Genomic DNA, 57,671 nt, shown 5'->3' with positions numbered 1-57,671 from the left:
CTGGAGCAGGAACATTGTGCTGCCCGGTGCTGCGTCTGCCACAAGCGTTACTTTACCGAAGAGAGCTTTGCACAGCCCGATAGATGCAGCTTCCTTTTTATGAATGAAGAGCATCCAGAGCATTGAGACTGTGAAACCACCGACCATTGAGGTTTTGGCACCAGTTTTGGTCATACCTTTCCAGTACAATCCAAAAATGTACGCAGGGAGGAAAGCAGCGCCGGTGAGTCCAAAGAAGAAGGCGGTTGCGCGTGCAACAATGGATGGCGGCAGGAGCCACGCCCAGATAAGTGTTGCAAGGATTGTCGCAACGATTCCTAACTGGTTTACCTGCTTTGAGTCACGTTTTGTGGGCATGACCACTTGAGAAACATCGTGGGCAAGAGATGTGCCGCCGATGTGGAACTGGCTGGAAAGCGTAGACATTGCAGCAGCAAACATGGCGAGTAAAAATGCGGTTGAGAACCATGACGGCATGATACTTTCGATGAAAACGGGAATAATTTTGTCGAGGTTTCCGCCCGCCATCTGGATGCTGATTTTTCCGAAGCGGTCAAGGAATATAGCGTTTGAAAGCGCACCTACAACAAAGATAACAAATACTGTGAGCAGTAAGAATATTGCTCCGTACAAAACTGCGCGGTTAAGCTCTCTGTCGCTGGACACAGTCATAAACCGAACCGCAAGTTGAGGCTGGGCAAGTACGCCGATGCCTACACCGTATACAAGCGTTGTGTAGATGACGAGCCAGAGTGGTGTTCCTTGGGCAGAACCTTGTGTCCATCCGAGAATGCCGCCTTTTTGCAGTGCTTGCGGCATAAGGTGCGACATGGCTGTGAGTTTTTCATGTGCAGGAACAACACCGCCGAGCAGGTAGTAGGTGTATCCGATAAGGAACAGCATCATTGCTGCCATGATGGTTCCTTGAAATGCATCGGTGTACATAACTGCTTTCATGCCGCCAGTGATAACGTAGAGGGACAAGATTGCAGTAATGCCAATAAGCATCCATTCATATGGCAAGCCGAGAGAGACTTCTGTCATGCGGCAGATGCCGGTGAGTACTGCAGCTGCATATACAGGGATAAAGAAAAAGATAATGCCACCGGAGAAAGATTGTACAAACTTGGAGTTGTAGCGTTTGCCAAGCAGTTCCGGAAAGGTATGGCAGTTGAGAGTCAGCCCCATGCGGCGAGTGCGTTTGCCAAGAAAGACCATGGCAATGAAGACTCCAACAAAGATGGTAAGAAAAGCAAGCCAGAGCAGTGGCATGCCAAACATTGCCGCAACACCACCGAAGCCGATGATTGCAGATGTGGATACAAATGTCGCACCATAAGACATGGCCATGATGAACGGGTTAACAGAGCGCCCGGCAAGCATATAGTCGCTTGCTCCTCTGGTTTCTTTCCAACCCTTCCAGCCCAGATAGAAGACTGCTGCGAAGTACAGCATTGCGGTAATAAGTTTAACGGCCACGTCTTTTCTCCTCTTATTCTTCTGTGCTGCGGTGCACTATAGATTCAACATCAGCCGTGACAGTGTCCGGCTCTCCAGCGTTATTCCAGTTTTTAATCCCGTATGCGATGCAACCAATTGTGGATAGAATACAAAGCCAGTAAGGGAGTGCTGTTTCAATACTGCCAAGTCCTAGTAACATGTCTTTTCTCCTTGTAATTAGGTACAAAAAAAACCGCAGGCTTTCGCCTGCGGTTTCATCGGTGTATAGCTTTACTGTGCGTTACGCTCGAACACACTCAACCGATCCGCAGGCCTGAATGCCGCGGAAACCAAAAAACGCAAAAAAGAAATTGGTGTTGAGTTTGTTCATGAGTCTCTCTTAGCTGTGACTAAACAAAATTGTCAAGTTTGTTTTCACAAAAAAGTTAAAATTTTGTTTGAATAACATCAACAGCACGTTCTCCAGTAGCTGCTTTTGTATTACCAAGCCATTGGCGCACAATGTTAAGGTGCCCTTTAATCCAGTATGTTGCTGTCTCTTCAACCGTTTGTTTTTTTATGGATACGTCATACGTCCATTTGCCTTGCGTCTGTTTGTCTATGTTGATGCGGGAGAGGAACAAATACGGGTCAGGGTAGTCTTTTTTTACTATAGAGCTGACAATGGTGTTTACTTCATTGGGTGCTGTAAGCATACCGGAGCCTTTGTCGCCTTTAAGGTACCGCATGTCGAGAGTGATATTCATCCAATGAGGTTCCCAGCATCCGAAGACAATCCATTTCTTTTCTTTGAATGATGCGATGATGTGCTTCATCATAAGGTCAATCGGATCACCTTCTTGTTTCCAGCTGCCAAGCCCTTCAAAGTTGTTTTGTATTAATTCATTGACGACATTGTGTATTCCGGAGCCTGCTTCAAGGTTCTGGATGGTTGAGTTAAATTTTGCTGCATTTGGTGCTAGGTCTGCAATTGACTGAACACCTGCAGCCTCAACGTATCCAGGAACACATAAGCCAGTACGGGCGTGGGCAACATTGACTCCTGCTATATGAACTTTTTTCTCAGTAATCAGCGGCATGAGCATTTCTTTTTGCAGGGGGAGCCATGCACTCATAAAGACATCAACCTGACCATTTTCAAGTGCCGCATATGCCTCTTTTGCTTCCATAGAGGTTTTGGATGTGGTGAAGCCGATCGCCTCAAGCACCTGAATGGCTATTTCTGCTTTAACCATAGCTCCAGGCCAAGGTGGTACTGCAAATGTGATCGGGCCTGCCTTGGCTAATGCTGGAAGGGTGATAATACTAAGTATTAACGCGAAGAGAAGGGCTGAAAAAGTTTTCTGCATACTATCTCCTTACTCATAATTGCATGCTGTGCTGACTGTCCGCAGAAGCAGTAGTTTTTTTACGGACAGGTGTTTGTTTCTCGTCGTGCACAACCTCGCCGTCTTTAAATACAATGCGGCGTCTGGCACTGTCGGCGGTAAGCGGGTCGTGTGTGACAAGAATGATTGTTTTGCCTGTTCTATTAATATCCTCGAACAGGTCGAGGATTTCATTGCTTGTGCTGCTGTCCAGCTGCCCTGTGGGTTCATCAGCGAGTAAAAGAGGTGGGTTGTTGAACAGAGCTCTTGCCAATGCTACGCGCTGCTGCTGCCCGCCGGAAAGACTGGACGGTTTAAAGTTGACTCGATCTCCCAGTCCGACAGAAGCAAGCAGTTCTTCTGCCCGCTGACGAAGGTGCGCATGTTTTCCTCTACTGTATAATCCGGGAAGCATAACATTTTCTGCTGCTGTAGCATATGGAATCAAATAGAAGTTCTGGAATACTATTCCCGTCAGTCTGTTACGAGCATCACTTTGTTCATTGTCGGTCATCTGAGCTGTGTCTGTGCCGTCTAAAAAATAGGAGCCAGCAGTAGGGCGGTCGAGTAGTGCAAGTAAGTGCAGTAAAGTAGATTTACCTGACCCGGAGGTACCTTGAATTGCAACCAGTTCTCCATGTTCAATGGTCAGATCGAGCGGTTTGACTGCATTGATCAGTTGCCCACCTTGGGAGAATGTTCGTGTTAACCCTTTTGTTTCGATGACCGGTGGCACCATGTTATTACTGTCCTGTTTCTGCTGCTGAGGCAGGAAGAATTATTCGTGTGGCAATCATATCACCTTCCTCAACTCCTGAAAGAATTTCTGTGTTGTTTTCACCCATAATACCAAATTCCGGTGAAACAGGGGTTGCCCGATTGTTTTTATCTACAACGTATACATACTGTTTGCCATCGACCCATTTAATGGCGTTGTTGGGAACTACCAACACACTGTCTATCTCTCTGGTAATGATGGAGCACTGGGTTGTCATTTGCGTTCGAAGTTGGATTGCTGTTTCAGGAGTAAGAGGGACAAGAGCCTGATAGTAGACAATGTTATCCTGAATAATCGGTTCTGGATAGATTTGTTCGACTGCCCCCCTGAATATCACGTTCGGATATGCATCCACTGTAAAGTTTACTGGCATTCCTTTGTCGACTGTTCCCACATCGGTTTCATCAACGTAAATGAGCATCTCAAGGCGAGTGGGATCAAGAACCGTAATAAGGTTGGCAACTTGTAATCCGGCAACGACTGTTTCGCCTTCTTGGGTTGTGACCTGGCTGACAAGTCCATCAATCGGGGCGTATATTTCAGTGTAGCTTATCTGGATACTGGCATTATCTAACTCTGCCTGTGCTGAAACCACTTCTTCAACCGCATCAATGACTGCTGTGATGTAGTTTTCTTCAACAAGCCGTAGGGCATCTTTATCGGATTTGGCCTGAGTGACCGCGACGACATAGTCCTGATACGCTTCATCCAGAGAGGATTGTTCAAGCACACCCGTTGCTACAAGTGCTATGCGGCGCTGCCAGGTCAGGTAGGTAAAATGACGTTCTGCAAGAGATCCGTCCAATGTGGCTTGAGCCTGATCGATCTGAAGCGGGAAGGTTTTGTTTACGTTTTCGAGCTGTGCTTGCGCCTGCCTGAGAGCAGCTTCTTGCGCTACAAATTGTGCACGTTGTTCTCGATCGTCAATTTTTGCGATTAAAATGCCTTTTTTAACTTTGTCGCCAACTTGAACATGCATTCGTTCAATGACACCTGTGGCGCGTGTACCTGTTTTAACAATGGCGCCCACTTGAGGTTGAATAATACCTGTTGCTTTAAGCTGGACAGTTACACTTCCCCGTGTTGCTTCGGCTGTTTCCAGCACCTTGGCGGTTACGGTATTACGGTGCGCAACAAAATACCACACTGCTCCTGATATAAGCAGTACGGCAATTAGCACCGCAGGAATAATAAACGTCCGTTTTCGCATTACCGTGTGTCCTTCTGAATGGGGCTTGTTAACTGTACGTCACATAGAAGGGTGATAGCTATTCTAGAGAGAAGGAATATGGAATAATATACACAGATTGGAGGTGGGGCGGGCATAAAAAAGACCACTGCATAAAAGCAGTGGTCTCATATGGGCGTAGTAGCAGTGATGCTAAAACTGGTTGGTGACGTACGCCGCATTAAGAAGTGACGTATATTTAACGTCGTAGCGTTTCTCGTCATTTTGAAGAGCTAGAGCAGCTTCAGCCGGCGGCAGCGCTTCAGCATATTTACGTGGTGTAATCATAGCGCTGAAGGAATCTGCAACCGCAGTCATTCGACCGAACCAGCCAATATCATCACCTTTAAGTTTGTTAGGATACCCTGATCCGTCCAACCGCTCATGATGCTGCATAATTGCCTGCACCATTTCATCGAAAGCAAATCCGAGCTTGTGCATAACTTTTCCGCCTTGAAGCGCATGCTCAATAATTTTAGCACGTTCATCACGCTTAAGCGGCTCGGTTTTGTCCAGAATAAAGGAAGGTACTTTAGACATTCCAATATCATGGAGCATAAATGCGAGCGTTGCTTTATCAAGATCTCTTCGTTTGAAGTCCTTGCGAGTTTCGAAGAACAGCCAAAGGCCTGAAATCGCAGTATTAAGCGAGTGTGCACTGAGCTTGTGCTCGTCTACAGCAAGGCGTCGCATAAAGAGCTTGATGCGGAATCTGTCCTGAGCAAGAAATTCGGTGAGTACCATCACATCCTTGTACAACTCTTCGAACACCGGTCGTACAGGCTGATTGATGAAATCTTCAAGGCGGACAATTAGCGCCTGAATGATTACTTCAGCGATTTCTGTCTGTTTCAGGTTTTCGTCAATAAGCACAAGATCAAGCTGTTTGATAATATGCTTAAAGTAAACCGCATGGTCAGCTCGGGCTACAAACAGACTCCCCGCAGAACAGAGGCTGTGGACTTCATCTACCTCTTCGTTTGAGAGGCGTTGCCCTTTACGGCAAAATGTCTCAAGCGTAGCAGACTCATCTTTATACACAAACAGATCCAGAGGTGGCCTGTATTTCGGGAAGCTTTCCAGAATAGATTTCGCTATCTGGTAGTACGCTTCTCTAAAGCTTTCGCTAGCAGCGGAGTGATCAGTTGTCATACTTACTTATGGTAGATTTTAACCAGGTTTGTCCCCCTGGCTTGTCCTCCCGGTTTTGGCTGACCTGCAGTGATAACGATGCGATCGCCAGCACGGAATTCAGGGGATGTTTCAACAAAAGTTTCAGCTCTTTGTAGGTGCGCTTCTATAGATTTGTCAACAGGGTCGGTTACAACACCCCATGAGAAATTTAATGCACGGCGAACATTTTCATTCGGAGTAAGAGCATGAACAAGCTGATCCGGTCTGCGTGCAGACAGGAGACGTGCAGATGCGCCGCTGTTGGAGTGACACACAATAGCTTTGGCTTCCACTTTTTCCGCCATGAGACATGCTGAGTATGCAAGGAAGTCTGGAGTGGATTGACCTTTGCTTGGTGTCATATCGCGTTCTTGTTCAAAGTAGTACTTTTCAGCTTCTTGAGCAATTTCAGTCATGTACTTAACTGTTTGTACAGGGAAGTGACCCATTGCAGTTTCTTCTGAGAGCATCAGACAGTCAGTTCCGTCAAGAACAGCATTTGCAACGTCAGTGGTTTCTGCGCGGGTTGGAACAGGGTTGTTCACCATGGACAGAAGCATCTGAGTTGCTACGATTACCGGCTTCCCTGCACGGTTACATGCTTCGATAATGCGTTTTTGCATAGCAGGAAGCTGTGGAAGCGGGCATTCAACGCCAAGGTCACCACGGGCAACCATGATGATGTCTGTCACTTCCAGAATAGCATCAAGGTTGTGCACAGAATTCTGGCGTTCGAGCTTTGCGATAATCGGGATGTTCTTACCGGCTTCAAGAATGATCTTGCGTGCTACTTCAATGTCGGCAGCAGTCTGGACAAAGGAGAGGGCGCAGGCATCAACGCCGAGGCGCAGGCCGTCACGGAGATCTCTCTGATCTTTTTCTGTCATAGCAGGAAGATTGATCGGCTTGCCCGGAAGAGCGAGACCCTTACGGGAAGTCAGGAAGCCGTCATTGCGGCACTCGATCTCAAATGCGCCAAGATCAAGTTTTTCTGTCACGCGGAATGGAAGTACGCCGTCCGCGAGTACAATCTTATCACCGATTTCAAGAGTTTCTAAAATTTCAGGAACATCGAACGGGATAAATGGAAGTTGACGCACATGTTCGGAGCCGGAAGGACCGAGCACAAGTCGATCGTGCTTTTTCAGCGTGTAACTGTCTTCGCTGAGCTGCCCGATACGCATTTTAGGACCGGAAAGATCCTGAAGAATGGTAATAGGCGTGCCATACTCGGCTTCGAGCTCGCGGATAAGTGCGATAAGACCTTCAAACATGGTCGCATCACCATGTGAGAAGTTAAGCCTGAAAATTCGTACACCGGCTTCAATTAACTCAGACAGCTTCTGTCGGGAGTTTGTGGCCGGTCCAATGGTGGCAATAATTTTAGTTCTCATGGTAACGATATTTTGTGATTTACAACATCTTGTCAAGGCATATTGAAAGGTGAAACCGGTTTTAGTTTCCGTGCACTTATTACAACTTAGGCGGTGCGCCATTCTTATAATGGTTGGGGTGGTAAAGTGTGGTAAAAGGTGGTAGAGGTGACGTATGTATTTCAGAGGCCGATCCCACCGAAGTCTCGATAATAAAGGCAGAGTCATGCTGCCCACTGCCTTTAGGGACATCCTTCTTTCCCGCTCAGAAGGCGGGAATCTTGTCCTTACCACCTATGACAGGTGCGTAATGGGATACCCGTTGCCTGACTGGGAAGAGTTCGAGCAAAAATTCCACCGATTAAAAAATCCATCTCTTAAGTTGCGTCATTTTCGAAGACTCGTTATTGGCGGAGCCGAAGAAATTGTTGTGGACAAGCAGGGACGCATTAGAATTCCTGCTGACCACGTGGCATATGGCGGACTCCAGAAAGATATAGTGATTGTGGGACAAGGTAGCAAGTTTGAGATCTGGGACAAAACTCGATTTGAAGATCTCATGACACTTAACTTTGATGACGTGGCCGACGAATTAACAGAAAGCGGGATTGATTTCCCGATTTAGGAATAAAGGTGACAAGTAATGACTTCCGAACAGGATAGCGCACAAAATCAGCAAGAATGGGACGATCACGTTTCTGTTCTGCTGAATGAAGTGATCGACTATCTCGATCCCAAGCCGGGAGGCTACTATCTCGACGGTACTCTCGGGCTTGCCGGACATAGTGAAGCTTTGCTGAAAAAAGCAGACGGGAAAGCACATCTGCTTGGTATAGACAGAGATCTAGAGACACTTGAGCGTGCCCGTAACCGTCTAGAGCCGTTTGGGGATAACGTTGTTACAGCTCATGCCAGATTCAGCGAATTTGAAATGGTGCTGCGCGATGTGAACTGGGATCAGCTTGATGGTGCACTGATTGATATTGGTGTGTCGTCTATGCAAATAGATCAGGCGGAGCGCGGTTTCAGCTTTAAGACCGAAGGCCCGCTTGATATGCGCATGGACCCTTCCGGCGGCATGCCTCCGGCTAGTTCTATTGTGAACAAGGCATCATACGAAAAATTAAAATTTATTATCGGCCGATATGGTGAAGACCCGATGTGCGGTCGCATTGCAAAAGCCATTATCGAAGCACGTTCTATTTCTCCAATTGAAACCACAACACAGTTGGCTTCCATTGTTGAAAAAGCGTATCCGGCAAAGTGGCGTGCTAAATCGAGAAACCATCCTGCAACTCGCACCTTTCAGGCTTTGCGTATGGTGGTTAACAGCGAGTTGGAAGAACTGGAAGCGTTTTTGAAGCGTATTCTGGATCATCTACGCCCTGGTGGACGACTTGCGGTTATCACGTTCCACTCTTTGGAAGACCGTATGGTTAAGCGCATGTTTAAAGAAGAGTCTACTGGGTGCATTTGTCCTAAGCAGATTCCTGTTTGTATTTGCAACCATACTCCTAATATTAAGTTGATAACCAGAAAGCCGGTTACTGCAAGTCCTGAAGAACTGAAAATAAATTCTCGTTCTTCTAGTGCGAAATTGCGCGTGGTCGAAAAATTGTAGCGGGAAACCGATGGCAAAAAAGTTTGATGTATGGATTCTTGCATTGATTCTTTCCGGAATGCTTACACTGGCTCTGTGTCTCACTACGGTGTGGTTGAACATTGAGCAGGTGAATATGGGGTATGCCCTGAAAGAGCTTCAGGTAAGCGTTAATAAGAAGAAAGCACATACTGCCAGACTTCAACTTGAGCGGGACAATTTATTGTCCCCCTACAGGCTTAAAAAAGAAGCTGCCCGTCTTGATATGCAGGCGGCGCAGGTCGGTCAGATACGGCGGATGGTGAATGAACCGTAAAAAGATTGACGGGAGTGACCGTGGCTAAGGCGACGCGAACAAGATCACAGTCCAGATCAAAAAGAACCGCAACGGTGAACCGTGATTCTGTCTCTAAGGGACGGGACTGGAGCCGTGTGCGGTTTTTATGCGTTGCTGCACTCATTGCTGTTGTGTGGGGTTCATTGTGGGCCCGTGCATTCAGTCTGCAAGTCATGGATACCCGTGAACTTGGTCGAAGAGCGTTGCGCCAGCATTTGACTTCCGAGCTTGTAACAGGGCGAAGGGGTGAAATCCTTGATAGGGACAACAGGGTGCTGGCATCCACCTTGGCCATTAAGTCTGTCTTTGTTCGGCCGTACGAAGTAAAAAGTCCGTATACTGTCTCTGTACGTCTGGCGTCTATTTTGGGCGTTGATCCGAAATTTATTCGTAAAAAAATACGTAAAGGTCGCAACTTCGTTTGGATAAAGCGAAAAATTGATGATCGCGCTGCAGCCGCTGTTAAGAAGCTCGGCCTCAAAGGCGTGTATCTACAGAAAGAATTTGGAAGAATTTATCCTAACAAAATGCTGTGCGGCAACCTGCTCGGGTACGTCGGAGTTGACGAAAAGGGGCTTGCCGGTATTGAGTATGCCTTTAACAAAACACTCACCGGCTCTTCCTCAAAGTTTGTCGTGCAGCGCGATGCTGCCGGTCGGCGTCTCTTTTTACAGGGAGCAGAAGAAACAACGCCTCTTCAGGGCGATAATATTGCTCTGACAATTGATTCTGAAATTCAATTCTTTGCAGAGCAGGCTGTACAGCATGCTGTGGAAGTCTACGATGCCAAATGGGGCGGAGCAATGGTGGTTGATGTTGCCAGCGGAGATATACTCGCGTGGGCACAAGCCCCTATGTTTAACCCGAATGTGTATGGACAGTACTCAGCCAGCCAGAGGCGTGACAGAATTGCTCAGGATGCCCTTGAAATGGGCTCAACGATCAAACCTTTTTTGATGGCAGCCGCATTGGAAGAAAAGATCATTGAGCCGGATTCGCTTGTTTTTTGTGAGAATGGAAAGTGGCGCCTGCATAAGGTCCGTATTCGTGACACCAAAAAATTACAATGGCTGACTGCCAAGAAGGTGCTTTCTTACTCCAGTAACATTGGTACTGCTAAAATAGGGCTTGATCTTGGAGCAACTAAGTATCGTGATTATCTGGTACGGCTCGGCTTTGGTAAAAAAGCCGCTTTGCCGCTTGCGGGGCAATCTTCAGGTATTCTTCGCCCGTTAAACCGTTGGACGCAGATCGATCTTGCCAACGCAGCGTTCGGTCAAGGCTTTGCTGCCACAATGCCGCAATTGGCAGAAGCGTATTTGGCGCTTGCGAACGGTGGTGTGCGAAAACCGTTGCGGTTGGTAAAAAATTTTTCACTGAATGAAAAAGTGCTGAATGAAAATTCTCAACGGATTTTTTCCGAGGAAACAGCACATACAGTTCTTAAAATGATGGCAGATGTTGTAGATAACGGCACTGGCAAAAGTGCCGCCATCGCTGGTGTTTCTATCGGCGGTAAAACCGGTACTGCGCAGAAGGCTTCGGCCAGAGGCGGGTACGGGGACAAGTACACATCTTCCTTTGTCGGACTGGTTCCGGCTGAAAATCCGCGATTCATCACATTAGTTGTTGTTGATGAACCTGCCAAAAACTATTACGGGAGCAAGGTTGCCGCGCCCGCTTTTAAAGAAATAGCTATGCGGCACATGGCTCTCAACGGCACACTGCCTGACTCCGAACAGTCTCGCCTGCTTGCAGATACAGCATCTACGGAACGCAAACCGCAATATGGCGAGAGGCGTTTCGGTGTAGATGGGCAGCCGCAGGCATCTGGTAAATCTGTACCTGACTTACGGGGTAAATCTATACGCTTCGCACTGGAAGTATATGCTCGTCAGGGCGTAATTCCTTCTGTTAAAGGCAGCGGTGCTTTTGTGAAGAAACAACAACCGGCAGCGGGTGCAAAATGGTCTGCCGGAAATAAACAGCAATATATACTCTGGCTATCGGAGCAATCGTAATATGGCGCAGACTATACCTATGGAACAGCTTGAGCAGCAGGTAGCAACCGGCTTGCTCACTCTGCATATTGATTCCCGTAAAGTGAAACAGGGAGACGTATTTATTGCGCTTCCGGGTGCCACTGTTGACGGCGCGAAATTTATCGGGAACGCCATTGAAAATGGCGCAGCATATATTGTGTGCAGCGAAGAAAATATTCCGGCAGATGCAGCAGATGCTGTTTTTGTCGTTGCTGAGAACCCGAAAGAGGTGCTCGGCAAACTCGCTTCAGCTCGTTTTGGAACGGAAAATTTGAATTTAAAACTGGTGGGTGTGACCGGAACTAACGGAAAAACAACCGTCACCAGTATTTTGGAATACCTTTTTTCTGCGGCAGGACGCAAAACCGGTGTGATTGGAACCGTTGCGTACCGCTGGCCGGGCACGGAAATTGTTGCCAACATGACAACACCGGACTGCCTGAAGTTACACTCCCTGCTTTCACGTATGGAAGCAGCAGGCGTTGAGAATGCGTTCATGGAAGTATCCTCCCATGCTTTAGATCAGAACCGCTCTGCAGGTATTCACTTTGCAGGTGGTGTGCTCACAAACGTGACACAGGATCATCTCGACTACCATGGTGATATGGAAACCTACTTTGAAGCAAAGAAAAAACTTTTTACCACAGTTCCTGACGCCGGAAAGCTTGGTGTTGTGAACCTTGATGATGAGTACGGTAAACATTTGCTTCCTGAGCTTACCAACGGTATCGGTTTTACCTTGAGTGGTGTAGAGGTTGAGGGATGTCGCATCTTGTACGGTACTGTTGTTGAGTCCAGTGTGGATGGGCTTAAGCTTCATATGTCTTTTGAAGGACAGGAATGGGATATTACATCTCCAATGGTCGGTACCCATAATGCTTCCAACCTGCTCGCAGCCATGGCTGTAGGTGTGGGGATGGGGCTTACTGCAGCGCATATGCAGGCACTTTCCGGATATACCGGAGTTTGCGGACGACTGGAGCGAATCCCGACTGAAAAAGGTATATATGCGTTTGTTGATTATGCGCATACACCTGATGCACTGGTTAACGTGCTTTCTGCCTTACGAAAAACAGGGTTTGAGCGCATTATCACAGTGTTCGGTTGCGGCGGCGACCGTGATCGTACAAAGCGTCCTCTCATGGGGGCGGCGGTTGCACAGGGAACAGATGTAGCGGTTCTTACCTCAGATAATCCGCGTACAGAAGATCCTGAAGCGATCCTCGAAGATATTAAACCGGGACTTGCTGATTGCAGCGAAGTGCATGTTGAAGTGGATCGGAAAAAAGCGCTTGAGCTTGCGGTATCCATTGCAAAGCCGGGCGACTGTATTCTTGTAGCCGGAAAAGGGCACGAGGATTATCAAGTCATCGGGACAACAAAAATTTCCTTCAGTGATCAGGCAATTCTCAAGGAGCTGCTCTAGTGAAGTTAACGCTCGATCAAATTCAGAGCGCGATGGGAGCTGTAGGATTTCTCGGTGATGCGGGAGATACAGTACCCCTTGGCGTACAGACTGACAGTCGCGTGCTCAAACGCGGTGAACTGTTCTTCTGCATTTCAGGCGAGCGGTTTGATGGTCACAACTTTGCTAAAGCAGCGCTTGCGCGCGGTGCGTGCGGCATTGTGGCGGAGCGTCCTCCATTTTCTATGGATGAAATGATGGATCTGGAGTGCGGTGATGGCGGAGTTCCGCTGTTAATGGTGCAGGATTGTGTTGTTGCCTTGGGAAAACTCGGGGCATATCACCGCCAGCAGACCAAAGCCATTGTGACAGGTATTACTGGAACCGCAGGTAAAACCACTGTTAAAGAGTTGCTTGCTGAGGTACTTTCTGTTCGCGGAGAGACAGCCCGTAATCATCTGAACTTAAATAACCAGATTGGTCTGCCGGTCTCTATGCTAGCAGCGTCTGGTGACGAAAAATATTGGGTTATGGAAGCTGGTATCAGCCAGCCGCATGACATGGACGAACTCGGCACTATTCTGCGCCCTGATCTTGGAATTATTGTTAACGTAGGCGAAGGTCACACAGAAGGTCTGGGTGATAAAGGTGTAGCTTACTATAAATCGCAGCTTCTTAAGTATGTTCAACAAGGTGGCGTTGGGCTTGTTTCTGCTGATTATCCTGACTTGGTTGAAGCGTGCGATAGAAAATTTGATGAAATGCGGTATTTCAGCACCAAAGACCCTGAATGTGCTTACTACGGTGAATACATTGGTGCAGTGTCTGAAGTGCAGGGGAAATACCGTGTAAATCTGTGTGGTAAAGAGTTTGATGTTACCGCTCCATTCAGAGGAGCATTTGCCGCTGAGAATGTTATTGCAGTAGCAGCAGCGGCAGATATCATCGGGCTTACTTCCAAAGAAATTATTCAAGGATTCGCGCAGGCAACATTGCCGGAAAAACGGTTTAATTGTTCTCAGCGCGGTAACTGGCTCGTCATCGACGATTGTTACAACTCGAATCCCTTATCTTGTGTCCGTGCTCTGGAAACAGCAGCAGAGATGGCAGAAGATCAGCCGCTTGTTCTTGTATTGGGTGAAATGCTGGAACTGGGGGAGCAGGCTTACGAGGCACATAAAGAGCTTGGCAAAAAGATTACTGAATCTGATGCTGCCGTTGTGTGCTGGATTGGCAAAAACCGCAATGCGGTGAAAGATGGTCTGGATGAGACTAACTTTACCGGGGAATTCCACTGCGTGGAAACACCGCAGCAATTTCTTAACCTGTGCAAAACGATCAATGTAAACGATGGTGCCATCCTGTTTAAGGGGTCACGTGGTAATAAACTTGAGCGTTTTGTTTCTGTGTTCTGCGACAATTGTTGTCCTGGCAGAACAACGGGGATAACTGGTGCTTTATAATCTGCTTTACCCGCTCAGCTCTGACCTGAGTTTTTTAAATGTATTTAAATACATTTCTTTTCGAACTGTTGGTGCGTTACTGACTGCTCTCGTACTTTCAATTGTCCTTGGCCCATACTTCATTAACTGGCTTAAAAAGATCAAATGCGGACAGTATATCCAGTCGGAAGTAGCCTGTCATACCAATAAAGCCGGTACGCCTACTATGGGCGGCATTCTGATTGCATTCTCTTTAATTACCAGCACACTCTTATGGTGTGATTTAAGTAATCCGTATGTCTGGCTTACCTTGCTTGTGTACACAGGCTTTGGCCTTGTCGGATTTCTGGATGACTTTACCAAACTTCGCCGTAAAGAGAATCAGGGGCTTTCCGCCCGCGCTAAATTTCTCGGGCAAATTGGTATTTCTGCAGTCGCGTTGTACCTTCTGGTACAGCTTCCCGCGTATTCAACAGAACTGTATGTTCCGTTATTTAAGAATGTCAGTCCTGATCTTGGGCTTTTTTATATTCCGTTTGCCATGCTGGTCATTATCGGCTCATCAAACGGTGTGAACCTGACTGACGGTATGGATGGCCTTGCCATTGTACCGGCTGTCGTTACAACTCTTGTCTACGGTGTATTCATCTATGTTGCCGGTCACGCTGCCTTGTCGCATTACCTTCAAGTTGCAGCTGTTCCGGGGGTGGGTGAGGTTACCGTATTCTGTGGGGCACTTGTTGGTGCAGGACTCGGTTTCCTGTGGTTTAATGCATATCCCGCACAAGTATTCATGGGAGATGTTGGTTCTCTTTCTATTGGCGGTACTCTTGGATTCATCTCTGTTCTGTGCAAGCAGGAATTGATGATGGTTGTTGTAGGTGGCTTGTTTGTTGTGGAAACCTTATCTGTAATTCTTCAGGTCGGTTCCTATAAGCTGCGTAAAAAACGAATATTCAAGATGGCCCCGATACATCACCACTTTGAAATAAGTGGTATTCCGGAATCTAAAGTCATTATCCGTTTCTGGATTATATCAATCCTGCTCGGTGTAATGGCTCTCAGTGTTCTGAAACTGCGTTAGGAGTTACTCGTGGAACAAAGACCACAGGTAGTTACACCGGGATGTACAGCAGTTGTTGTCGGTACCGGCCGTTCCGGTCAGGCTGCGGCAATGTTACTGCATTCTCTCGGTGCTTCTGTACGCATTGTTAATTTGACTGAAGAATCTGTTCCGGAATCCTTTCGAAAAACTATAGCCGAATGCGGTTTTGATACCGCATTCGGCCCTCACACTGCTGCACAGTTTGCAGGGGCGGATGTTGTTGTCCCTAGTCCCGGTGTTCCGATGCGTAAGCTCGCATCGTTTATTCCGGAGCAGGCAGTTGTCCTTGCAGAAATGGAACTTGCATGGTCATGCGTTCCGCATATTCCAGCAATTGCAGTTACAGGTACAAACGGTAAAACAACCACGGTTCGACTTTGTGAAGCCATGTTGTGCAAAGCGGGGAAGCGTGTCTTTCTCGGCGGTAATATTGGCACTCCACTTAGTGAGTTTGTTCTGGAAAAACAGACAGCCGACGTGCTTGTGCTGGAGGTTTCCAGCTTCCAGCTACAGACATGCCGTCATTTTCGCCCGTCTGTCGGGGTGTTGCTGAATGTAACAGAAGACCATCTCGACTATCATGAAGACATGCAGGAATACATTGATGCCAAGCTGCAGTTGTTCGCCAACATGAGAGAAGGCGATACTGCGTTGCTTGGTGAAGGTGTGCATAGCATTGCCAAAGACAGTGGTAATGCCGGACTCCAGCATGCTGACATTCACGTGTTTTCAGATACAGGAAGTTTTGCAGACGTTTCGTTGAAAGGTGTGCATAATCGGTTGAATATGGAAGCAGCTTATGCCGCAACGTCTGTTTTGGGCGTGACAATGCAAGATGCACTGGACGCTGTGGACGACTTTGCAACTGCTCCCCATACATTAGAAACCGTAGCGAATGGACATGGCGTTGTTTTTGTGAATGACTCCAAAGCCACAACGGTTGATTCTGTGCGGGCAGCTTTGGAAAGCTTTGCTGAGCCTGTGTTGCTTCTTGCTGGCGGACACTACAAAGGTGGTGACCTCGGTTCTCTTGCAGGGTTGCTGCAAAAGCATGTTCGTGCTGTAGGCTTATATGGTGACAGTCGTGATGTGTTTGAAGCCGCATGGGACGGTGTTGTTGACCTGAGTTGGCATGAATCCATGGAAGATGCTGCACGGGCATTAATGCAGAAGTCGGAGGGTGGTGAGGTTATGCTGCTTTCTCCGGCAACATCCAGCTTTGATCAGTATGCGAATTACAAAGCACGCGGCGATGATTTTAGGCGCATTGCCCGTATGCTTAGCGAATAACTATATGAACAGGCCGGATAACCGGTTTGATGTGGAGTCATTGCATGGCTGATAATCGACAAGACACAACAATTTCAATGGACTGGATTCTTTTGATCGCAGTTCTTTGTGTTCTTGCGTTTGGGCTGATAATGGTTCTGAGTTCCAGCGGTATTATGGCAGAGCGTAACTTTGGAAGTAAGTATCATTTCTTCCAGCGGCAGCTAATGTTTGCTGGTATCGGACTCGTTATCATGGGCTTTTGCGCCACGCTCCCTAAGCGTCTGATCTACTTACTTCACTATCCATTGCTTGCGCTTTCTATCTGCGCGTTAATTGTCACTCTCACTCCATTAGGTGTGAAGGTAAAGGGTGCAAGCCGCTGGATAAGTTTCGGGCCGTTCTCTGTTCAACCTATGGAATTTGCAAAGATTTCCCTTGTTCTGTACTTGTCCTATTTTTTCAGTACAAAGCAGGAGCTTGTAAAAACGTTCTCTAAAGGTGTTCTTCCACCATTTATCATAACAGCGACGCTGTGCGGGTTACTGCTGCTCCAACCGGATTTTGGTGGTGCTGCAGTTTTGGCCGCACTTCTATTCTTCATGTGCTGGTACGGTGGCACGCGTCCCCTGTATCTTGGTGGCTCGGGCTTGCTTGCTTTGGGAGCGGGGTATCTGCTGATTGTTCAGTCTCCATACCGTTTCCGACGTCTTCTTGCATTTCTTGATCCGTTCAAAGATGCAGACAGTATCAGTTATCAGCTGGTGCAGTCCCTTTATGCTTTTGGTTCCGGTGGGTTCAGCGGACAAGGACTGGGAGCCGGGAAGCAGAAACTTTTCTATCTACCGGAAGCCCATAACGATTTCATCATGGCTGTTGTCGGTGAAGAGCTCGGGTTCCTCGGAATGTCTCTCTTTTTCATACTGATGGGAACGATACTTTTCAGAGCATTTACGGTTTCTTACAGACAGACTGAGCTGCGCGATAAATTTATCACCTTTGGATTGGCTCTTATTATCTCCCTTGGCGCTGTATTGAATCTGGCAGTGGTTATGGGTGCTGCACCTCCGAAAGGAATTGCCATGCCGTTTATGAGCTATGGCGGCAGTAACCTGATTGCCATGCTGTTATGTACCGGATTGTTACTGAACTTTTCCCGCACACAAGTGGAGCGCGAGGGCAGGGGTAGAAAATGAAACGAGTAGTATTAACCACTGGCGGCACTGGCGGGCATGTCTTTCCTGCACTGGCTGTTGCGGAAGAAATCCGCAGACGTTTTCCCGAGGTGGAGTTTCTCTTCATTGGCGGTAAATACGGCCCTGAGCGTCAGATGGTAGAAAATGCTGGAATCCCTTTTGTTGGATTGCCAGTTCGCGGCATACTCGGTCGCGGTATAAAAGCAATCGGTGCAATGGCTGGACTGGGTGTTTCGACACTAAAGTCCATGCGCATTATCCGTGAATTTAACCCGGAAGTGGTTATCGGTTTTGGCGGGTACGCTGCAGTAGCAGGGTGCCTTGGCGGTAAACTCTGTGGTGTTCCTGTTTCAATTCATGAGCAGAACTCAGTTCCCGGCCTGACAAACAGAGTGTTAAGCAAAATTGCTGAGCGTATTTTTATTTCACTGCCGGATGAACATGAACATTTTGAACCCGACTACACCGTACTGACAGGAAATCCCGTTCGTGCAGCCATTGCGGCTATCCGCAATGAATCAAAAAAACATGACGTGGCTGTGCCGTCAATCCTTGTATGTGGTGGTAGTCTTGGTGCAAAAGCTGTGAACAGTGCTGTGATTGATCTGCTTCCTGCTCTTAAATATATGGGTTGCATAGTTCATCACCAGACTGGCAAAGCGGATTATGACCGTATTCAATCTGCGTATGCAGAGGCAGGAATGACAAACTGTATTGTTGAACCGTTCGTCGATGACATGGCTGCTGCATATGCTGCAGCTGATCTTGTTATTTGCCGTGCTGGAGCAACCACAATTGCAGAGCTTACAGTGGCGGGAAAGCCCGCCCTGTTTATTCCGTTTCCGCATGCAACACATAACCATCAGGTGCATAACGCCCGTTATCTGGAAACAAAAGGGGCAGCCGTGGTGGTGGAAGAGCGTGAGTTAGCTCAAACAGATATGAATACACTTGTGACTGGGTTACTCAAAGACAGTGCCAAACTTCAGTCCATGGGGCAGGCAGCAAAAAAACTTGGCAGACCAGAAGCCGCAGCAAATGTTGTGAGCTGTATTATGGACCTGCTGCCCAAAGCTCCACTCGAATCTCTGGTTCATCCGTATAAGGAAGACACAGAAAACAATGAATCAACGGATTAGAATATGATTTCTAAAATTAAAAATATTCACATGATCGGCATTGGTGGCTCAGGTATGAGCGGTATTGCCGAAGTATTACTGAACCTTGACTTTACAGTCTCTGGTTCTGATGTCTCTGAAGGAGCACCTGTCCAGCGTCTTCGTACTCTGGGGGCAACTGTGCATTTAGGGCATGCAGAAGAAAATATTACAGATGCACAGGTTGTTGTGCGTTCTACAGCAATTGATGAAGACAACCCTGAGATTGTCGCAGCAGCGAAAATGGGTATTCCGATAATCCCGCGTGCAGAAATGCTTGCAGAGTTAATGCGTCTGCGTCTGGGAATTGCGATTGCCGGTACTCACGGTAAGACTACCACGACTTCACTGACAGCTGCTATTTTTGATGAAGCTAATACAGACCCGACTGTTATTATCGGTGGCAGACTGAACGCGTATGGTGCTAATGCCCGCCTTGGTGCCGGCGAATTTTTGATTGCCGAGGCAGATGAGTCAGATGGTTCCTTCCTTTGTTTGTTCCCGATTATTACCGTGGTAACAAACGTTGATTGTGATCATCTGGATTTTTACTCCGGTCAGGAAGAGATTGATTCTGCATTTGTGCAGTTTATGAATAGCGTTCCTTTCTACGGTGCCAACGTTGTCTGCGGTGACGACAAAGGTGTGCAGCGCCTTATTCCGCAGGTAAAGCGTCGTATTATCACCTATGGATTTAATGAAGATAACGATATTCAGGCCATTGAAAAATCCTGCAGTGAAAAGTCAGAATTTACTGTTGTGGTGAACGGTAAAGAGATTGGCGATGTACTTCTTTCTCAGCCGGGACGTCACAATATTTTGAATGCATTGGGTGCGATTGGCGTAGCCATTGAATCTGGTATTTCGCCTGAAAAATGCGTCAGCGGATTGACCGGCTTTAATGGTGTCGGACGTAGATTTGAGCGTAAAGGCGAGCGAAATGGCGTGCTTGTTATCGATGATTACGGGCATCACCCAGTTGAAGTTGCAGCTACCATTCGTACAGCGCGTCAGTGTTTCCCTGATCGCAGGCTTGTGGTTGCTTTTCAGCCGCATCGTTTCAGCCGCACACAAGCGTTGTTTGGTCAGTTTTGCACAGCATTTGAAGGTGTAGACAAGCTGCTCCTCACAGAAATTTATCCGGCTTCTGAGTCACCTATTCCAGGAATCAATGGTGAGTCATTAGCACATGGTATTCGTCAGGCATCCTCTACCAAGGTGGAGTATTGCGAGGACTTTGCCGCTGTTTCAGCAAAGTTGCCGGACGAACTGGAAGCAGGCGATGTATTTATTACTCTTGGAGCAGGAAACATCTGGACTGTCGGACAGGGCTATTTGGATGGAGCTGAGTAATGGCTGTTAGTGTTCATCATTCTTTTTCATTCAGTAAGCGGACAACGCTTCGTATGGGCGGTAATGCTCTGGCGGAAGTTGTGCTGACACATGCTGATGATTTTGAACAATTGCCGGATATATTGAATTCACTGGGTGGAGAACCGTTTGTTATCGGACGCGGCAGTAACTTGCTTGCCAAAGATGGTGAACTTCCCCTGATTATTATTAATCCGGCTATTGTAACAGAACCTGTATGTGTTGAAGAGAGTGATGAAGAAGTTTTAGTACATGTCGGGGCGGGCTATCGCCTGCCCCGTTTTTTACACTGGTGCGCAGCAAACGGATACGAAGGGTTGGAAGGTTTGGCTGGTGTACCGGGAACTGTAGGTGGTGCAGTCGCTATGAACGCAGGTTCATACGGCTGTGAGGTTGCCGACTGTTTAGCTTCTGTAGAAGTTTTTACAAAAAATACCGGAACTGCAGTGTTTGAAAAAACAGATGTAGTATTACAGTATAGACATTTTTCTATTCCAGCGGTAAACGAACAGCCCGTTATTTTGAATAGTACCTTCAGATTGCGTAAGAGTGATCCTTTGAAAATTAAAAGCGTTATTGATGATAATTTGAAAAGGAAAAAGGAAACTCAGCCAGTCTCTGCACGTAGCGCAGGATGTGTTTTTAAAAATCCAGCACAAGGTGTTAGCGCAGGTAAAATGCTTGATAAATGCGGATTTAAAGGGAAAATTCACGGTGGTGTTGCATTTTCCACAATGCATGCAAATTTTCTGACTAACATTGATAATGGCTCAAGTGAGCAGGCATTTGAGTTGTTACAGATGGCACAACAGACTGTTTTGAACGAGTTCGGGTATTCATTACAGCTGGAAGTCAAAGTAATCGGATAAAGTATTATGGCTAAAAGAAGGCAAAAAAAAGTTCCTTTTCCCATACTAAAGAAACGCTATAAGCGTTCAGTTTCCGATTTTTTCCATGCAAAAGGTACTTCTTTGTTGCTTTCATGGACGATAACCCTCTTTACTGGAGCGACATTTATTGTCATAATAAGTATTGGACTGTTATTCAGTTATCGGTTCATTACAAACAGTACTTTTTTTGAGGTACAGAAAATTCAGATTTCTGGAAATGTCCGACTGGAGCAAGAAGACGTTTTAAGCCTTGCTCACCTTAAAAGTGGTGACAACAGTCTCGCAGTAAATATTTCAGAAATAGAATACAAACTGCTTCGCAACCCTTGGGTTGATACTGTTGCAGTTAAGCGCCAGTTACCGGGTAATCTAGCAATTACCATAGAGGAGCGGGAACCGCGCTACTGGATGCGACAGGATAATCGTATCGTATACGCAGACGAAAAAGGAAATCCTATTGATTATGTCGGCACATACAAATTTGCCTCTCTTCCTTTTTTATCTGTAGATGCTGGAACAGAACATCTCTTGCAGCGTTTGCCACAGCTAGTAGCGGAACTGGATTCAACCAGACTGCCAGTTTCGTCCAGAAATGCTGCATGGATTAAGCTTAGCTTGAGTGGTGGTATTACATTGTTCCTGGAATCGGAAAATATTTTGTTGAGTATTGGAGTAGAGAACTGGGATTCTAACTTGCGCCACGTTGTTGCAACAGTTGATGACTTGAAACGACGCAACGAATTTGCAGATGTTCGCAGCATCAAGGCGGAAGAAAAGAATGTCTGGGTGACTACTGGTAGTACTTCCAAATCGGCTAGCTAGAGAAAGAGGAGTGTTGCATGTCTAAATCAGACCTCATTGTGGGCCTTGATATTGGAACGACAAAAATTTGTGCCGTTGTCGGGGAAGCTTCTCCGGGCGGGGTCGATATTGTTGGCATCGGAACAGCTCCGTCCACCGGTTTACGCAAAGGCGTAGTCGTAAATATTGAGCAGACTGTACAGTCCATTAAAAAAGCGCTTGAAGAAGCGGAATTGATGGCTGGATGTGAAATAGCGTCTGTATATACCGGCATAGCCGGCAGCCACATTAAAGGCTTTAACAGTCATGGCGTGATTGCTGTTAAAGGTGGAGAAGTGTGCAGCCGTGATGTGGAGCGGGTGATGGATGCAGCAAAAGCTGTTGCAATTCCACTTGACCGTGAAGTTATCCACACATTGCCACAGGAATTTATTGTCGATGATCAGCATGGTATTGCAGATCCTCTCGGCATGGCGGGCGTTCGTCTTGAAGTGCGGGTACATATCGTAACAGGGGCAGTGACAAGTGCACAAAATATTGTGCGTTCCTGTCATAGAAGCGGCCTTGATGTTTCTGATATTGTTCTCGAAGCGTGGGCGTCCTCCAAAGCTGTACTCACAGCAGAGGAAAATGAAATTGGCGTTGCATTGGTTGATATTGGTGGAGGTACTACTGATATTGCCGTATTTGCAGACGATTCTGTGAAGCACACTGCAGTGTTACCACTCGGTGGACAGAATTTGACCAACGACATTGCCTTTGGTTTGCGCACTCCGATGGTGAGTGCGGAAAAGATTAAAGTGAAGTACGGCTGTGCATTGGCTGAAATAGTGAAGGGTGATGAAGTCATCGAAGTGCCGAGTGTTGGCGGTAGAGAGCCGCGGAAACTCTCACGTCAGGTTTTGGCAGAAATTTGTGAACCGCGTATGGAAGAGATTCTTACTCTCGTGGATCAGGAGCTTGTTCGTTCCGGATTTAAGAATCTTATCGGTGCAGGCATTGTCCTGACTGGCGGTACTTCTCTTATTGAAGGCTGTCAGGAACTTGGTGAACAAATTTTCGGCCTTCCTACCCGAATCGGGTACCCTCGTGGCGTAGGTGGTTTGAAGGATGTAGTAAACAGCCCGAAATTCGCAACTGCGGTTGGTTTACTTAACTACGGTTCTGAAAAAGAAGATTTTGATATTCATTTCAGTAGTAGTAGTCCAAATCGTGAAAGTACTATGTTCAGCCGGGTGCTTTCGACTATGAAAAAATGGTTTACAGATGTCTCTTAGACGCTCCTGTAAGTAGTAATACGTTAATGGGTCTACAAGTAACCTAGGTATTGGCAAAAGGAGAGGCGTATGGAATTTCATGAAATTGAAAACGACAGCCAGGCGAAGATCAAGGTTGTCGGTGTTGGTGGCGGCGGAGGCAATGCCGTTAACAACATGATCAGCTCCGTACTAAAAGGTGTTACATTTATTACTGCAAACACTGATGTACAGGCGCTGAACAATTCTCAAGCAGAAATTAAAATTCAACTTGGCGATAAACTCACAAAAGGTCTCGGCGCAGGTGCAAACCCAGCGGTAGGCCGTGAGGCAGCGCAAGAATCTATTGATCAGATCCGTAATGCAATTGGCGAAGCGGATATGGTTTTTGTTACCGCAGGTATGGGTGGGGGCACTGGTACAGGTGCGGCTCCGGTTATCGCGCAGGTAGCAAAAGAGATGGGTGCTCTTACCGTTGGTGTAGTAACCAAACCTTTCTTTTTTGAAGGTAAAAAGCGTCAGGAAGCAGCTGACGCCGGTATAGATGCATTCCGTGAGCATGTTGATTCTCTTATCACAATTCCGAACGATCGTTTGCTTTCTTTGGCTTCTAAAAAAGCAACATTCGTTGAAATGCTCAAAAAGGCTGACGAAGTTTTGTACTTCGCAGTAAAAGGTATTTCCGATCTTATTATGGTACCGGGTCTTATTAACCTTGACTTTGCTGACGTAAAAGCAGTTATGGGTGAATCCGGTCTCGCTATGATGGGTTCAGGCAGTTCTATTGGTGAAGGCCGTGCGCGTGAAGCTGCAATGAAGGCTATTACCAGTCCTCTGCTTGAAGATGTATCCATCGATGGTGCCCGTGGTGTTCTCATGAACATTACCTGTGGTCCTGACCTTACTATTGATGAAGTTAGTGAAGCAGCAGGCGCAATTCAGGAAGCAGCACACGACGATGCACGTATCTTCTTTGGTACTGTATTTGATGATTCTGTTGGTGATGAAATGCGTATTACTGTTATCGCAACCGGCATTGACACTATGGACACTGGAACACAGGGAAACGGATCAGGCGTTGCGATTAACAGCAATGGTGCACGCAGCGTAACGTCTCTTTCATCCGCCCGTGCAAGTGCACCACGCGCAGAAGCTGCGCCAGCTCAGCCTGCACAGGCATATCAGGCTCCACAGACTCAGAGCTATCAGGCTCCGCAGTCTCAGGCAGCTCCAGAACCTGCTCAGCCAACACAACAGCCACAGGCTGTTCAGGCTGCAACACAGAGTGCTCCGGCTCAACCAACTCCTGCACCAGCAGCTCCAGTTCAAGAAGCTCCTGCACAGGTGGCTCCGGTTCAACCGGCTCCAGTTCAGGCTGTTCCACAGCCTACACGCGAGCCGCAGATTGGTGAACCAAAGATGGATATCACCCATCCGGAACCGGCACGAGAAGGTTACGACTTTAAAGCCGATGATACCAATGTGCCGACGTACATTCGTCGCAGTGCACAGGCTGCGCAGCGTGCTCATAAAGTACGTCACGCTCATGAGCCGGGTAAAGACACTTTTGTTTTCGAAGAAGACTTTGAAATTCCGTCTTTCATTCGTAAGCAGGCAGACTAAAAGAATAAGACACACACATATAGTGTGTCACTAAAGCCAGTAGAGCATGTAGTTGCGTAGATACCCGTATTCGGGGGAAACGACGGGTATCCTGCAGGCTTTATGCTTGAGATAGTAGACCCTGTCTCTGAGCAGTAATCACGCCTCTCTGCTTAGAAACAGTTCGAAGCGCTGTTCAGCTAATTGCTGAACAGCGCTTTTTTATGTTCTTTCGTGTGTCGAGACCGTTCATCATTTTTTTCGTTTAATATGAAAAACGGCTCTGCCTTCTGCCTGCACAGTGTCCGGCATTGAGGCATTATAAAGCCGTACATGGACATTGGCGATAGAGTTGGAAAGCATGCGCACTTCGCCCTCACCAATAAGGTCTTCAAGCATGGCAGGGTGTTGGAAGTCTATCCTCAGGTCTATAGTTGCTGTTTTGTCTTCTGGGCCGAGGTGAGTCCATAACGACGAAGCAGCTACGATATCTACGAACATGGCTGAAATGCCGCCATGTAGAATACCGCGTTCCATATTCCCACCAAATTCTTTTTTATATGGAAGACGTAGCTTGATGAAGCCTGGTCTGGCATCCATTACCTTGATGTTGAGAAAGCTATGAAATGGGCTGCCTGATTCAATAAAGTCTATGAGCTCGTGATGTATGTCTTTCATTCTTGTATGGTATGAATAAATTGTGCTGCATGCAATGTTGAAGACTTATTTCAATTTTGAAAGGTGGCATGATTCTGTCCCGGTCGTATTGCCTGAAGAATCTGCTTGTACTCTTTTCATACGCTTCTGCGCATCTTGATTAAACATATGCAGTAAGCCCATCCCACCGTGCCCGAGATAAAAGAAGAAGAAAAGAATCGCGACAAAACGGTGTGCTGTAATAATGTCCCATGCAACAGAAAGGTTTTGAATCCAGCACACAAAAAAGAAGAACCCTAGAATAGTAAGAAGCAGTAGCAATACAATTCCAAGGCCTTGAACTACAGCAGCAAGCCCTCGCGGGTGTGGTTTAGGAAGTTGTAACTGTTCAAGAACCCGAAACATCCGGGTTTCTTTTTCTGTATCCCTATCCTTATAGATAAGGCGTAATTGCATGAGTTGATGTGCATCTTTTTTCATGACGGAAAATTGTCCGAAGATGTACGGAAACAGCCACTCAACCCCTTTTCGTTTGACGACGTTATAGCTGAAAGCAATACCAACACATAACAGTACCAGACCGTTAAGCATATGCAGCCATGTGGCAATAAAGTGATAGCCGATGTGGGAAACGCTGTTGTCAGGAAGAAAGGCGATAAAGGGGGCAAGAATAAACTGTGCTGTTGCTGCCAGCGCAACGTATGCATGGACATAGCGAACCCGCGTTATTCGCTGATGGCTTTTGAAGTAGTCAGCAACAATAGGCCAAAAGCAACACAGTAAAAAACGTAACGACAGTTTTGTATGCATCATTCAGCTCTCCGTTAGAGTAGAGAGCATATTGTACGCGCACAGTGTAATGCATAGTAGGATTTTTATGGGTAGTGAAGAAAGGAAGCGGGTGGAAACTCTTTAGGGAACCACACCTTTTGATGAGGTAAAAAAAGTGCAGGGAAGTAAGATCCCTGCACAATAATTAACTCGCGATGTTCAGATCTGAAACGGTTGTCCAGTCCTGAACCTTTGCCTCTCGGTAAGCACGCTGGAAGTTGCGCTTAACTTTTTGACGGGTGAAGTACGGAATGAACAGGTTCCATTGACTGCGGTAGATTCGGCGATTTTTTTGAAAATCGATCAGTACCGGAGTGTGCTCGTCACGAACAAGAATGTTCCTGAGAGCCACACCGAAGTGATCAAGTGAATGTTTATGGAATACATCACGTCGCAGTTGTTCCAATTTGCAGAAAAATGCGTCGGGAAGCGGTGCACCTGTATAGTGATCAAGACTTGGGGCAGTGGTTCCTTCGTTTGTCATAACCCGTTCCATTACCAGACCACGTACACCTATTGATGTCATATGCATCCCGTCAATACGAACGAAATTGCCTTTTAGAGCATCTGGAACATGTTGAATGATTTTCTGATAGTTGGCGTATTCAAACTCAAGCATATTTTCAATGCCGTACTTCTTTTTAGCCACAAGGTTCGGGTCAGGCTTTTCACCTTTAAATCTACGGTGTGGTGCCAGCACTTTTACGCACATGTTCGGTGCGTCTTTTACAACATAAATATTGCTCCAGCCGCCGACAGAAGAAATTAATTCGCCAAGTTCAATCATAGTTTGCTCTGCAGTTCCTTGAAATATTCTTTGATCAAAGCCGCTTTTTAGCTCCTTGCGCTACTCTTAGCAAGTCTCATCTAGCTAGCTGCAATTGTTCATACACTGTATGCAGTTAAGACGTAGTAACGAGGGCGAGGATATTTTCTTATCAGGCTACTCGTCAGTTAACGCCGGAATATAAAAAAGTCAGATGAAACGCATGACTCAGCTAAGCGTCTCATCTGACTTTTATTTCTTTTTTGTGCTGCTCTGATGGCAAATATCTGGCAGCTAGGAACGTTGGTGAACGTAAGCGGGAGCTATTTAGTAACGCTGCGCCATCTGACGAAGACGATTTACGCGTTCTTCAATCGGAGGGTGTGTACTAAACAGTTTTGCCATATTAGCACCGGAGAACGGATTTACAATGAACATGTGCGCTGTTGCTTCGCCACCATGCTGCATAGGAACCCGTTGTGAGTAGGCATTGAGCTTTTCCAGAGCCGAGGCAAGATACAGAGGATTGCCTGCAAGGCGTGCTCCGGTGTCGTCAGCGAGATATTCACGGGAGCGGGAGATAGCAAATTGAATGAGGCTTGCAGCTATTGGTGCTACAAATGCAAGTAACAAAGCTGCAAACGGGTTGCTGCCTTCTTCATCATCCCCACCTGCAAATCCGAAGATTGCAGCGAACTGCATGAAGTTTGCGATACTTACAATGGCAGATGCCATTACACCGGCAATTGACTGGATAAGAATGTCACGGTTGGTAATATGCCCGATTTCATGGGCAAGTACGCCTTTGAGTTCTTCTGTGGAAAGAAGCTGCATAATTCCCTGTGTAACAGCGACTACACCGTGCTCCGGATCGCGTCCTGTTGCAAACGCGTTTGGTGCTTGTTCAGGAATAACGCAGATACGCGGTTTAGGAATACCTGCTTTGTGCGCAAGTTCTTCAACCATCTGGTGCAGCATTGGTGCATCCTGTGGTCCCACTTCCTGTGCACCGTACATGCGAAGAACTATTTTGTCTGAATACCAGTAACTGCCCACGTTCATGATAAGCGCTAATGCAAAAGCGATGATGATGCCGCCTTTGCCGCCCAGTGCACCACCTAACACGATAATAATACCGGAAAGCAGAGCGAGTAACATCATGGTTTTAATGTTGCTTGTCATTGTTCTCGAGTCTCCTTACGAAAGTGATCATTGCCCTGAATGAATATGAATAATTCCTTTATCTGCAATGTATAAGTCGCGCCAGAAAAAAGGCAACCTTTCTTGTGGGAAAGGTTGCCTGGAATTTTGAAGGCGCTGTTTTTTCTCGACTCTTTATCTGTTGAAAATCATCATATGGAATTTTTGAATGAGTTGGGGCGGTGTATCTGCATACCAGTGTCCCGTGAATACCGCGACCGCATAAAAAGTTAGCAGAATACACAGTGAGCCTATGGCAATAGTAGTGAACGGTACTCTTTTGTTGAAAGCACGAACTGTAAGGCAGCCTTTAACAGGGCATACTCCGACACATTCCGTGCAACCTATACATTCTGGGGAATGTACACTAATTCGCTCATCCACATGAATTGCAGAAGGGCATATCTTTCTGCATTTTCCGCAGGATATACATGAGGTAGCGTCTCGCGTGATGGCTGTAGGGCTAAACGCGGAGCACAAGCCGAGCAGTGCTCCATATGGACAGAGAAAACGGCACCAGAAATTGCGTATAAACAGCGAAAGAATGGTTAGGACTGCAAGCACAAGCAATGTGGTTATGGAAGGGGCAGTGAAAAAAGCCAGCATCTTGGAATCAGCTACATAGTTGTAGGGGATGGTCAGGAAGCTTTCAATCTGTCGAGTACTCATTTTTATGAGGATGAAATACCCAAAGCCTGCAAGCAGAAGGTATTTAGGAATGGAAAGGATTCGTTCCATTTTGACAGGGAGTTCTTTTTGCAGCTTCAATTTACGCCCAAACTGTTCTACCAGATTGGAGACAAAGCCTACCGGACAGATATACCCGCAGAACCCTTTGCGGAAGAGTAGAGACATCCATATAAAGGCGAAGAACAGGGTAAGTCCGGCTGGATGAATCATGTCCCATTTTTGTGTCAGGATAAAACGTTTGGCAGCCATAAGCGCACTAATGGGCAGGAATGCTTCTACTGATGGTGGTTTTGGAATAAAGACCGAGGATTGTCCGGTGGCCCACAGGAAGTGCTGGAACAAGCGGTACCCGATGAAAAGGCAGAAAAAAAGAAAGAAGCATTGAACAACTCGCCGTATAGTATGTGGCGTTACACGTTTTAGGGACATAATCTGTAATCCTCGTCGACGTTACAAAAAAGAATAAATCAGCTCTACTATAGGGCAGTAGAGCGAGTGATATCTGTCAGCAACATGACAGATGCTCTACAAGAGCATACTCGTCGATTTTGAGTGGCGCTGTGATACAGGACACAAAAAAGGACATGCACTGTGTAAGTTCATGTCCTGAAATAGACCGGTTGCCGGTCGACCGGATGCCTGTTCAGCACCGGTTCATGGCTCTTAGCTTGTTTTTTTGATGTAGTATAATGCACCGAGTACAGAAGCTAAGCCGATAAAAAAGTAAACAAAATCCATTCTCTCACTCCTTGTCTGTTGAGCCTGCCAGCTCATAAAAAATGTGTCAGCCCACGCGTGGTTCTTACTGTAAATTACTGAGATTCACAAGAACATAGAGCTGATACATGGCTGAAGGTTCCTAAGGATGTTTTTTTGCGATTTCTGCAAAAGCGTCCTGTGCTTGCTGCACAAACGCGCAAACCTTCGCAACATCTTTTTTTCCGGAAGCATCTTCTACACCAGTGTGAGCATCAACTCCGGCGGGCGTTACAGTACGTATGGCCTCTGCAACGTTGTCTGCAGTCAGGCCGCCTGCAAGGATGACAGGACGCGGGGAAAGTTGCACGAGCAGCTTAGAGATGCTCCAGTCGTGCGTCATCCCTGTGGCGCCATCGGCTCCGGTTTCAGGATTGTGTGTGTCTGTAATAAAAGCGTCAACATACGGCGCTGTTTCCTGCGCAGAACGTAATAACTCCTCTTTGTTACTGCCATCAGAGCTGACCACAAGCGATTTGATGACATACAGTTCGGGAGCTATTCGTGAAAGCTTGCGCAGTTCTTCTACAGAAATGTGTCCGTGGAGTTGTACATGGGAGACTTCAAGTTCCGAACAGAATCGGGCAATTTCGTTTGCTTTACCCAGATAGGTGATGCACACAGGCAGGATTGCCGAACGAGTTCTGCTGATGATATTGCGTGCTTCATCTTCTGTAATGTCTTCCTTGTTGACCGGCAGACGTAAAGGAAGCCCCACACAGTGCACACCACAGTCTGCAAGCATGCGTGTTTCCTGCACGTCGTGGACTCCGGCAACCTGTATGAGGCCTTGAAATTGTTTGTTTTTGATAAGCATATAGCGCGATTAAAATGGTCGGGAGTGCATTTTCCCGTTTTGAAAATATACGCTTTCTGTGTACCCGAAACGGCGCGCATGTTCTTCCAGCTTATCGAAGCTGAAGGCCACAGACATGGTTGAGTGTGCGTCGGAACCAAAGGTGATTGGCAGCTTCAGCTTGCTCGCAATACCCATAACGGTTTCACACGGATAGATTTCCTGACAAAGTTTGCGGATCCCCGCAGAGGAAATCTCCATGGACATGCCGGCGTCGCGTACAGCTGTAAGAGCCTTTGTCACCAGATTTTGTGCGTCTTCAGTTGCAATCCACTTGGAAAAATGATCGCAGGAAAAAATTTTAATGATATCAGGATGCGCAATGGTATTAAATAGACCTGTTTGCGCCATGGGAATCATTGTGTTGAAGTATTTCTCATAAATAGCCGTAAGTTCGGCATCATTCAGAGATTCCCAGTCAGCCTTAGCGTAGTCAAATCCCCAGTTTTCCAGGAAATGGATGCCGCAGAGCACGTAATCGAACTCATGCTTGGCAAGTTCTTCTTTGATGAATTCTTCATTGCCTTCCATCCAGTCCATTTCAATACCCAGCAGGACAGTAACCCCATCTTTATTGTCTTTAAGAGCGGTTACCTTTTCGATGTATGTATCCCAATGTGCAGCCAGATGCTCTCTGTACTCTCTTGGGTAGTCCATGCCAGCTGGACGGGCAGAGTGTTCAGAGAAGCCGAATACTCGAATTCCTTTTTGTACGGCAGCATCGTACATTTCTTCAGGAGTGGCTTTCCCGTGGGAGTAGAGCGTGTGTATGTGGGTATCAACGGAGATCATAATAATCCTGAATTAAAGTTTAGGGTTTTCCACAACAATGGCGAATGCTTTGCGGACAGCATCTTCAATGTCACTGTCCCGTACCGGATCGCGAAGAACAATCGTTCCCTGCTGTGCATAGCGCGCAGGCAGTGAGTTGAGCGAAAGAGCATAAATGTCGAAGAGATCTTTTTCAGAAGGCTTGTAATAAGGAGGTGTCTCCAGAACCTTTTGGATAGTTTTGATGACACGGCCTTCGTTTCGGTTACGGATATCAAAGAAATTAACATCATTCAGAAGATATTTTTCGTTGGCCATAATCGCTCCCTGCATGTTTTTGCATAAAATACACATAATATTTACGGGTAGCAACGAATAACACGGAATAAGCGTAGTATCTGCAAGCAAGAATTTGCCAGAGGGTTTGTAACAGGAAAGAGCCTGCAAGTGTGTATACCTGCAGGCTCTTTCTCTATTGTGGGTCTAGTTTTGGGTGCTTGTTATGAAAGTTTACGCTGCATTCGGGCACGAAGCATAATTGCAAGAAAGTTCATGCTGAGGACAAGTGCAATAAGTACAAGAGCTGTGCCGTATTGCAGATGGCGTGTCTGTTCAATGTCAGTTCCTGCTGTAGCTAGTACATAGATGTGGTACGGAAGTGCCATGACACTGTCGAAAATAGAGCTAGGCAAGAGAGGAGAAAAGAACATGGCAGCTGTGAACATAATAGCTGCGGTTTCGCCTGCTGCACGCCCTACAGAAAGAATGGCACCGGTCAGGATTCCCGGAGCAGCCGCAGGCAGAACAATACGGTAGATAGTCTGCCATTTAGTTGCACCGAGACCCAATGAAGCTTCGCGGTACGTGGGGGAGACACTCCTTAATGCCTCTTCCGAGGCTCCAATAATAAGGGGTAGGACAAGCGCTGCAAGGGTAAGCATGCCTGCAAGGAGTGAAACCCCCATTCCAAGAACCGTGACAAAGAGAGAGAGGCCAAATAGTCCAAACACTACAGAGGGGACGCCTGCAAGATTGTTAATGGCCAGTCTGATAAGATGCACAACTTTGCCAGGTTTAGCATATTCATGCAGGTAAATTGCTGTAGCGACACCCCACGGTAGGGCAATCAGCATTGAACCATATGAAAGCGCGATTGTACCGAGTATACAAGGAAAAATTCCACCTTTTGTCATCGCATCACGCGGGCTTTCCAACAAAAATTCCCATGAGATTGCCGGAGCGCCGTAGTAAAGCACGAAACCGCAGATAATAGCTAATGCCAACGCATTAATAGCCACACTCACTTTGAATAAGGCGAACATGAATTTTTGGATGGTATGGCGCATAGAATTTGCTCCGGAAGTGGCGGGCCTGTGGTGAGCCAAGGATGTACCAGTTGTTTCTGCCAGCTGTGACATAATATTACCCCGTTGTTACAGTGTCGCCGTGCCGATCTGCTTTTTCTTTTCCGCGATGTAGGCAGCAAGAATGTTGAAAATTAATGTGAAGATGAAGAGAACCATGCCAGTTGCGAATAAGGCATAGTAGTGTTCACTCTGGAATGGCGCTTCAGCCATTTCAGCAGCAATAGATGCGGGCATAGGGCGCACGGGATCAAAAATAGATGTCGGTGTCATGGCAGCTCCGCCAGCGACCATGAGTACAACCATGGTTTCACCGATTGAACGTGCCATCCCAAGAATAACAGCGGTGCTGATACCAGAAAGAGAAGCAGGGATAACGACATTGGAGATGGTCTGCCATTTGGTTGCTCCAAGTGCCAAAGATGCTGCTCTTAACTCTTCAGGCACACTGTATATTGCATCTTCAGCGATGGACGTAATTGTAGGAACAGCCATGAATGCCAGCATGACGGAGGCGTTAAACAGGTTTAGTCCTGTAGCAATACCGAACCATTGTTGAAGCAGTGGAGCAACAACGACCATGCCGAAAAAGCCGATTACAACGGACGGCAGAGCCTGCAGCATTTCTACGAGAGGCTTAATGATGCTGCGCATGCGCGGTGATGCGATCTCTGCAAGATAAATTGCAGTCATTAATCCCAACGGAATAGCAATGCAGGAAGAAAGCGCAGTTACCGCCAGTGAGCCTGTAATCATTGGCAAAATTCCGAAATCCGGTGGGTCGTCAGTAGGGTACCAGTATTTCCCGAAAAGGAAGTTCGGTACGGATACGTCATTAAAAATAGGCAACCCTTCCATAATGAGGAAGACCATTATGAGGGTCAGTACGAGAATACTCGTGGAGGCGATGGCAAAAAAACTACCGTGGATTGCCATTTCCTTATGTTGTCTTGAAATCCGCATAGTATGTCCCCAATAGTGCAGATGTATGAAACCTGCCTTTCCCCGATGGAAGGAAAGGCAGGCTAATATAGACAGCAGCTTCTCTAGCGACGGATAAAGCCTGCCTGCTCAACGATGTCCTGACCTTTCGGGGAGAGAATGAACTCGACGAGCTGGGTTGCAGCCGGAGAAGGTGCAGAAGATGTGTAGATCTGCAGTGTACGTGCTACCGGGTAAGATTTATCTTTAGCAGTCGTTGCACTGCCTTTGATACCGTCTACAGAAAGCGGCTTAACAGTGTTGTTGATGTAGCCGATTCCGTCGTATGCAATAGCATTTTTGTTTTTGGAAACAGCCTGAAGTACAGCACCGGAAGAAGCCTGAAGAAGAGCACCCGGGAATACACGTGCTTTCTTCATAACAATTTTATGCCATGTTTCGTAGGTGCCGGAAGATGTGTCACGGGAAATTACGATAATTTTTGCATCAGGGCCGCCAACTTCTTTCCAGTTAGTGATGTTGCCTTCGTAGATGGCTTTCAGTTGATCTTTAGTAAGGTTGTTCACTGGGTTGGAAGGGTGAACAATAGGAATAACTGCATCCAGAGCGATTACATGCTCAACTGGAGTAAGTTTTTTGGACTCAGCGAGTTTGATTTCTTTGCCTTTCATTTTACGTGAAGCCATAGCAATGTCAGTGCTACCGTCAAGAAGAGCCTTAATACCATTGGAAGAGCCGCCACCGGAAACAGCCACTGGAGTGCCAGTTTCAGCAATGAATGCTTCTACTGCGCGCTGCATGATTGGCAGTACGGTGGTAGAACCTTTTACGGTAATTGAGTTAGCTGCCATTGCAGGAGCAGCGAGAGCGACGACGAAAAGAGCAGATAAAATATAAGACCAAGGACGCATGTTCATTCCTCCAAATTAAATACATGGATGTTTTTGTTTCGTTGGGAGGAAAATAAAGAAGGTGTGTTACGAAAACGTGTCGCATGCTGCACAAGTCTGTGACGCCGTGTTATAACTCTTTTTTTCTTTAAAATATAAGTAAAAACAAAAGGATGGAGTGTCTCTCTCCATCCTTTTTTATTCTATGCAAGGTCTTTTGTTACGGGAGTGATAGGTTAAGCAATCGTGCTATTTTTCGAGTATGCGGGTCACGTTGCTTTTCTTGCCATATGAAATAGAGCAGGTCATCCATAGGGGCTTCAGGGAAAAGCTCCATGGCACGCTCCAGTATGCCCGTTGCCTTAAAATAAGCAGGGTCATCACCTGAAAGCATTGCAATAAGCCTGTCTTCTACCTTCTTAAGCGTGATAGTCGGATCATACTGCTTACGGGCAATCCAGCCTTGAACATAGTAACGCAGGCAGGCGATTTGCTTTGTTTTTAACTGCACTTCGCAATGCTCAGAGAATATGTATCCTTCGATGAGGGCAGGGCAGACAACATTCCATAGATGCCCTGCGGGCTGATCTGTCTGGCCTTCTGTCCATGTTTCGAAGAGGACAGTGGCGTCAAGGCCTAGTGGAGTGTAGGCTGCCACAAGATTTTCAAGTACATGCTGCATAAAGTGTACGGTGACTGATTGGCGTTTGTTACGCGGCAGGGCTGTGTACATGCAGCTTTGTGCCCCTTTGTCGTCGATTGTAGCTGTTACTGTTGAACTGTTCATGAAACCAGGTGGCAGCTTTGCATACTGCCAAGTCATATTGATACCCAGCGAGGAGTCTTTCCAGAACATGATGGCTTTGCCTGTAAAATGATTGTCCTCAATGTTTTCCGGTGTGACTTTTATGCTGACGTTACTCCATGTGACCAGATAGGTTTTCCCTTTTTGCGGGAAATAGTTGTCATTACTCAGCAGTAGCAGTGCCTGTAATAGAATGGATGCTTCAGACTCTCTTCTGGGCAGAATACGTTCATATAATAGTTCTTTTCCGGTCTCATGCCCTTTCTTATTGGACACGGCATCAGCCAGAATTTCTGCAAAATCGTCTATACGGGTATGCCCTTCGAATTCAGCAAGAATATCCAGTGCGTGTATAGCAAATGAAAGTGCATTTTTGGGTTCAATGCGTGTAAGTTCATCAAAAAACCATGCACAGCTGGCAAAGCCGGAAAGCGCTTGTTCCTGCATGAACAGTAGCAATGTTGCTTCATGCAGCTGTTGGCCGGTTAACCCTTCTTTGGCGTGTTTTGTCAGAAATTTATCCAGCGGGGTATGCCCCGAAAGAACATGACCATATGAATTGAGCGCTTTTTCTGGTGCGTCGTAGTAATTGCCTGCTTTTAAATCAAAGAAGTTGTCCACGCATTCTTTCATGAAGTTCATGGCGTCCCGTAACGGCTTTCGCCATTCTTGCTGCCAGTCTGGATGCCCACCGGCTGTGCAACCGCAGTTGCTTTTCCAGCGCTCAACTCCGTGCGAACAGCTCCATGCTGATGGCTCATGCAGCCGAACCTGTTTTTGCGGAGGATTGCCAATAAGAAAAGAGGCTAGGTTGGTGAGCTCAATATCGTCCCTTGCCGCGCGAGCATTATCAATAACATGGGCAAGAGCCATCTCTCCGAACTTGCAATGGTGTCCATATGTTTCCCCGTCAGTACTGATGGTAAGAACACCATTGTTTGCAAATGCTTTTATTTTGCTCCAGAAGGTGTCACCGTCTGACAACAGGCGTTCGAATGCAACAGCCTGTGAAATTTCTGCATCATAAAAGAAGACTGCTATTGCACGACCGCTTGGTAGTACAATTTGATACGGTATTGATGTGTCGAACTCCCCGCCGGAAATATCGTACCATTCTCCATTTTCTTCCAATGCTTTTGCCTGATAGGGGGAAAGGATAGTAAATTTTATGTCATGACTGGCGAGGACTTCCAGCGTGTCTGTATCAACGGCACACTCAGCAAGCCACATGCCTTCCGGTTTACGTTCAAAGCGGTGTTCGAAGTCTTGAATAGCCCATTGAACTTCCAGCTCTTTATCACGTCCTTTAGCCAACGGCATGATCGCATGATGGTATATCTGTGCTATGGCGTTTCCGTGCCCGAACCTTCGGACGCTTGCTTTATCTGCTTCAATGATACGTCGATAGAGAGCAGGAAACGCAGTTTCCATCCAGCGCATAAGAGTCGGGCCGACATTAAAATTTATCCATTCATAGCAGTTTACCAGTTCAATAATGTTTCCATTGGCGTCAAGGCGTTTTGCAAAAGCAAGAGGGGTGTAACTTTCACGTGTTATTCGCTCGTTCCAGTTGACCATTGGCGCAGCACTGCCTTCAGGCATGATTTCGCCAAGCCAGGGATCTTCACGCGGGGGTTGGTAAAAGTGACCGTGGATACAGAGATAACGGGACATAGCTCCTCCATGATACTTCAATTCGTAAAATTGTATCATAAAAGGATGACAGATGGCCGTTAGCATGATTATGTAACTGTATAACAACACCGTATGGGTAATTTATTCTGTATTAACAAGTTGTAGCGACTACGCAGTGCATATTTTGAGGGACGCATATGGATGGAAGCCATGAAAAACCGCCTATACGTGGGGCGTTTTCAACTGTGAAGATTGTCCGTGTTGGATTTGGAGCAACAAAGCAGACAAATAAGATTACAGTAATGGTGTATGCAGAGCAGGAAGCGAACGGAGATATCCTTTTATGGAAGCTTAATAAGAGTCATATCCCGTTTGAAAAATATGAAAAAGTTACTTTTGAAACGCTGATGGCTAAATATACACCTGAACCGGGCTTTTATCAGGAAAAAATTTTTCCTGCGATGCGCAAGGTGGCTCAAGGAATTGCCCGAGGTGAACGCTTGCGGGTTAATGGCCAGCCATATGGGGCGGAGGTAGAGTTTCTTCAGGTTCTGGATATGGACGAAGATAATGTACGTGCTACATTTGGTCTCGGCCTTACGTATTTGGACAGGAATGAGACTGAGAAAGGGCAGGAAGTGTTTTCCAAACTTGTTGGCATTGAAGCTGCCTTTGCCAAGGAACATAAGCACATGTTCAATGAGTTCGGGATTAAACTTAGAAGAAACAAATTGTATGCTGAAGCGCTTCAATTTTATAGCAGGGCGCAGAAGCTTACAGAACTGGATGAACATCTGCTCTACAATATAGGCAGAGTGTTGATTGAGACGAAAGAATTTAAAAAGGCGCGGGTCATGCTTGCAAAAGCCATTGAAGTGAACCCTCAGTTTGAGGAAGCTACAAAGGTTCTTGAGTTGCTGGATAAGAAGCTTGGCGCCCCTGTTTGATTAGTACTGCCTTGTATTAATGAAAAAAAGCCATGCCTCATCACGATTGTGATGAGGCATGGCTTTTTTCTTGCGATAGTCAGCACTGCATCCTTGAGGATGCTGTGCTGCTTAATGATCGAATTCGATAGATACGATTTCGTATGAAATGCGTCCTTTAGGAGCATTTACTACAAACTCGTCGCCTTCTTCCTTACCGAGCATTGCTTTGCCCACAGGAGAAAGAACAGAGATGCTACCATTCTGGTAGTCAGCTTCGTCAGGTCCGAGCAGGGTGTATTTTTTTACGTCGCCGGAATCAAGGTCTTCAATCTCAACGGTTGCACCAAATGTTACTTTTTCGCCACCAAGTGTTTTGAGGTCGATAACATTGTAGCAAGCCATCTGAGACTCAATGTAGGAAATACGTGCTTCAAGCATGCCTTGACGTTCACGTGCGGCATCGTAGCCAGCGTTCTCACTAAGGTCGCCTTCTTCTCGGGCTTCTTTAATTGCCTGAATAATGGCTGGACGCTCTTTTTTCAGAGCTTCAAGCTCCTGCTTAACTTTTTCAAAGCCTTCAATTGAAATAGGAATACTGCTCATCATTTTTCCCTTAAAAAATTCTTTCCTGCATTTTACCGGCGTCAGGATACCGTTTCTTCTTCACAAGAAAAAGCGCCCGACAGTGCGGGCGAAATTCTCAGGTAGAACATACTTGGCGACTGGTCAAGTATGTAGTTGGTGAAGATGGTAGAATGTACCAGAAAATAACAGCTTATTTGTTTCCGGCATCTTTATAATAGATATTGATTGTATGACCAGTTCGCTTGAGATTCAAAATATCAATAAAATCATGTCGATGTCAATTAAATGAAAAGTTAACCGGTTTCATTGATAATCAGTATGACGTAATGAAAAAATGCTGTTATGAGGGGGGAGAACCGCTATGCAATTATCGCAAAAAAGCCGTACGCTTTCTTGCGATGCGTAACCGATTTGACCTAAGTATACTTGGGCTTAGGCCGCTTTGTCTTTATTACGCAACACAATGAGCAGCGCGAAGCGGTTAAGGAGTAAATGTTATATGTCAGATTCAAAGCAGCATCCTGATAAGGAGTGCGGTGGTTCTTTCATAGAAAGTGTAGCTGAACTGCTGCCAGAAGGCGGCAACCTTAATATGTGTCTTACCTGTGGTGCATGTTCCGCAGGGTGTCCGGCAACAGGACTCGAAGACATGGACCCGCGCAAATTTTTGCGTCTTGCCGCACTGGGAATGGATGAAGAAATCACTACTACCCCTTGGGTCTGGATGTGCACCATGTGTCAGCGGTGTACATATGTCTGCCCGATGCAGATCAACATCCCGCAACTCGTGTATCAGGCGCGTCAGGCCTGGCCGCGGGAAGATCGTCCTAAAGGGATTATTAACTCTTGTGATGTGGCCTTACGTAACCCTGGTCACAGTGCAATGGGTGCATCCTCTGAAGATTTTAAATTCGTAGTGGAAGATGTTCTTGAAGAAGTGCAGTCCGAACAGGAAGGTATGGAGAAACTCAAAGTACCTTTTGATGAACTCGGTAAAACGTACTACCTGAACCAGAACTCCCGCGAACCGGTAACAGAGCCTGATGAAATGGTTCCTCTGTGGAAAATCATGAACATCGGCACTGGCGAAGACTGGACTTACGGCTCAAACGGCTGGGCAGCAGAAAACTACTGTATGTTCGCGGCAGATGATGAGTCCTGGGAAAAAATAGTTCGAACCAAAGTCAAGGCTGTGGAGGACCTCGGCGCCAAAATTTGGCTCAACACCGAGTGAGGCCACGAACTTTACGCACTCCGGTCCGGAATGCAAAAATTTGGTATCGAGCCTAAGTTTGAAATTGAGTCCATCATCCGTCTCTACGCCCGTTGGGTACGAGAGGGCGTTCTGAAAGTAAATTCAGACTGGAACGTCAATAACGTTAAATTTACTGTGCAGGACCCGTGTCAGCTTGTCCGTAAAGGATATGGTGATGCTGTGGCGGATGAACTGCGATACGTTATCAAAAAAGTTGTTGGTGAAGAGAACTTTATTGATACATGGCCTAACAAATCCAACAACTACTGCTGCGGTGGCGGTGGTGGTTCGTTGCAGGCCGGTTATCCTGAAGCCCGCCGTTACTACGGCAAAATTAAAAATGAGCAGATTGTGAAAACCGGTGCGCCGTATGTCATCGCACCTTGTCACAACTGTCATTCTCAGATTCACGATCTTTCCGAATACTATGGAGCTGGCTATCATGTGGTTCACTTGTGGACACTGATTGCACTTTCTCTTGGTATTCTTGGTGAAAACGAGCGTGAATACCTTGGCGAAGATCTTCGCAATTGCGGTTTGTAAAAAGCCGCACCGTACGCCCATAGAAAGCCCGGTCGCATTGACCGGGCTTTTTGTTTTAAGAATGTGCGGGAATTGATAGACTTGCATTCCGGCAGTGGGCTTGGTACCGTAATGCTTACGTTTCAGAAAATAATGAACGCAAAATATAATTCCGGAGGATGGAATGTTAGGACGAAATACAGCTGCACCAAGTGTGCGTCGTGCTGAACTTGTAAATACATATCTGCGTGGTGTGTACGGCTGGATGATGCTTGGGCTTCTTGTGACTGCTGTCTGCGCATTTTTCACAGCTGCATCTCCTGCTATTCAGCAGGTTATTTTTGGCAACCAGTTTGCTTTCATCGGACTTATTATTGCTGAATTCGGTTTGGTAATGTACCTGAGCGCACGTATTGCCAATCTTTCTGCTGGTGCTGCAACTGGTCTTTTCTTGCTGTACAGTGCGCTTAACGGCGTAACATTGTCTGCAATTCTTCTTGTATATGCTTCCAGCACTGTGTTCTCTGCTTTCTTTACAGCAGCAGGTATGTTCGGTGCTATGAGCTTGTACGGTATGACTACAAAGCGTGATCTTACCAGCATGGGAAGCTTTATGATGATGGGCCTGTTCGGCATTGTCATCGCAATGGTTGTTAACATCTTCATCGGTTCCAGCATGATGCAGCTTGTTATCAGCGCAATCGGCGTAATCGTATTTACCGGTTTGACCGCATACGATACCCAGCGTCTTGCTGAAATGGGCGAATCAATGCCTGCTGATGATGCAACCGCAGTTCGCCGTGGTACAATCCTCGGTGCGCTGACTTTATACCTCGACTTCATTAACCTCTTCCTCATGTTGCTCCGTTTGTTTGCAGCAAGCCGTGACTAAAAATAACTATATATTTGCTGTCATGTGACGAATAGAGGGGAGAGCCTGTATGGCTCTCCCTTTTTACATGAGGCAATATTCTGCACTCAGATTACAATTCCATTGAAATAGAAAGCTACCAGGAGAGGCTATGTCTTCACTGCCAATGCAGCGTGCCCTGTTTCCACTTTTATACCCCTTCAGTAAACTATATGCGCTTATGATGTCATACAGGCGCAAACAATATGAGCTTGGCGCAAAAGAACAATTTTCGCCTAAAGCCCCGTGTGTTTCTGTGGGCAATATCAGTTGGGGCGGGAGCGGGAAGACTCCGGTTGTAAGTTGGCTGCTGGAGTGGGCAGATAAATACCATTACCTTCCTGTTGTTCTTACTCGTGGATATAAGGCAACTCCGCCAAGAACTCCGTATCTTGTTACATCAAAAAGTACTGCTGCTGAGGCGGGTGATGAGCCGTTAATGTTGGCGCATGCGCATCGCAGGGCACATATCGTTGTAGATCCAATTCGGAAACGATCTGGTGCATGGGCGCAGCGTAGCTTCAGGCCGGAAATTGTCATTCTTGATGACGGGTTTCAGCATTTAGCTGTGAAGCGGGATATAAATCTGGTATTATTGAAACCGGAAGATCTGACATCAGAGTGGGATAGAGTTATTCCTGCTGGAAGTTGGCGGGAAGACCAGAGTGCTTTGTCTAAAGCAGATGCGTTTCTTATTAAAGCTGATACGCTGGCGCCATTAAAGGCTGTTATTCAGGAAAGGCTTGCTAAATTCGGCAAACCTGTGTTTAGTTTTTCATTACTGCCGCAATATCTTGTTCCGGTCAGTGCTGCTGCTGCAGAAAAATTTGAAGCGGCAAAAGATAATGATACACCTGTTACTCTCGAGAGCTATGTATTGTTTAACGGTGTGGGTGAACCTGAACAGGTAGAAGAAACAGCAAAACGTTTTATGGGACGCGCTCCGTATAAACATCAGCGTTTTGCAGATCATCATGCGTATACAGAATCTGAAATTGCAGAAATGGGTAACCTTGGTTTACCGCTGGTCTGTACTCCAAAGGACGCTGTAAAGGTTCCTGAAGTTCTGGGAATAGAAGTCTGGACGTTTGTGCTCCGTACAAAGTTTGGTGATTCCATGTACTCCAAGCAATCTTTTTCAGACTGGTGGCAGGAACAATGGGAATCTCTGCGCAACGGAGGTTCCAGAAAGCCTGCAGGCAAGGCTCCGGATGTGAGTACAAAGGGTGCTGAAAAGAATAAACCTGCTAAACAGACTGCGCCAGCGGCTCCAAAGGCACCATCTAAAAAAGCATCCGTAGCTTCAGTTCCGCGTCCGAAATTGAAGCATGAAAAATAGTATAACATCAGCCAAAGGTAGTAAGGGGGAGGGAAGCTTTCTTCGAATATTACCGGAGGAATAAGAATATATAATGGTAAAAAAGAAAAAAAAGAAAGTTGGTGAATGTCCTATTACGCCTCAGGATATTTTAAATCTTTTCCGCGAAGTAAAACGTCCGCTTAAAATGAATGATTTTTACCGCTTTTTGCATTTGAGCAAACGGTGGAGACGTGATCTTGAGGGAATGATCGAATTTCTTGAAAAGGACGGAAAAATTATACGCTTACGCGGCGGTGCTTGGGGGCTTACCAAAAATTTACGCCTTATTACAGGTAAGCTTCAGGTGCAGCGCTCCGGTGTAGGTTTTGTATTACCAGATGATAAGCGTCGTGCGGATATTTTTGTAGCGCCGTTTGCCTTTGGTGATGCCATGCATGGTGACACAGTTGTTGTTGCCTTGATTCCGGGGCATCGTGGGAAAAATCAGGAAGGACGTATTGTCAGGATTCTTGAACGTGCGCGTGAAAACATCACTTGCCGTGTTCTTAAAAAAATGGGCAAAGCAGGGTACATTTGTCGTCCTACCGATTCCCGCCTTACATTTTCTGTCTTAGCATCTGGCGATGTTCTTGAACGTCGACCTCGTAAAAATGAGCTACTCGTGGTTGCCCCGCAGGAACAGGTTGAGGCCGGCCTGTGGTCTGCTCAAATTATTGAGAGTCTGGGCAGTGAAGAAGACGGAAACGTGCAGGAGCGTCTGGTTAAACTGAACCATGATATTCCTATGGCATTTCCTGAGGAAGTTCTTGAAGAAGCGAAGGCTCTTCCAGAATTACCTTCAGAAGAAGATTTTGTTGATCGTATTGATCTGCGTAATCTTAATTTTGTGACTATTGACGGCGAAACTGCGCGAGACTTTGACGATGCGGTCTACGTGGAAGAACAGCGTGACGGGTATCGATTATGGGTCGCTATTGCTGACGTGAGTCATTATGTGCAGGAAGAGTCTGCGCTTGATCGGGAAGCAGTTGAACGTGCGAATTCTTACTACTTCCCGCAGTCTGTTGAACCGATGTTTCCTGTAGCGTTGTCCAATGGATTATGCAGTCTTAATCCCCGTGTTCCACGTCTTGCAATGGTTGCTGAAACATATTTCTATGCTGACGGCACATACGGCAAATCCAAATTTTATCCGGCAGTCATCGAAAGCAAGGCACGGTTGACATACGATCAGGTAAAGCGTGCTCTGTTTGATAAAGATGAGAAAGAGCGTGCTGTCATTGCACCGGTTCTTTCTATGCTGGAACGTGCTGAAGAGCTTGCCCATTTATTGAAGAACAAGCGTGATGAGCGGGGAAGTCTTGATTTTGATGTTCCTGAAGCAGCAATAACGTTTGATGTAGCAGGAGATCCGATCGCCATTGATCGCAAGGTGCGTCATTTCGCGCATATGATGATTGAAGAATTTATGATTGCAGCAAACGAAGCTGTTGCGCGATTCCTCACTAAATCTAAAACACCGTTTCTCTATCGTGTCCATCCGGCACCGGAATTGGATAAATTGTCCGGCTTGTTCAAAATGTTACATCGAACTGAGTTGGGGGAGTCTTTCCCTACTGACCCGACACCGGAAAATTTGCAGGTTGTTTTAAAAATAGCAGCCGGGACAGAGCAGGAATTTGTTGTAAACCGATTAACGCTGAGAACAATGATGCAGGCGCAGTATACTGCAACGCATCAGACCCACTTCGGTTTGGCTTCAGATTGCTATTGCCACTTCACATCCCCAATTCGTCGTTATGCTGACCTTATTGTACATCGCGCCCTTAAGCACGCGTTGGAAGTAAAAGGGTATGAAACTGTTCGTGAACATGACAAAATTCAAACTATCGGTGAACATTTAAATAAACGCGAGCGCGTGGCCATGGAAGCCGAGCGCGAGATTTTAAAGCGCATTACAGCACTTTATATGCTGACGCAGGTCGGCGCAGAGTTTACTGGCGTTATTTCAGGTGTTGCTGAGTTTGGCTTCTGGGTTGAACTGGAAGAAGTTATGGCTGAAGGCATGGTTCGCCTTTCTAGTATCGATGATGACTATTATGTGTACCTGTCGGAACGGAATGAGCTGGTAGGCGAAAGAACGGCGCGAAGGTTTGCATTGGGTCAGGTGGTTAAGGTCTGGCTGTCAGATGTGAACGTTGCTCGAATGGAAGTGAATTTGAAGTTGCGTGAGGAAGACGTATAAGAGTTTTCCTCTCTTCACATTGGATTTTAAAAGGCTTTACCCATAGGTAAAGCCTTTTTTTATAGCAAGTAAATGTTAAGGTTTTGTGACATTGTTAAGTATTTGGTTATGAGTCTATCCTTTTTAAATAGCTGAATTTATTTGTTGAAAGTTACTTGTAAACATGGTTAATTTACGCGTCTATATGATACTGGAAAATTGATGCCAGCAAGTGTGGGCGGGCATTATCCATGAACAATTTTTACAATGAGTGGCTCATAATGAAGAAAAAACTACTGTTGAACACTTTGCTAGTGTTCTTGTTGACGGTTTCCAGCGCCTTGGCAGAAGAAACATCTGAATCAAAAAAGTTTCCGGGCGTAAGTGTTTCTGTCAGTTCTGCGTATTTGGGCGATGCGGAAGTAGATGGGTCATCAGGTTCGTTTTCAACAGTAAATTCGGGTGTAGAAGTAAAGGCATGTCATTTTTCTGTAATTTACGAAAACGAAGCATACAGTTGGAATAATCGTTCGGATCTTGATTTTGTGAAAGATGGGAAGACTCCTTGGGATACTCTACAAAAGCTTGGGGTAGGGTACGATAATTATTATGCTTTTGATGAACAGAATATCCTTATTTATGGGGCGCAGGTTTCATCACAGTTCGAAGATGAAATTACTGGAGACTCCGTAAGTGTTGCAGGGCTAGTGGGATATAACTACTGGTTTACAGAAAACTTTAATGTAACCATTGGAGTCGCTGCTGCATATAACCCGATTGACTGGATGGTTCTTCCTGCTGTCGGTCTTCAGTACACGCACGATAAGTGGGTAGTTAATCTTGGCTTCCCATTTACCAATGTAGGGTATCAGTTCTCTGACAAGTTTGCTGTGCGTGCTGACGTGGGGTTGGAACAGAGCGTGTATCGTTTGTCTAATGACAGTGATGTAGCTCAGGAGGGATATGTGAGAAAGAGAGAAGCGAAGCTATCGCTCCTCGCAGACTGGAATTGTCTGGAAAACATGAAGATCTCTTTTGGGCCGCAATTTGTGTTTGCAAGGCAGATGAAGTTTTACACAAGTGCACATAACCGAACTGGTAGTACGGAAGATATAGATGGCACATGGGGGCTTGCAGCAAATATTACAATGCATTTCTAGTAAGTTCAGTGTGTTATTTTAAAGAAGTAAACTTGGGAGAATGAAAAAAAGAGGATTAATCTCAGTTTTAAGATAGATACAGTAATCTTTTGCAGCCTCATACTTATATGTTTTGTCACATCGGACGATAAGGACATACAGGTATGAGGCTGTTATGTTTGTAAACTATAAGTACTGCCCCGTATAATGAGCATCTTTTACTGTATACGGGTTGCAGATTTTGCCTATCGTGCTTATTTCTGCTACGAAGCATATTGGCAATCATAAGGTTTTTACAATGAAAAGATTACTACTATGTACGACGTATACTCTTTTATTTATTATGTCTGCAGTTTATACAGCTTTTGCAGGGCAAAGAGTAATTGAATCGTCTGAAGAACTATTACCGGAGTGGAATTTATCAGCCCAGTATTCCACAGCATCTGATGCAGATGTTGATAATTCATCAGCATCATATTCATTAAATAGATTTCAATTTGATGCATCATATTTGGATGCCGCGTTTACCTATAGAAAAGACTGGTATTCATGGGATAATACGCATGATATTACATTTGGTAATTCACGTTCAAAGACCCCGTGGGATTCCTTGGAGCACTTGGCAGCAGGGCTGACAACGGACGTTAAGCTTGGAAAGCGTGGTGTCTTCCAATATGGATGGGAACTGGCAAGTAACTATGAAAAAGAGATGGACTGGGGCAGCCTTTCAGGAACCGGTTCTCTTGCTTATGGTTACTTCTTTGAAGAAAATTTTCTGGTCATGGTGGGCGTGCAGGGAACTATTAACTATGCCAACACAACGGTTCTTCCTATTGTTGGTATAAGCTATCTTGAAGGCCCTTGGGACGTTTTTGTCGGATTCCCGAAAACAAGCGTGACGTACTCTGTGAATGAGAATCTTTCGTTTTCAGCTCTTGCTAAGTACGATTATCAAACATACAGCCTTTCAGATTCGAATTCTGTGTACGAAGACGGATACGTCGAGATACGCGAAGCTACAGCGTCATTACTTGCAAACTGGAGACCGTTGGAAAACTTTCAGCTGAGCTTGGGGCCAGAGTTGTATTTTGCCCGCAGTATGCGGTTCTATGATGACGACGGTGATCGCAAGGGCAGTAGTCTGGATTCAGATGTTGCTTATGGTCTCAAGGCGGGGATTACACTCGAATTTTAATTATAGTTTTATTGCCACATTCAAAATAAGAAAGCCAAGCTTCGGTGCAGAATGCACTCTGAGCTTGGCTTTTTGGGTGTAACACTCCAGGTAGAATCTGTAATGCTAAGGGTATTAACCAGTTCCGAGCAACTCTCTGGCTAAAGCCTCGCCTTGCTGGCCTCCGCCTGCCATGCGCTCGTACTCTTCACGTATGCCGTTTTCTGAAAGAGCATCGCAGCTTGTGAACGTTGCGCTGCTCCGTACTTCTTTACGAACCAGGAAGTGTTTTTCTGCACGTGCGGCAAGCTGTGGCCAGTGTGTGATAAGGAGCATCTGCTGGCGCTCTGCCAGCATGGTCAGTGCATCAGCAACATAGTTAAGGGTAATACCACCAATTCCAGCATCTACTTCGTCAAAAATAAGTGTCGGCGTTTCGTTTTTATTCATCAAGCCAACAACAGCGAGCAGGAATCGTGAGAGTTCACCGCCGGATGCGATTTTATCAAGTGGCTGAGGAGATTGACCCGGGTTAGGAACCCAAATCAGTCTCGCTTTGCCTTCAAAGCATTCGGGATAAATTTCTGTAGGTGTAAACTGAAATTCTACATGAACATGTTCTGAGAACCCAAGTGTTTTTAGCTCTGTCTCAATGGCGTCGCAGAGTTCTTTCCCTTTGGACTCTCGTAATTGGTTGATTTGTTCTAATATTGTTTGAAGTGTTTCGCGTGCTTCATTTTCCTGTTTATCTAACAGCTTGAGATCGAGGTTGCAGGTGTCGAGGAAGGTTAGATTTTCTTCAATCTCTTGTTGCATGTTGACGATTTCATCGAGAGAGCGGTTTAGTTTACGCTTGAGCTGCGCTAGCTCGTAAAGTCGTGCTTCGATTTCTTCTATGGATTCTTCATCCGGCCTGTGCATTGGTTGATTTCGCAATCGTGTTTCAAGCTCTCCCAATGAGTGGCGGAACTCAAGAATACGCTCAACGTCAGGCTGGTATTCAGGAAGGTACCTGCATACAGCATCAAGGCTGTTTTCAAGCCGACTGATAACTTCAGCTAGGGCACCATTATCTGTATACAGTAGCCCAAGAGAATGCTCTACGGCTTCTTCTACCAGACCTTGTTCCCGCGTTTCTTGTTTTTTTGCCTCAAGCTCTTCTTCTTCACCTGCTTCCGGGGCAACTTTGGCAATCTCTTTTTGCTGAAATTCTAAAAAGTCCCGTTTGTCTTCCAGAATACGTGCCCGTTCGCGTAGATCGTCCTGCTGTGCTGCAATATCTCGAAGTGTTTTAAGAACATTATTTCGTTCTTCAAGCAGGTCAGGTCGTTGCAGGAAATCATTAAGAAGTTTTTCTTGAAAAGCAGGTTGCAGCAACTGTTGTTGCCCATGCTGACTGGTGTGTACAAGCAATTTTGGCTTCAGGTTGCGTATTGCTTCCTGTGAACTCAGCTTGTCATTAATGTACAGGCGGCTTCTGCCAGTGGCTGCAACAAGCTCTCTGCGGATAATGTATTCTTCACCATCAATGACAAACAGAGCTTCAACCTGTGCTTTATCTTCTCCGGCTCGTACGAGGTCTGCCCGCATTTTCTCACCGGTAAGAAAGTTTAACGCCTTAAGAATAAAACTCTTACCGGCACCGGTTTCGCCGGTGAGTACGTTCATCTTTCCGGAAAACTCAAGTTCCATATCGTCAATCAACGCTAAATGGCGGATTCGGAGAAGTTCGAGCATATTGGTTGCCTGTAAATAATGTATTTGTGAAAAAATTAAGATCGGTATGTGAGGACTCTTATACAAAGCTAATGCGTATTGGCAATATTCAGAATGTGCAACGCAGCATAGTGACCTATTGTTTCAACCGTGGGTCAAGTAAGTCGCGAAGACTTTCACCAAGCAGGTTATACCCTAACACTGTGATAAGGATAGCACATCCCGGGAAGATAGAGAGCCATGGGGCGATTTCTAGAACTTGTTTGCCTTCAAGCAACATGTTTCCCCAGCTTGCCGTTGGAGGTTGAACTCCAAGTCCGAGGAAGCTGAGAGCCGACTCAGTTAAGATTGCTCCGGCTACCCCAAGCGTTGCAGAAACAAGCACTGGTGCGAGCGCATTGGGGAGAATGTGCTGAATGATGATTCGAGTGGATGATGCGCCTGTTAGGCGTGAAGCCGCAACAAAGTCTCTTTCACGAAGGCTTAACGTCTCCGCGCGAACGAGGCGTGCTACCCCCATCCATGAGGTCAGTCCAATAACGATCATGATATTGATTAGACTTGGCTCGAGGAAGGCAATCACTGAAAGAATAAGGAAGAAAGACGGAAAGCAGAGCATTACGTCGACGAGCCGCATAATGGCCTCATCAACCCAGCCTCGAAAGTATCCTGCTACCAGACCGAGTATCAGTCCTAGCGATATCGATATACCCACAGCTACAAATCCAACCCAAAGTGAGATACGTGCGCCGTGGAGCATGCGTGAGAAGATGTCACGACCCAGCGCGTCGGTTCCCATTAGGTGCCCTAAGGAAGGAGGTTGTAAGATATAATCAAGGTTCAGTTTGTCTGGATCAAATGGGGAAATAAACGGGGAAAGTATTGCGGCGATGGTCATGATACCCACAATGACAAGCCCGATGGTCAACATACCGTATTTGTCCCAAAAGGCACGGGAGGTAATAGGAAGCACTATGCGCCGCCTCCTGTATTGCGGATTCTTGGGTCTGCCAGTCCATAGCAAAGGTCGGCAATCATATTACCTGCAAGTGTGAGCACTGCACCAAGAACAAGGTTTCCCATAATCATAGGATAATCACGAGCTAAAACAGAGGTGTAGAACAGTTGTCCTAATCCGGGAAGTGCGAAGATTGATTCAATAATAACAGAACCGCCAATGAGGCTAGGTATGGACAGGCCGAGAATGGTAATAACCGGTAGTAGGGCGTTACGTAGAGCATGTTTGTAGATCACTGTTCGTAACGGGAGTCCTTTAGCTTTAGCTGTGAGAATAAAATCTTGTCTCAGTACTTCAAGCATGGATGAGCGCATGAATCTGGACATTCCGGCAAGACTGCCAAACGTGTATATAAAGATAGGCATTGCCAGATGTTGCGCCACGTCACCTATTTTACCCCAAAACGATAAGCTGTCGTAGTCAAGCGAGGTGAGGCCGGAAATAGGAAGCCATTGAAGATATATCCCAAAGAATAACATCAGTAGCAAGGCAAGCCAGAATCCGGGCATGGCAAAGCCGATAAAGACAAAGACGGTACTCGCTTTATCAAACCATTGTCCTTGATAGTAGGCTGCACCTACTCCAATGGGGATGGCAAAGAGTAATGTAAGAATCAGTGAGGCTACGTTCATGCCAATTGTCAGCGGCATGCGCTCTTTAATCTTGTCCCATACAGGACGATGGTCACCGGACATGGACTTGCCGAAGTCCAACTGCACAATGCGTTTAACCCAGTTGTAGTACTGCACATGGACAGGTTGGTCTAACCCGTACAGTCGTTCAAGACGGGCGCGGGTTGCCGCGCCCACCTGTGGATTTAACGTTGTCTGCAAATCGGTAGGAGAGCCTGGAGCCAGATGGATAACCCAAAAACTGATGACCGTGATTCCTAAAAGAATCAGCGCGGTCATGCCTATTTTTTTGCAAATTCTGTATAAGACGCGGCGTAGAATAACAGAAGGGGTTATCTCGCTCGCTGGCGCATGTTCCATGGTAGAGTACTACTCCGATTTGCTAAGCCACTGTCCCATTCGTTGAACAGTCTCTTTCCAGTCGTTGGAAAGACGGGTTTCAAGGAATGTTCTGTATGCGTCATCCAAGAGTGTAAGACAGCTTTCAATAAGGAATATTTTTTCGAGGAAAGGACCGTCAACGTCGTCTTCCTCGTTGGCATCAGCTTTTTCTACTTTCGGTGTCTTAAGGCTACCGAGAGAAAAATCTTCTGCTTTAAGCGTAAGTTGCCATGCTTCTGTGTCTTGTTCAATACGAATCAGAGCACGAGTAACCTTTTTTCCCATGGACAAGCCAAGGCGGGCTTCTTTTAACTCGGACGTGCTACCGGAAACCGTTGCGGTTTCAAGAGTTTCGCCTTCGCCTCCCTGAACAGACACTCGTTGCTCTACATATAAATTATAAGGGCGGCCTTCTTTGGAAGTGAAGTTTCCGCTGGTGACTTCGCTTCTAAACCATAGCCAGGTTAAAAATTCCTGACCTAAAATAATATCAGTTGTCTGACCAAGATAATCAGCCATGTTCTCTCCTAAGCGAAGTTCGCTGGTTCAACAGTATCGAGTTTCTCAGCGATATCGTCACCCATAAGTGAGATCGCAAGGGCATACGGGGTCATTGGCTCTAGGTCGAGGCCAAAGCTTTGTGCAAAGTAATCAACAAATAATTCGAGAACTTTTGCCTGAGTAGAGGCAAAGTAGACGTCGTTAGTCTGCATATTCCACACAACATGAAACTCAGCTGGTACTGGTAACGTGCGTGCACGAAGTTTTAGCTGAACCTGTTCTTTTAGTTCTTTTTTTCGTTCGCGCGATACGTATTTCTTTCCTTGTTCTTTTATCTTGCGCTCTTCTTCACGAATAGCAATAGCAACATGTTTTTTCATAACTGCTGAGGGGATACGGCGAGTGTCCAGGCGCAGAGAGAACGTGAGGTATGCACCTTTTTCTGGTGGTGCCGTGTGCCAGTGAGAGTCTAGCATATCGTCAAAACAGACCCATCCCCATCCGCGTTCTTCAGCAGATTCCTCAATTTCTTTGAAAGAAAACTGCCGCAGTTTTTCAGGAATTTCTGGCCAGAGCTCTTTAGGAACAGGCTCTGTTATCTTATATCTTGTAAATGAAGTACTGGCGTTTAGAAAACCCATTTTGCTCTCCTTGTGTATATGGGAGTGTGTAGCGCATCTTTGAATAGTTCGCCAGATTATATGATGCAACGTTTGCGGAGTGACATGAAAAACAAATTAGTCTTGATAAACAGCAGGTTGATTATTTTTTAGTGCTTTTTTGAAAAAACTTATTGACTTGTGAAGAAAAGAGCGTAGTTTCCCTCTCCGCTGCTTGTGAGTGCTTCTCGAGAAAAGCAGGAAGGATTTTTAAAGAAAAAAAGTTGACACTGAGGTGTCGTTTTCGTAAAAAAGACTTCTGCGCTTTCAAAAAGAGCGTACAAGTTGGTCAAAATTTTTTTGAAAGAAAAAGAAAAAAGATATTGACTAGCTAGCGGCAGGGTGGCATAAACGCCAACTCGACGCGAGGCACCAAACGCCGAGCGGAGCTTGTTAAAAGCTCTTTGACAATTAAATAGCGAATCGGATTGATTTAGAGATCAGCTAGCGTCATCTGCTGTTATGCAGTGGATGTCACAATACAGAATTATTAAACTGGAGAGTTTGATTCTGGCTCAGATTGAACGCTGGCGGCGTGCCTAACACATGCAAGTCGAACGCGAAAGTCTCTTCGGAGATGAGTAGAGTGGCGCACGGGTGAGTAACGCGTGGATTATCTACCTACTGGTACGGGACAACAGTTGGAAACGACTGCTAATACCGTATACGCTGGTAACGGGAAAGGGGGCCTCTTCTTGAAAGCTCTCGCCAGTAGATGAGTCCGCGTTTCATTAGCTAGACGGTGGGGTAACGGCCTACCGTGGCAACGATGAATAGCAGGCCTGAGAGGGTGGCCTGCCACACTGGGACTGGAACACGGCCCAGACTCCTACGGGAGGCAGCAGTGGGGAATATTGCGCAATGGACGAAAGTCTGACGCAGCGACGCCGCGTGGAGGATGAAGGTTTTCGGATCGTAAACTCCTGTCAAGAGGGAAGAAACCTATCAAGACTAATACTCTTAGTAATTGACGGTACCTCTAGAGGAAGCACCGGCTAATTCAGTGCCAGCAGCCGCGGTAATACTGAAGGTGCAAGCGTTAATCGGAATCACTGGGCGTAAAGCGCTCGTAGGTGGCTTTGTAAGTCAGGTGTGAAAGCCCACGGCTCAACCGTGGAATTGCACTTGATACTGCATCGCTAGAGTATAGGAGAGGGAAGTGGAATTTCTGGTGTAGGAGTGAAATCCGTAGAGATCAGAAGGAACACCCGTGGCGAAGGCGACTTCCTGGACTATTACTGACACTGAGGAGCGAAAGCGTGGGGAGCAAACAGGATTAGATACCCTGGTAGTCCACGCCGTAAACGATGGGTACTAGGTGTTGGGGGCTTGACCCTCGGTGCCGTAGTTAACGCGTTAAGTACCCCGCCTGGGGAGTACGGTCGCAAGGCTGAAACTCAAAGAAATTGACGGGGGCCCGCACAAGCGGTGGAGTATGTGGTTTAATTCGATGCAACGCGAAGAACCTTACCCAGGCTTGACATCCTGCGAATGCCCAAGAAATTAGGCAGTGCCCTTCGGGGAATGCAGTGACAGGTGCTGCATGGCTGTCGTCAGCTCGTGCCGTGAGGTGTTGGGTTAAGTCCCGCAACGAGCGCAACCCCTATCCTTAGTTGCCACCAGGTAATGCTGAGCACTCTAGGGAGACTGCCCGGGTTAACCGGGAGGAAGGTGGGGACGACGTCAAGTCATCATGGCCCTTACGCCTGGGGCTACACACGTACTACAATGGTACATACAAAGGGTTGCGAGACCGTGAGGTGGAGCTAATCCCAAAAAGTGTATCCCAGTCCGGATAGGAGTCTGCAACTCGACTCCTTGAAGTCGGAATCGCTAGTAATCCCGGATCAGCATGCCGGGGTGAATGCGTTCCCGGGCCTTGTACACACCGCCCGTCACACCACGAAAGTTGGTTCTACCCGAAACCAGTGAGCTAACCGGCAACGGAGGCAGCTGTCTACGGTGGGGCTGATGATTGGGGTGAAGTCGTAACAAGGTAGCCGTAGGGGAACCTGCGGCTGGATCACCTCCTTTAAAGAAAAAAATCCGATTCGCTATTTAATTGCAAAGAGTTTTGCATTAACCAACTTCTGGTTGGTTTTAGCTCTTTACAAAGATAGGCTATGGGCCTGTAGCTCAGTTGGTTAGAGCGCACGCCTGATAAGCGTGAGGTCGGAAGTTCAAATCTTCCCAGGCCCACCATCTACCCAAGTGGGGGCGTAGCTCAGCTGGGAGAGCACCTGCCTTGCACGCAGGGGGTCAACGGTTCAATCCCGTTCGCCTCCACCATTTTGGTGGAAAAGCTTATATGATCTTTTACAAGTAGTTTTTTGGTAGTCATCATTACTTTGCGTAAGTAGTGGTTACAATCCAAGTAATATACTTGGCTGAAACCTTGACGGTTTCTGCTCTTTTACAATCGATAGGGACGGAAAAGAATGTCCGTAGAAAAATAAGTTATTAAGGGCAACTGGCGGATGCCTTGGCACTAGAAGGCGATGAAAGACGTGGTAGGCTGCGATATGCTGTGGTGAGGAGCCAAACATCCTTTGACCCACAGATTTCTGAATGGGGAAACCCAGCGGGAGTTATGTCCCGTTATCTCTTTACTGAATACATAGGTTTAGAGAGGCTAACCGGGGGAAGTGAAACATCTCAGTACCCCGAGGAAAGGAAATCAAACGAGACTCTCTTAGTAGCGGCGAGCGAACGGGGAATAGCCCAAACCGTCGTGTTTCGACACGGCGGGGTTGTAGGGCAGTCATCAAGTGATTCAGAATTAGATAGGAGAACAAGCTGGGAAGCTTGACCGTAGAGGGTGAAAGTCCCGTATCTGAAGTCGAACCTGACACTGACTGTTCCTGAGTACCGCGGAACACGTGAAACTCCGTGGGAATCTGGGAGGACCATCTTCCAAGGCTAAGTACTACCTAGTGACCGATAGTGAACCAGTACCGTGAGGGAAAGGTGAAAAGAACCCCTGTTAGGGGAGTGAAATAGAACCTGAAACCAGTTGCCTACAAGCTGTGGGAGCATCCTTGAGATGTGACCGCGTGCCTTTTGCATAATGAGTCAGCGAGTTAATCTACTGTGCAAGGTTAAGCGAAAGTGGAGCCGTAGCGAAAGCGAGTCTGATAAGGGCGACAAGTACAGTGGATTAGACCCGAAACCAGGTGATCTATCCATGAGCAGGTTGAAGCTCAGGTAAAACTGAGTGGAGGACCGAACCAGTATCGGTTGAAAACGATTTGGATGACTTGTGGATAGGGGTGAAAGGCCAATCAAACCTGGTGATAGCTGGTTCTCTCCGAAATATATTGAGGTATAGCCTCGAGGTAGTTTAACGGGGGTAGAGCACTGACAGGGCTAGGGGGCTCACCAGCTTACCAAACCCTATCAAACTCCGAATACCGTATAAATGATCCTCGGGAGTCAGACTGCGACTGAGAAGGGCCGTAGTCGAAAGGGAAACAGCCCAGACCGACAGCTAAGGTCTCCAAATCCATGCTCAGTGGAAAAGGCGGTGGAATTTCCTAGACAGCCAGGAGGTTGGCTTAGAAGCAGCCATCCTTTAAAGAAAGCGTAATAGCTCACTGGTCTAGAGATTCTGCGCCGAAAATGTAACGGGGCTAAGCATGGTACCGAAGCTTCGGATCAGCACTTTGTGCTGGTGGTAGGAGAGCGTTCTCTACTGGTTGAAGGTGTGTTGTGAAGCATGCTGGACGGTAGAGAAGTGATTATGCTGACATGAGTAACGATAAAATGGGTGAGAAACCCATTCGCCGTAAGCCCAAGGTTTCCGGGGTAAAGGTAATCTGCCCCGGGTTAGTCGGCCCCTAAGGCGAGGCTGAAAAGCGTAGTCGATGGGAAACAGGTTAATATTCCTGTACTTGTATAGATGTGCGATGGAGGGACGGAGTAGGATAGGCACGCTGGCTGTTGGAATAGCCAGTACAAGTGTGTAGGGTTGAGATATAGGCAAATCCGTATCTCTACATGCCTGAGACACGATGTGGTGTTCGCAAGAACGTAAGGTGTTGAGTCCATGCTTCCAAGAAAAGCTTCTAAGTTTAGTCTATGCAAACCGTACCGCAAACCGACTCAGGTGGGCGGGATGAGTAATCCAAGGCGCTCGAGAGAACTGTAGTTAAGGAATTCGGCAAAATGACCCCGTAACTTCGGGATAAGGGGTGCTCTTTGTTGTTAGTTTCTTAGCGAAACAAAGCAACGGAGAGCCGCAGAGAAATGGCGGTGGCGACTGTTTACTAAAAACATAGGTCTATGCAAAGTCGTAAGACGACGTATATGGACTGACGCCTGCCCGGTGCCGGAAGGTTAAGGGGAGTTGTTAGCATTAGCGAAGCAGCGAACCGAAGCCCCGGTAAACGGCGGCCGTAACTATAACGGTCCTAAGGTAGCGAAATTCCTTGTCGGGTAAGTTCCGACCTGCACGAATGGCGTAACGATCTCCGCACTGTCTCAACTACAGACTCGGTGAAATTGAATTCGCGGTGAAAATGCCGTGTACCCGCAGCAAGACGGAAAGACCCTGTGCACCTTTACTATAGCTTGACATTGGGTTTTGGGCTAGCATGTGTAGGATAGGTGGGAGGCTTTGAAGCAGGCACGCCAGTGTTTGTGGAGCCAACCTTGAAATACCACCCTTGCTAGTCTAAGGCTCTAATCCTCTACCGTTATCCGGTTAGGAAACAGTGTCTGGTGGGTAGTTTGACTGGGGCGGTCGCCTCCTAAAGAGTAACGGAGGCATACAAAGGTTCGCTCAGACTGATTGGAAACCAGTCGTTGAGTGCAAACGCATAAGCGAGCTTGACTGCAAGAGAGACATCTCGAGCAGGAACGAAAGTTGGTGTTAGTGATCCGGTGGTTCCGCATGGAAGGGCCATCGCTCATTGGATAAAAGGTACGCCGGGGATAACAGGCTGATCGCGCCCAAGAGTTCACATCGACGGCGCGGTTTGGCACCTCGATGTCGGCTCATCACATCCTGGGGCTGAAGCAGGTCCCAAGGGTACGGCTGTTCGCCGTTTAAAGTGGTACGCGAGCTGGGTTTAAAACGTCGTGAGACAGTTTGGTCCCTATCTGCTGTGGGCGTAGGAGATTTGAAAGGACTTGCCCCTAGTACGAGAGGACCGGGGTGAACGAACCTCTGGTGGGTCAGTTGTCGTGCCAACGGCATAGCTGAGTAGCTACGTTCGGAAGGGATAACCGCTGAAAGCATCTAAGCGGGAAGCCTCACTTAAGATAAGATCTCCCTCTCATTTATGAGCTAAAGGACCCTGGTAGACCACCAGGTTGATAGGCTGGGTGTGTAAGGGCAGCGATGCCTTCAGCTAACCAGTACTAATAGTCCGTGAGCCTTATTTTTCTACACAAAATCATTCTTTTCCTCCCTATTAGATTAATATTTCAGGGTTAGCCCTTTGACGTGGCAGCAGGGTAAATACTGCTCGCCTTTCCAAAGAACTGACTGACCCGCCATATTTTTCTTGGTGGCCACGGAGGCTGGGGTACACCCGATCCCATTCCGAACTCGGAAGTTAAGCCGACCATCGCCGATGATACTGCAGGGGAGCCTGTGGGAAAGTAGGTCGCTGCCAAGATTTATTTTGAAGACCGCGTTTCAAACGAAACGCGGTCTTTTTTTGTATGTACAGCTTTTCTTTAGCGA

The 57,671-nt window shown here is 46.7% G+C and carries 47 protein-coding genes, 2 tRNA genes and 3 rRNA genes (1 of these 52 running past the window's edge); 27 read left to right on the top strand and 25 right to left on the bottom strand.

The features are described 5' to 3' along the window. The 7 genes from SP90_RS02530 to pyk form a co-directional block, all read right to left on the bottom strand. Positions 1-1,479: the 5' portion of a sodium:solute symporter family protein gene (locus SP90_RS02530; RefSeq protein WP_066852235.1), read on the bottom strand. 117 nt of this gene lie to the left of the window's left edge; the window shows 1,479 of its 1,596 coding nt (coding positions 1-1,479); its start codon is at positions 1,477-1,479; its stop codon lies beyond the left edge, outside the window. A 13-nt stretch (positions 1,480-1,492) separates the two neighbouring features. Beyond that, entirely contained in the window at positions 1,493-1,660 is a 168-nt protein-coding gene (locus SP90_RS16685) for a symporter small accessory protein (RefSeq protein ID WP_197498747.1), read from the bottom strand. Between the two features lie 226 nt (positions 1,661-1,886). Then, positions 1,887-2,810, bottom strand: coding sequence for a glycine betaine ABC transporter substrate-binding protein (locus SP90_RS02525; protein WP_066852233.1), 924 nt, complete (start codon positions 2,808-2,810; stop codon positions 1,887-1,889). Positions 2,811-2,823: 13 nt separating this feature from the next. Next, positions 2,824-3,567: an ABC transporter ATP-binding protein gene (locus SP90_RS02520; protein WP_066852226.1), complete on the bottom strand. Its 744-nt coding sequence runs from the start codon at positions 3,565-3,567 to the stop codon at positions 2,824-2,826. Positions 3,568-3,571: 4 nt separating this feature from the next. Next, positions 3,572-4,816, bottom strand: a complete 1,245-nt coding sequence (locus SP90_RS02515; protein WP_066852224.1) for an efflux RND transporter periplasmic adaptor subunit — start codon at positions 4,814-4,816, stop codon at positions 3,572-3,574. A 171-nt stretch (positions 4,817-4,987) separates the two neighbouring features. Beyond that, on the bottom strand, positions 4,988-5,986 hold the full coding sequence (locus SP90_RS02510) for an HD-GYP domain-containing protein (RefSeq protein ID WP_066852222.1): 999 nt from the start codon (positions 5,984-5,986) through the stop codon (positions 4,988-4,990). Between the two features lie 2 nt (positions 5,987-5,988). Beyond that, positions 5,989-7,401 carry a pyruvate kinase gene (gene pyk / locus SP90_RS02505; RefSeq protein ID WP_066852220.1) on the bottom strand — a complete coding sequence of 471 codons (1,413 nt, stop codon included), beginning with the start codon at positions 7,399-7,401 and terminating at the stop codon, positions 5,989-5,991. Between the two features lie 154 nt (positions 7,402-7,555). On the opposite strand from pyk, the gene mraZ reads away from it, so the two are divergent. From mraZ to ftsZ, 15 genes are all read left to right on the top strand, one after another. After that, complete coding sequence (mraZ, locus tag SP90_RS02500) at positions 7,556-8,005, top strand: division/cell wall cluster transcriptional repressor MraZ (RefSeq protein ID WP_066852219.1); 450 nt, start codon at positions 7,556-7,558, stop codon at positions 8,003-8,005. Between the two features lie 18 nt (positions 8,006-8,023). Further along, positions 8,024-9,001, top strand: a complete 978-nt coding sequence (gene rsmH / locus SP90_RS02495) for a 16S rRNA (cytosine(1402)-N(4))-methyltransferase RsmH (RefSeq protein WP_066852217.1) — start codon at positions 8,024-8,026, stop codon at positions 8,999-9,001. A 10-nt stretch (positions 9,002-9,011) separates the two neighbouring features. After that, positions 9,012-9,296, top strand: coding sequence for a hypothetical protein (locus SP90_RS02490; protein ID WP_066852215.1), 285 nt, complete (start codon positions 9,012-9,014; stop codon positions 9,294-9,296). 20 nt (positions 9,297-9,316) lie between these two features. After that, a complete protein-coding gene (locus SP90_RS02485; RefSeq protein WP_231895521.1) occupies positions 9,317-11,338 on the top strand; it encodes a penicillin-binding transpeptidase domain-containing protein in 2,022 nt (673 codons plus the stop codon). A gap of 1 nt (position 11,339) precedes the next feature. Then, entirely contained in the window at positions 11,340-12,785 is a 1,446-nt protein-coding gene (locus tag SP90_RS02480; RefSeq protein WP_082936256.1) for a UDP-N-acetylmuramoyl-L-alanyl-D-glutamate--2,6-diaminopimelate ligase, read from the top strand. Further along, the gene (locus SP90_RS02475; RefSeq protein WP_066852211.1) at positions 12,785-14,227 is read left to right on the top strand and encodes a UDP-N-acetylmuramoyl-tripeptide--D-alanyl-D-alanine ligase; all 1,443 of its coding nucleotides are present in this window, start codon (positions 12,785-12,787) and stop codon (positions 14,225-14,227) included. Before SP90_RS02480 ends, SP90_RS02475 begins: the two co-directional genes overlap by 1 nt. Continuing rightward, a complete protein-coding gene (gene mraY, locus SP90_RS02470) occupies positions 14,217-15,290 on the top strand; it encodes a phospho-N-acetylmuramoyl-pentapeptide-transferase (RefSeq protein WP_066852209.1) in 1,074 nt (357 codons plus the stop codon). The genes SP90_RS02475 and mraY overlap by 11 nt, the downstream gene beginning before the upstream one ends. A gap of 9 nt (positions 15,291-15,299) precedes the next feature. Next, the gene (gene murD, locus SP90_RS02465) at positions 15,300-16,601 is read left to right on the top strand and encodes a UDP-N-acetylmuramoyl-L-alanine--D-glutamate ligase (protein ID WP_066852207.1); all 1,302 of its coding nucleotides are present in this window, start codon (positions 15,300-15,302) and stop codon (positions 16,599-16,601) included. 44 nt (positions 16,602-16,645) lie between these two features. Further along, a complete protein-coding gene (gene ftsW, locus SP90_RS02460) occupies positions 16,646-17,776 on the top strand; it encodes a putative lipid II flippase FtsW (RefSeq protein ID WP_066852205.1) in 1,131 nt (376 codons plus the stop codon). Then, a complete protein-coding gene (murG, locus tag SP90_RS02455) occupies positions 17,773-18,915 on the top strand; it encodes an undecaprenyldiphospho-muramoylpentapeptide beta-N-acetylglucosaminyltransferase (RefSeq protein WP_066852203.1) in 1,143 nt (380 codons plus the stop codon). The genes ftsW and murG overlap by 4 nt, the downstream gene beginning before the upstream one ends. A gap of 3 nt (positions 18,916-18,918) precedes the next feature. Continuing rightward, positions 18,919-20,286 (top strand): UDP-N-acetylmuramate--L-alanine ligase, encoded by a 1,368-nt coding sequence (gene murC / locus SP90_RS02450; protein ID WP_066852201.1) that lies wholly within the window; start codon positions 18,919-18,921, stop codon positions 20,284-20,286. Then, positions 20,286-21,173, top strand: coding sequence for a UDP-N-acetylmuramate dehydrogenase (murB, locus tag SP90_RS02445; RefSeq protein WP_066852199.1), 888 nt, complete (start codon positions 20,286-20,288; stop codon positions 21,171-21,173). Before murC ends, murB begins: the two co-directional genes overlap by 1 nt. A gap of 6 nt (positions 21,174-21,179) precedes the next feature. Beyond that, positions 21,180-22,016 carry a cell division protein FtsQ/DivIB gene (locus SP90_RS02440; protein ID WP_066852197.1) on the top strand — a complete coding sequence of 279 codons (837 nt, stop codon included), beginning with the start codon at positions 21,180-21,182 and terminating at the stop codon, positions 22,014-22,016. Between the two features lie 17 nt (positions 22,017-22,033). Beyond that, positions 22,034-23,272, top strand: a complete 1,239-nt coding sequence (gene ftsA / locus SP90_RS02435; RefSeq protein WP_066852189.1) for a cell division protein FtsA — start codon at positions 22,034-22,036, stop codon at positions 23,270-23,272. A 69-nt stretch (positions 23,273-23,341) separates the two neighbouring features. Further along, positions 23,342-24,874 carry a cell division protein FtsZ gene (ftsZ, locus tag SP90_RS02430; protein ID WP_066852187.1) on the top strand — a complete coding sequence of 511 codons (1,533 nt, stop codon included), beginning with the start codon at positions 23,342-23,344 and terminating at the stop codon, positions 24,872-24,874. 231 nt (positions 24,875-25,105) lie between these two features. Here ftsZ and SP90_RS02425 read toward each other — a convergent pair whose 3' ends face one another. The 12 genes from SP90_RS02425 to SP90_RS02370 form a co-directional block, all read right to left on the bottom strand. After that, positions 25,106-25,531: a PaaI family thioesterase gene (locus SP90_RS02425; protein WP_066852185.1), complete on the bottom strand. Its 426-nt coding sequence runs from the start codon at positions 25,529-25,531 to the stop codon at positions 25,106-25,108. 45 nt (positions 25,532-25,576) lie between these two features. Then, positions 25,577-26,323, bottom strand: a complete 747-nt coding sequence (locus tag SP90_RS02420; RefSeq protein ID WP_066852183.1) for a hypothetical protein — start codon at positions 26,321-26,323, stop codon at positions 25,577-25,579. Between the two features lie 163 nt (positions 26,324-26,486). Further along, the gene (locus SP90_RS02415; protein ID WP_066852181.1) at positions 26,487-27,128 is read right to left on the bottom strand and encodes a YrbL family protein; all 642 of its coding nucleotides are present in this window, start codon (positions 27,126-27,128) and stop codon (positions 26,487-26,489) included. 306 nt (positions 27,129-27,434) lie between these two features. Continuing rightward, complete coding sequence (gene htpX / locus SP90_RS02410; protein ID WP_066852180.1) at positions 27,435-28,289, bottom strand: zinc metalloprotease HtpX; 855 nt, start codon at positions 28,287-28,289, stop codon at positions 27,435-27,437. Positions 28,290-28,442: 153 nt separating this feature from the next. Continuing rightward, positions 28,443-29,426: a 4Fe-4S binding protein gene (locus SP90_RS02405; RefSeq protein ID WP_066852179.1), complete on the bottom strand. Its 984-nt coding sequence runs from the start codon at positions 29,424-29,426 to the stop codon at positions 28,443-28,445. Between the two features lie 430 nt (positions 29,427-29,856). Next, on the bottom strand, positions 29,857-30,513 hold the full coding sequence (locus SP90_RS02400; protein ID WP_231895520.1) for a phosphoribosylanthranilate isomerase: 657 nt from the start codon (positions 30,511-30,513) through the stop codon (positions 29,857-29,859). Between the two features lie 66 nt (positions 30,514-30,579). Continuing rightward, on the bottom strand, positions 30,580-31,401 hold the full coding sequence (locus SP90_RS02395) for a histidinol-phosphatase (protein ID WP_066852177.1): 822 nt from the start codon (positions 31,399-31,401) through the stop codon (positions 30,580-30,582). Between the two features lie 12 nt (positions 31,402-31,413). Continuing rightward, positions 31,414-31,698, bottom strand: coding sequence for a late competence development ComFB family protein (locus tag SP90_RS02390; protein WP_066852176.1), 285 nt, complete (start codon positions 31,696-31,698; stop codon positions 31,414-31,416). 182 nt (positions 31,699-31,880) lie between these two features. After that, entirely contained in the window at positions 31,881-32,798 is a 918-nt protein-coding gene (pstA, locus tag SP90_RS02385) for a phosphate ABC transporter permease PstA (protein WP_157471169.1), read from the bottom strand. A 15-nt stretch (positions 32,799-32,813) separates the two neighbouring features. Beyond that, positions 32,814-33,707: a phosphate ABC transporter permease subunit PstC gene (gene pstC, locus SP90_RS02380; protein WP_066852174.1), complete on the bottom strand. Its 894-nt coding sequence runs from the start codon at positions 33,705-33,707 to the stop codon at positions 32,814-32,816. 83 nt (positions 33,708-33,790) lie between these two features. Then, positions 33,791-34,597 carry a phosphate ABC transporter substrate-binding protein gene (locus SP90_RS02375; protein ID WP_066852172.1) on the bottom strand — a complete coding sequence of 269 codons (807 nt, stop codon included), beginning with the start codon at positions 34,595-34,597 and terminating at the stop codon, positions 33,791-33,793. A 199-nt stretch (positions 34,598-34,796) separates the two neighbouring features. Further along, a complete protein-coding gene (locus SP90_RS02370; protein ID WP_066852170.1) occupies positions 34,797-37,055 on the bottom strand; it encodes a DUF3536 domain-containing protein in 2,259 nt (752 codons plus the stop codon). A 158-nt stretch (positions 37,056-37,213) separates the two neighbouring features. On the opposite strand from SP90_RS02370, the gene SP90_RS02365 reads away from it, so the two are divergent. Further along, entirely contained in the window at positions 37,214-37,963 is a 750-nt protein-coding gene (locus SP90_RS02365; RefSeq protein ID WP_066852169.1) for a tetratricopeptide repeat protein, read from the top strand. A 111-nt stretch (positions 37,964-38,074) separates the two neighbouring features. Here SP90_RS02365 and greA read toward each other — a convergent pair whose 3' ends face one another. Further along, positions 38,075-38,548: a transcription elongation factor GreA gene (gene greA, locus SP90_RS02360; protein WP_066852166.1), complete on the bottom strand. Its 474-nt coding sequence runs from the start codon at positions 38,546-38,548 to the stop codon at positions 38,075-38,077. Positions 38,549-39,029: 481 nt separating this feature from the next. Here greA and SP90_RS16435 point away from each other — a divergent pair, with 481 nt between their 5' ends. From SP90_RS16435 to SP90_RS02325, 6 genes are all read left to right on the top strand, one after another. Beyond that, positions 39,030-40,328 (top strand): (Fe-S)-binding protein, encoded by a 1,299-nt coding sequence (locus tag SP90_RS16435; RefSeq protein ID WP_082936254.1) that lies wholly within the window; start codon positions 39,030-39,032, stop codon positions 40,326-40,328. A gap of 163 nt (positions 40,329-40,491) precedes the next feature. After that, positions 40,492-41,199 carry a Bax inhibitor-1/YccA family protein gene (locus SP90_RS02345; RefSeq protein ID WP_066852162.1) on the top strand — a complete coding sequence of 236 codons (708 nt, stop codon included), beginning with the start codon at positions 40,492-40,494 and terminating at the stop codon, positions 41,197-41,199. Positions 41,200-41,329: 130 nt separating this feature from the next. Further along, positions 41,330-42,556 (top strand): tetraacyldisaccharide 4'-kinase, encoded by a 1,227-nt coding sequence (lpxK, locus tag SP90_RS02340; RefSeq protein WP_066852160.1) that lies wholly within the window; start codon positions 41,330-41,332, stop codon positions 42,554-42,556. A 73-nt stretch (positions 42,557-42,629) separates the two neighbouring features. Next, positions 42,630-44,783: a ribonuclease R gene (gene rnr, locus SP90_RS02335; protein ID WP_066852158.1), complete on the top strand. Its 2,154-nt coding sequence runs from the start codon at positions 42,630-42,632 to the stop codon at positions 44,781-44,783. A gap of 260 nt (positions 44,784-45,043) precedes the next feature. Next, positions 45,044-45,922: a DUF6268 family outer membrane beta-barrel protein gene (locus tag SP90_RS02330; RefSeq protein WP_157471168.1), complete on the top strand. Its 879-nt coding sequence runs from the start codon at positions 45,044-45,046 to the stop codon at positions 45,920-45,922. A 277-nt stretch (positions 45,923-46,199) separates the two neighbouring features. Continuing rightward, positions 46,200-47,096, top strand: coding sequence for a hypothetical protein (locus SP90_RS02325; protein ID WP_157471167.1), 897 nt, complete (start codon positions 46,200-46,202; stop codon positions 47,094-47,096). A gap of 114 nt (positions 47,097-47,210) precedes the next feature. On the opposite strand, the gene SP90_RS02320 is transcribed toward SP90_RS02325, so the two are convergent. From SP90_RS02320 to rdgC, 5 genes are all read right to left on the bottom strand, one after another. Beyond that, complete coding sequence (locus tag SP90_RS02320; protein WP_066852153.1) at positions 47,211-48,812, bottom strand: DNA repair protein RecN; 1,602 nt, start codon at positions 48,810-48,812, stop codon at positions 47,211-47,213. A 115-nt stretch (positions 48,813-48,927) separates the two neighbouring features. Further along, the gene (locus SP90_RS02315; RefSeq protein ID WP_066852442.1) at positions 48,928-49,722 is read right to left on the bottom strand and encodes an ABC transporter permease; all 795 of its coding nucleotides are present in this window, start codon (positions 49,720-49,722) and stop codon (positions 48,928-48,930) included. Between the two features lie 41 nt (positions 49,723-49,763). Then, entirely contained in the window at positions 49,764-50,801 is a 1,038-nt protein-coding gene (locus tag SP90_RS02310) for an ABC transporter permease (RefSeq protein ID WP_066852152.1), read from the bottom strand. A gap of 9 nt (positions 50,802-50,810) precedes the next feature. After that, positions 50,811-51,341, bottom strand: a complete 531-nt coding sequence (locus tag SP90_RS02305; RefSeq protein ID WP_066852151.1) for a hypothetical protein — start codon at positions 51,339-51,341, stop codon at positions 50,811-50,813. Positions 51,342-51,349: 8 nt separating this feature from the next. Beyond that, positions 51,350-51,964 carry a recombination-associated protein RdgC gene (gene rdgC, locus SP90_RS02300; protein ID WP_066852149.1) on the bottom strand — a complete coding sequence of 205 codons (615 nt, stop codon included), beginning with the start codon at positions 51,962-51,964 and terminating at the stop codon, positions 51,350-51,352. Between the two features lie 510 nt (positions 51,965-52,474). Between rdgC and SP90_RS02295 the strand changes: the two genes are divergently transcribed. The 5 genes from SP90_RS02295 (at position 52,475) to rrf (ending at position 57,603) form a co-directional block, all read left to right on the top strand. Beyond that, positions 52,475-54,016: ribosomal RNA gene (locus SP90_RS02295) — 16S ribosomal RNA — on the top strand. 91 nt (positions 54,017-54,107) lie between these two features. Continuing rightward, positions 54,108-54,184: transfer RNA gene (locus SP90_RS02290), tRNA-Ile, on the top strand. Positions 54,185-54,195: 11 nt separating this feature from the next. After that, positions 54,196-54,271: transfer RNA gene (locus tag SP90_RS02285), tRNA-Ala, on the top strand. A 161-nt stretch (positions 54,272-54,432) separates the two neighbouring features. After that, positions 54,433-57,368 (top strand): 23S ribosomal RNA (locus SP90_RS02280). A gap of 120 nt (positions 57,369-57,488) precedes the next feature. Continuing rightward, positions 57,489-57,603 (top strand): 5S ribosomal RNA (rrf, locus tag SP90_RS02275). The 16S, 23S and 5S rRNA genes sit together here with 2 tRNA genes alongside, the layout of an rRNA operon. The last annotated feature ends 68 nt before the right edge of the window (positions 57,604-57,671 follow it).

Source organism: Halodesulfovibrio spirochaetisodalis (assembly GCF_001672295.1).
In the GTDB taxonomy this organism is placed as follows: Bacteria; Desulfobacterota; Desulfovibrionia; order Desulfovibrionales; family Desulfovibrionaceae; genus Halodesulfovibrio; species Halodesulfovibrio spirochaetisodalis.
Note: the sequence above shows the minus strand (reverse complement) of the source record. Positions and strands in the feature narration are given on the sequence as shown.

What these genes read in the sequence shown, in the direction of transcription:
- SP90_RS02520 (WP_066852226.1), bottom strand. Translation starts at nt 3,567, where the DNA reads ATGGTGCCACCGGTCATCGAAACAAAAGGGTTAACACGAACATTCTCC.
- SP90_RS02365 (WP_066852169.1), top strand. Translation starts at nt 37,214, where the DNA reads ATGGATGGAAGCCATGAAAAACCGCCTATACGTGGGGCGTTTTCAACT.
- SP90_RS02345 (WP_066852162.1), top strand. Translation starts at nt 40,492, where the DNA reads ATGTTAGGACGAAATACAGCTGCACCAAGTGTGCGTCGTGCTGAACTT.
- htpX (WP_066852180.1), bottom strand. Translation starts at nt 28,289, where the DNA reads ATGACAAGCAACATTAAAACCATGATGTTACTCGCTCTGCTTTCCGGT.
- ftsZ (WP_066852187.1), top strand. Translation starts at nt 23,342, where the DNA reads ATGGAATTTCATGAAATTGAAAACGACAGCCAGGCGAAGATCAAGGTT.
- SP90_RS02490 (WP_066852215.1), top strand. Translation starts at nt 9,012, where the DNA reads ATGGCAAAAAAGTTTGATGTATGGATTCTTGCATTGATTCTTTCCGGA.
- SP90_RS02425 (WP_066852185.1), bottom strand. Translation starts at nt 25,531, where the DNA reads ATGAAAGACATACATCACGAGCTCATAGACTTTATTGAATCAGGCAGC.
- SP90_RS02480 (WP_082936256.1), top strand. Translation starts at nt 11,340, where the DNA reads ATGGCGCAGACTATACCTATGGAACAGCTTGAGCAGCAGGTAGCAACC.
- murG (WP_066852203.1), top strand. Translation starts at nt 17,773, where the DNA reads ATGAAACGAGTAGTATTAACCACTGGCGGCACTGGCGGGCATGTCTTT.
- rdgC (WP_066852149.1), bottom strand. Translation starts at nt 51,964, where the DNA reads ATGGGTTTTCTAAACGCCAGTACTTCATTTACAAGATATAAGATAACA.
- rsmH (WP_066852217.1), top strand. Translation starts at nt 8,024, where the DNA reads ATGACTTCCGAACAGGATAGCGCACAAAATCAGCAAGAATGGGACGAT.
- murC (WP_066852201.1), top strand. Translation starts at nt 18,919, where the DNA reads ATGATTTCTAAAATTAAAAATATTCACATGATCGGCATTGGTGGCTCA.
- SP90_RS02510 (WP_066852222.1), bottom strand. Translation starts at nt 5,986, where the DNA reads ATGACAACTGATCACTCCGCTGCTAGCGAAAGCTTTAGAGAAGCGTAC.
- SP90_RS02330 (WP_157471168.1), top strand. Translation starts at nt 45,044, where the DNA reads ATGAAGAAAAAACTACTGTTGAACACTTTGCTAGTGTTCTTGTTGACG.
- SP90_RS02375 (WP_066852172.1), bottom strand. Translation starts at nt 34,597, where the DNA reads ATGCGTCCTTGGTCTTATATTTTATCTGCTCTTTTCGTCGTCGCTCTC.
- SP90_RS02405 (WP_066852179.1), bottom strand. Translation starts at nt 29,426, where the DNA reads ATGTCCCTAAAACGTGTAACGCCACATACTATACGGCGAGTTGTTCAA.
- pstA (WP_157471169.1), bottom strand. Translation starts at nt 32,798, where the DNA reads ATGTCACAGCTGGCAGAAACAACTGGTACATCCTTGGCTCACCACAGG.
- SP90_RS02325 (WP_157471167.1), top strand. Translation starts at nt 46,200, where the DNA reads ATGAAAAGATTACTACTATGTACGACGTATACTCTTTTATTTATTATG.
- SP90_RS02315 (WP_066852442.1), bottom strand. Translation starts at nt 49,722, where the DNA reads ATGTTGACCATCGGGCTTGTCATTGTGGGTATCATGACCATCGCCGCA.
- SP90_RS02515 (WP_066852224.1), bottom strand. Translation starts at nt 4,816, where the DNA reads ATGCGAAAACGGACGTTTATTATTCCTGCGGTGCTAATTGCCGTACTG.
- murB (WP_066852199.1), top strand. Translation starts at nt 20,286, where the DNA reads ATGGCTGTTAGTGTTCATCATTCTTTTTCATTCAGTAAGCGGACAACG.
- SP90_RS02320 (WP_066852153.1), bottom strand. Translation starts at nt 48,812, where the DNA reads ATGCTCGAACTTCTCCGAATCCGCCATTTAGCGTTGATTGACGATATG.
- SP90_RS02420 (WP_066852183.1), bottom strand. Translation starts at nt 26,323, where the DNA reads ATGATGCATACAAAACTGTCGTTACGTTTTTTACTGTGTTGCTTTTGG.
- SP90_RS16685 (WP_197498747.1), bottom strand. Translation starts at nt 1,660, where the DNA reads ATGTTACTAGGACTTGGCAGTATTGAAACAGCACTCCCTTACTGGCTT.
- SP90_RS02305 (WP_066852151.1), bottom strand. Translation starts at nt 51,341, where the DNA reads ATGGCTGATTATCTTGGTCAGACAACTGATATTATTTTAGGTCAGGAA.
- greA (WP_066852166.1), bottom strand. Translation starts at nt 38,548, where the DNA reads ATGAGCAGTATTCCTATTTCAATTGAAGGCTTTGAAAAAGTTAAGCAG.
- lpxK (WP_066852160.1), top strand. Translation starts at nt 41,330, where the DNA reads ATGTCTTCACTGCCAATGCAGCGTGCCCTGTTTCCACTTTTATACCCC.
- SP90_RS02440 (WP_066852197.1), top strand. Translation starts at nt 21,180, where the DNA reads ATGGCTAAAAGAAGGCAAAAAAAAGTTCCTTTTCCCATACTAAAGAAA.
- SP90_RS02415 (WP_066852181.1), bottom strand. Translation starts at nt 27,128, where the DNA reads ATGATTGAACTTGGCGAATTAATTTCTTCTGTCGGCGGCTGGAGCAAT.
- mraZ (WP_066852219.1), top strand. Translation starts at nt 7,556, where the DNA reads ATGTATTTCAGAGGCCGATCCCACCGAAGTCTCGATAATAAAGGCAGA.
- SP90_RS02310 (WP_066852152.1), bottom strand. Translation starts at nt 50,801, where the DNA reads ATGGAACATGCGCCAGCGAGCGAGATAACCCCTTCTGTTATTCTACGC.
- ftsW (WP_066852205.1), top strand. Translation starts at nt 16,646, where the DNA reads ATGGCTGATAATCGACAAGACACAACAATTTCAATGGACTGGATTCTT.
- pstC (WP_066852174.1), bottom strand. Translation starts at nt 33,707, where the DNA reads ATGCGGATTTCAAGACAACATAAGGAAATGGCAATCCACGGTAGTTTT.
- SP90_RS02390 (WP_066852176.1), bottom strand. Translation starts at nt 31,698, where the DNA reads ATGGCCAACGAAAAATATCTTCTGAATGATGTTAATTTCTTTGATATC.
- SP90_RS02370 (WP_066852170.1), bottom strand. Translation starts at nt 37,055, where the DNA reads ATGTCCCGTTATCTCTGTATCCACGGTCACTTTTACCAACCCCCGCGT.
- ftsA (WP_066852189.1), top strand. Translation starts at nt 22,034, where the DNA reads ATGTCTAAATCAGACCTCATTGTGGGCCTTGATATTGGAACGACAAAA.
- SP90_RS02395 (WP_066852177.1), bottom strand. Translation starts at nt 31,401, where the DNA reads ATGATCTCCGTTGATACCCACATACACACGCTCTACTCCCACGGGAAA.
- pyk (WP_066852220.1), bottom strand. Translation starts at nt 7,401, where the DNA reads ATGAGAACTAAAATTATTGCCACCATTGGACCGGCCACAAACTCCCGA.
- SP90_RS02525 (WP_066852233.1), bottom strand. Translation starts at nt 2,810, where the DNA reads ATGCAGAAAACTTTTTCAGCCCTTCTCTTCGCGTTAATACTTAGTATT.
- rnr (WP_066852158.1), top strand. Translation starts at nt 42,630, where the DNA reads ATGGTAAAAAAGAAAAAAAAGAAAGTTGGTGAATGTCCTATTACGCCT.